Genomic DNA, 57,671 nt, shown 5'->3' with positions numbered 1-57,671 from the left:
ACTACCAAGTGCTTCTCAATTAAATCAAAATAAAGAAAGTATTTTCTGGCTTAACGTATTAGATATTCCACCAAAACCAGAAGGGAAAAAACAAGTAAATAATGAACCACTACCTAATAATTTTCTTCAATTAGCAATTCGATCACGAATTAAATTCTTTTATCGGCCAGCAAATTTAAAAGAAAATATTGATACATTTAGTGAAAAAATTCAGTGGGTAAAAAATGGGGAAACATTGCTTATTAAGAATCCTACTCCCTTCTACATTACAATGAGCTCAATTTTTCAAGAAGTAAATCATCAAAAAATAGATTTATTAAAACAAGGTTTAATGCTTTCTCCTTTTTCAGAAGACCAGATAAAACTTAAAAATAGCAATATAACGAATATGAGCTTTGTTTATATAAATGATTACGGCGGGCGAATTGAACAAACAATAAAGTTCTAAGCTTATTTACCTTTTTTGAAATTTAAACACCTATTTATGAATAGGCACAAAGACTATGTCAGAATGGTTCATACCCAGTACATGCTTTAAAAAGCGCACTAGTTATTATCTAGCATTAAGCATAGCGATTAATGTGCCATTAACTGTATATGCATCAGACAATATGAGTGGGCAAAATATACTAAAAGCTGACTTTGATACTAACTTTTTAGTAGGAAACGCACAGAAAATTGACATTGGTCGATTTAAATACGGCAACCCTATTTTACCTGGTGAATATAGTCTGGATGTATATATTAATGGCCAATGGCTAGGTAAACGAAAGTTTCTTTTTAAAACTACAAATTCGAATGAAAATGCAAAAACCTGTTTTACAGCAGATATGCTTTTAGAATATGGCGTTAAAACAGAAATTCTTCATCGGGAAGCCAATAATTTACCTACCTGTAATGATCTAGAAAAATGGGTTAATGATGCTTTTTATCAATTTGATACCTCCCGTCTGAGACTTGATATTTCGATCCCTCAGGTTGCTTTGCAAAAAAATGCTCAAGGATACGTTGACCCACGTTTATGGGATCGGGGTATAAACGCTGCTTTTTTTGCATACAATGCTTCTGCATATCGTATTGTAAGTAATGACCATGAAATAAATCATGCTTTTATGGGTACAAACGTCGGGATAAATCTCTATGACTGGCAATTACGCCATAGTGGGCAGTGGAAATGGCAAGATCATAACGAAATTCCCAAAAAGACTTCTTCCTATACATCAAACAATACATATGCCCAAAAAGCATTTCCTAAGTTTAATAGTGTCGTTACTTTAGGTGATTACTTTACCAATAGTAATTTTTTTGATGCCTTACCTTATCGCGGAATTAACGTAGCAAGTGATGATCGCATGCTGCCTAACAGCATGCTTGGATATGCGCCACAAATTCGGGGTTATGCAAAGACTAATGCAAAAGTTGAAGTGCGCCAACAGGGAAATTTAATTTATCAAACTACTGTTACTCCTGGAAGTTTTGAAATTAATGATCTTTATCCGACAGGTTTTGGTGGTGAACTACAAGTTTCTATATACGAGACGAATGGAGAGATTCAAAAGTTCTCTATTCCCTATGCTTCTGTAGTAGAGATGCTTCGCCCAAAGATGAGTCGTTATTCTTTTACTCTAGGACAATTTAGAGATGCTAATATCAATTTAAATCCATGGCTAGTACAAGGTAAATATCAACGAGGCATTAATAACTATTTAACAAGTTATACTGGGTTTCAGGCAACCGAACACTACCAGTCTTTTCTGATAGGTAGCGCATTTGCAACTCCAATTGGTGCAATTGCAGTTGATGCAACTCAATCGAAAGCTAATTTTGATCAAAAACCAACACTAAAAGGGCAAAGTTACCGTTTAAGTTATAATCGACTATTTACGCCAACGAATACAAATTTAACTTTAGCAACCTACCGATACTCGACCGAAAATTATTTGAAATTAAGAGATTCAATTTTAATTCAAGATTTACAACAACGAAATATTGATAGTTTTTTTGTGGGAAAACAAAAAAGTGAATTTCAGATCACATTAAATCAAAGTCTTCCAAATCAATGGGGCAATTTTTATTTAGTGGGTTCATGGATTAATTACTGGAATCAGCCTAATCGCAATCAACAATTTCAATTTGGTTATAGTAATCAATTTAAAGATTTGACTTACAGCATTTCTGCAATTACTCATGAGCTTGATCTGGAAAATCAACGGACTAGTCACGAAACGCAGTATTTATTGTCTTTGTCTTTTCCACTCAAATTTAAGAAAAACACAATTAATTTTAATAGCTCTATTTCTGAAGACAGCAAAACTGTAGGGATGAGTGGTTATATCGGAAACCGCTTTGATTATGGCACGTCCGTTTCATACCTAGATCAAGGACAAAGCAGTGTAAATATTAATGGTACCTATCGTAGTAATTACACAACTATAGGTGCGTCATTTAGCCAATCCGATGCATATCAGCAGGAAATGATCAATTTAAATGGAAGTGTGGTTGCTCATTCTCAAGGGCTTTTATTTGGACCAGATCAAGTGCAAACCATGGTATTGGTCTATGCCCCCGAAGCCACAGGTGCCCGAGTCGGCAATACATCTGGACTAAACATTAATAAACATGGTTATGCTGTAATCCCTTATGTTACGCCATATCGCTTAAATGACATTAGCCTTGACCCTCAAGGGATGCCATCAAATGTTGAACTTTCAGAAACAAGTCACCGTATTGCACCTTATGCAGGATCAATAACCAGAGTCAATTTCTCCACAAAAACGGGCTATGCACTTTTTATTAGTACTCAAACTGCTAATGGTGGTTACCTACCATTTGCTGCACAAGTGTTTAACCAGAATAACGAAGTAGTTGGAATGGTAGCCCAAGGTAGTCGTATTTATTTACGTACGCCCCTGTCTCATGATCATCTTTATGTGAAGTGGGGAGAAAGTAATACCGAAGAATGTCAACTTGAATATGACATTCAATCAAAAATCTCACAGGAAAAACAATCAATTATTATGACAGAGGCAATCTGCAAATGAAAAAAATACTTATTCAGAGTGGTTTATTAATCACTAATTTCTTTATTTACAACCAAGCAAATGCAAACTGTACTTTAAGTAAAGGTTTTACTACTGTTGATATTCCAATAACGATTGGCACCATTGTGGTTCGTCCAAATGATCCAGTAGGCACAGTTTTACAAAAGAATACTTTTACCATTTCACCCAATAATTCTACTGCAACGTGTAACCGCCCTGGTGACCAAATTATAGCGGCTCTACCTCTAAATTATCCAATTAGTCCAATAGGCAATAATGTTTACGCCACAAATATACCGGGTATAGGCATTCGAATTTACCGTGAGGCAACGGACTCTTCGAACTCTTCTGGTTATTACCCTTATAAGCTTACATTGACGCCTCATACAGCATATACACTTTCGCCAGGCTATATTGTTTTGGAAGTGATTAAAACTGCTGCCACTACTGGTTCTGGTGCATTAGTGGCTGGCCGTTATAGTACTTACTATGTAACAGGTCAACAAAATCGCCCCTTCTTAACGACTACAGTATTAGGTAGTTCACCTATTCTCATTGCATCATCATCTTGTGAAATTCAAAATGGCGTAGATACGGTTGTTGAACTTCCGACTGTGACAAAATCAGGCTTTCGAGCTATCGGAACAACTCAAGGTGAGAAAAACTTTAACCTATCCATTCTTTTTAATGGTGGCGAGAATAACTCCGGTATACCTACAAGTAACACATTGAGTTTAAGCTTTGACTACAATTCCGATGCTGCAAACAGTCAGGTTATTAGTAATAGTGCTGCTGAATCAACTAAAGCGAACGGTGTTGGTGTAGAACTTCTATGGAATATGAATGGTGCAAATAGTACGATTCAAAAAGGAAATAAACTAGGTATTGGTACTATAGGCTCCAACCAAACAGTTCAATATGATGTGCCATTAACTGCACGTTACTACCAAACTGCTGCCAATGTAACGGCGGGAGAAGTCAAAGCTAATGCCACCGTCACGATTCAATATGATTAGAGGCAATTTCATTCTTTCTGACTACTGAATCTTAAGAAGAGGTAGTTAGATAAGTTGAAGAATAAAGTTATTTGACTAATTTTTAACTAATACTAAAAGAATCATTTTTTGATATAAATTATTTTTTAAATTTTACTAATAAATAAATTAAAAAAATGCTCATAAGCGAATAAAGCCAATGAGCATTAGTGATAACCACTTAACCTGAAATACAAATTGTGGGAAATAGATCACAATTTGCATGACTATAATTTCAAAATTTAGCTTAAATATCAAGTCTTTTTTTTAACAAAAGTTTGATAAAACTATTTAACCAGTTAATTTTAAACAAAAATTAATTAAAAATAAAATTTAGAATCCCTATTCTACAGACTTTCTAAAGAATTATCATTCGATTAATTAAGAAAATATGAATTTTATATAGATTAATGTGCAGTAAAATTAAAAAGTCGTTTAGGTAGAATGTTTGAGTTAAAGCCCCTAACTTCAAATTATGTAATTCTCTGAACTATAAAGCTTTACATAACCTATAAGAAAAAAAACATAAACAAATCGGGAAATATTCTTCAATTACAGCCTAAATCCCAGTTTTTATTACAAAACAGCATGCTTATTTTTTGGAAAATCTTTTGTATTTTATTATTAAGTTTAGGGGCTTTCGGAGTTGGTTTAGGTATTAGTCATTTAGATTTTTTCTTATTTTTTATTGGGATACTTTTTCTGTTGTGTTTTTTTCTAGCCTTAAAGCAAGCGCGTGAAGATGCAGGGATTTTTCCCGATGAATAAAAATCTCTTTAATTTAATAGGTAGATAAGAAAAAAACAGAGTTAAACAAAATTTAAAATTAAACTCTAAATGGTTCAAAACAATTTAAAAGAAAATCCATCACCACTCTTACCACAGGACTACTCCTTAGATCTTCATGAATGACCAACCAAATTTCAGCGCTCATCGGGTCATTATCTGGTAATTTTATCAAATTGCCTTGTTGGCCTAAAAAGTCAGGTAGTACGGCTAAACCTACTCCGCCGCATGCAGCTCTCCATTGCAACTCAGGATGATTAGTAACCATTAGTGCGGCTTTATTATTCAATTTCTCTTTTAATTTTTGTTGTTTCTGTCCATGTACACCACCGACCTCCACACTAATCCACTCATAATTTTCTTGATTCGTTGAAGCCAAATAACTTGGAGTAGCATATATTCCAAAAGGGATTTCTCCGACTTTACGAGCAACTAAATATTCATCTTTAGGGCGCCCAAACCTTACAGCAATGTCAGCCTCTCTATGCTGCAAAGATACATAATGAACATCTCCAAGTACTCGTAGTTTTAGTTGTGGATAATGATGATAAAACTTTCCGAGATGAGGCATGATTAGATGAGCGGCGGTTAACGGAGGCATACTAATAGAAACAGTCCCCGTAACCTCCTGCTGTCCAGCCAGAGCAAGCCTCTCAATAGAAAACGTCTCTTCCATCATACGTGCCACTACTTGGGCAAGCTGCTCGCCTTCAGATGTTAAAACGTAAGTGCGAGGTCTACGATCAACTAATTTTAATTTTAAGCTCTGTTCTAACTGAGCAATTCTTCTTGCAACAGTGGCATGGTCAACCCTTAACTTTCTTGCCGCAGCTGAAAGTGATTTTTCTTCAGAAAAAACTGAAAAATAATGTAAATTTTCCCAATCTATCATTGTGCAAATTTTCACATTAGAGATGAATTAATATGGAATTGTACACCTTTAAGTGATTACTCAGAATAGAGACATTCTTTTTCGGAGCCCTATCATGAATAAAATGGTGGTTTATGCTTACACAGGTGTTGTAATAACGATGCTTTTTTGGGGCTCAGCATTTAATGCGATGTCTTATATTATCCAATCGATGCCTCCTCTTTCGGCAGCAGCTGAGCGTTTTACGCTTGCAAGCCTTGCTCTATTTATTATTTTTGCGGCCATGGGAAAATTACGTTGGGCTACTTTTCAGCAGAATTTATTTATCTATCTTATTATTGGAATTATAGGGATTGCTGGTTTTAATATAGGTTGTTTCTATGGCTTGCAAACAACATCGGCAGTCAATGGTGCCTTAATCATGGCAACCACACCATTGATCACTCTACTGCTAGCAATTTTACTTGATGGAGAAAAATTAACACTTCCTAAATTTATCGGAGTTGTATTTGGTTTAAGTGGTGTGCTTTTCGTTATTAGCCATGGGCATATTTCCACGTTACTTCATTTAAAAATAGCAATTGGTGACTTTTATATCTTACTTGGTGGTATCAGTTTTTGTTTAGCCAATGTGTTATCACGCCGGTATGTAAAAAATGCTACGCCTCTAGAAACTACAACGTTCTCTATGCTGTTCGGTGCTTTGACTCTAATCATACTAAGTCTAATTTTCGAGCACCCATTTAAAGCAGTTGTTATGGCGCCTATTACTGCACACTTAGCTATGGGATACGTCATTATTTGCTCTACTATGATTGCTTATTTATTTTGGTTTAACGGCATTCAAAAACTAGGCGCAGGTAGAGCATCAATCTTTTTTAACTTTGTTCCAGTTTTTAGTATGTTAGTTGCAATGTTAGCTGGTCAAACACTTAATATCTGGCAAATTATAGGTACTGCTTTAGTTATGCTAGGCGTGCTAAGTAGTAGCGGCTTTATTCAAATTAAACGCCGTCCTGCACTTATAACCAAGCCTTGTACTAAATAGTGATCACACAAATTCATCTTAATTATTGCGTTGTAACAAACAATGTATGTTTCTTTAAAACTTAACAAATGGCTGCCATATATAGTTTTAAAAACACAACAAGGAGAAATTAAGATGAATTTGGATTTTACAACAATCGAAAAACAGGCCCAATTGCTCAAAGAAGAGCAAGAGAAATTAGAACAGAAAGATCATGATTTTCAGTTAGCTTTAGACAAGCACCGAGAAGCATTAAAAGACTTATTTAAAGAACTGTTTCACGATCGAGAAATTAAAACAGAAAAAGGAGGTCAATTTTGTGTCATATTTGGTGATTTTAAAATTTCTTTATTGATTGAAACAGCCAAATTTGAAAATGGTGTGCCCGTTAAATTAAACTCTGTGAACCCAATTATCGTTAAATTTAAGAAAGATAAACCAGTTGCCAAAGCTCAATTTTCCGATGCGACGCAATATCTAGATAGTGCATTTCAAACACCGCATTATCAGTACTACTATAAGCACGATGATAAAACCCAATTAGTTCAATTTTCGGAGTTACCCGTATTTTTTCAAGCCATTCTTGATGCTGAAGTCTAATTATCTGCCCTCATTAGAGGGCTTTTTTTATAGATTTTATTTACCGCTCACTTTCTCATCTTTATAAAAACACTCACCTCACCAGTCTACTGTTCTCACTACATCTAAATTTATGAGTACAAAAAATTAAAGCAATGATTTACCGAAACCATTGCTTCTTTTTGAAATAACTTGTATATACATGTTTATATTTGTTTGTACAAAATGGATTCTAATAAAAGAAAAGCTCTTAAAGGATAAGGAGAGTGTTATGGACTCATCAACTGGAACATCGAAAAGTGGGTTTGTTGAAAACCGAAGTATTGACTTTATTCCTGAAAATGAAAGGCATGGCAGTATATTCGCCCAATTTACACTTTGGTTTGGTGCCAATTTACAGATTACAGCTATTGTCACGGGTGCATTAGCTGTCGTATTAGGTGGTGATGTATTTTGGTCAATCATTGGCTTATTTATTGGACAATGCTTTGGTGCTGCTGTCATGGCCTTGCATGCAGCTCAGGGACCCAAACTTGGCCTTCCCCAAATGATTTCCAGTCGGGTTCAATTTGGAGTGTATGGTGCATGTATTCCCATTATTCTGGTTTGCCTCATGTATATTGGCTTTACCGCAACTGGTGAAGTACTCGCTGGTAAAGCAATTGCACACCTTGCACAAGTCAGTAATACAACAGGTATTTTAATCTATGCTTGTTTTATTATTTTATTTGCAACTATTGGCTATCGCTTAATTCACTGGGTAGGAAAAGTCGCAAGTGTCATAGGTTTAATAGCTTTTATTATTATCCTTACTCAAATTTTAGCTCTCTCGAATATTTCAGAATTGCTTGCTGTACGCCATTTTAGCTGGCCATCTTTTTTATTGGCAGTTTCTCTTTCTGCTTCTTGGCAAATTTCATTCGGACCTTATGTAGCAGATTATTCTCGTTATTTACCTACAAAGACCTCTTCAAATCGGGTGTTTTGGGCAGTTGGCCTTGGGTCTTTAGTCGGCTCACAAATTTCTATGACACTTGGTGTATTGATTGCTCAAGTATCAAATGGTGGTTTTGTCGGTAATGAAGTTCAGTATGTTGTAGGTATGAATCCAATCGCTCTTGTGATTACTTTCTTATATTTTAGTATTGCATTTGGAAAGGTCACTTTATCCACACTCAATGCTTATGGCAGTTTTATGTGTATAGCGACCATTTGGAATAGCTTTAAACCAACTGGACAGATTTCAAAACTGACCCGACTTGTTATTGTTCTTGCAATGGTTCTGATCTCGACATTTATTGCAGTTGTAGGTGAACACACCTTCTTAAGTGCATTCAAAGCTTTTATTTTATTTCTTCTGACATTTTTCATTCCTTGGAGTGCAATTAATTTAGTTGATTATTATTTTATTTCTAAAGAAGAATGTGATGTAGACGCACTATATAACCCAAATGGTAGATATGGGCGCTGGAACCCCATTGGTATAGCTTGTTATTTTATTGGCATATTACTTCAACTGCCCTTTATCGATAGCAAATTTTACAAAGGCCAAATTGCCGAAATGTTAGGTGGAATTGATTTATCCTGGTTAGTTGGATTGTTATCGACTGCACTTTTATATTATGTGCTGGCAAAAAGAGCTCAAACAAAGATTTCAAAAAATCTTGAGCTTGAACAAATCAAATAGTTTTGCAAGAGATATCAAAGTTAACTCAACAATACTTTGATATCTCTTTAAAATTTTCTTCTATTCTTGAACAGTATTTACCTGTGCAGAAGCAGGTAATCCGAATAATTTATCGAATGTCCAGTTAAATATAAATGTATAAATTGGAATGATAATAATAAAGGCAACATCTAACCAAAATGCCGCAACAAGAGAAATATCCATCCACCATGCAATCAGCGGAATTAAGAACATCACTAAAGTGATTTGAAAACCGATCGCATGCGCGATTCTACGTTTAACAGTGCGTGACTTATTCTCTTGTTGTGCTTCCCATTTTTCGTAAAGAATGTTGTAAATAAAATTCCATGTTACCGCAATTGTCGTAATCATGACTGAGAGCGGTCCCGTGTGCTCTACACTATCTCCAGCCAAAAGAGCTAAACCTACTGATGAAATCACCATTCCAATAATTTCATATGAGGACACATAAACAATACGACGCTTTAAACCTTGCATAACCAATCATCTTCTCTTACTTCTTTTTATTTTAGTTTCAGTTAAAATCACATATAAAGTTAACAGCTTTCAGTTTCACTGATATCAAAATGAATTTTAATAGCGAAAATATAGAGCTTTTCTTAAGTGTACTTGATACTGGATCTTTCTCGGCAGCGGCACGTAAGTTAAATCGAGTACCCTCCGCCGTGAGCATGGCTGTTGCCAATATTGAGGCAGAACTTGGTTACCTTTTGTTTGAACGTACTCACCGTAAAGTCATTCCTACTTCAGCGGCTTTAGCATTAGAGCCCCAAGCACGTATTATTGCTGAGCAGCTTAGGTTATTAAGTACCCATGCCTATGAGCTTTCGCTAGGACTTGAAAGTAAATTAAAAATTGGTGTTGTTTTAGATGCAAATACCAATTTACTTTTTAAAGCGATAAAAAAACTGGCTGATAAATTTCCCTTACTTAATGTAGAGATTATTACAGCCCCCCAAGACGATATTCTAAATTTGCTCTATACAGAAAATATTAACCTTTGTCTGGCAGGTTCTGATCTCAATATAAAAATGCGTGAAAGCTTACAATTAGTGATGAATGAAACTCTAGTTGCTACAATTTCTGTTCATCACCCACTTTTAAAACAAAATGATAAGTTAATCTCTATTGAAGAATTAATTAATGTTCGACAAATTGTAGTTGCAAGTAGTGAATTAAACATACAGGATTCACGTTCAATTGTTGGAGCAATGTACTGGAAAACCAATAGTTTACAGACCGCGATTAATATGGTTGAGGCTGGTTTAGGATGGGGGAATTTTCCTTTATCTTTGGTAAAAGAAAAAATTGAACAAGGACATTTAGTTCAACTAGATTTTAAAAATACAAAAAATCATTTACCTCTATCTATCTATCTCATCTGGCTCCAAGATAAACCATTATCAAAAGCAGCAAGAGAACTTGTTCAAATGATTCAAGCAAATTTATCTCATGCTGTTTATTAAAAACCGCCCTATAGGCGGTTTTTAGTGCTTATTTAGATTTATCAGCTTCAGCTTTATCATTTTTATGCTTATAACAATAGCCAAACATTGCACCTGCGCTGAAGAAAAACATTGCTTTTAACATGATGACACTCCTATGCCTCGTTTAGTGAAAATTAAACTTAGCATTTAGGTGTGTTTCACTTTGACTACTATTTAAATCAGTTTTGTTCATAATGAAAATTTACGTGTCAATCTTTTTCAATTTATTAAAAAACACAAAAAAACTATTTATTTGATTCTATTAGATTAATTTTTTAAGAGATTTAGGTCTTAGTTATCCTTTAAAAACAAAGCAAAAAGCCTATTCATAGCGAATAGGCTTCTTACTGTATTTCAGGACTAAGCAATAATAATAATTATCAAAAATACTCCACTACTGTATAAATTCCAAGTGTTTTAGTCAAGTATAAAATTCATCAATTACAAATAGTTGCAGGAAGTGTGAAAGAATATTCATTCTGTGTTTTACTGATAAAACTTACTGTAAAGTTATACTAATTTTAGAACCGGTCGTAGTCTTATTTTTTAATTTGCGAACTTCAAAATTCTTATAGATTGATAGTAATAGATTTAATAAATTTATCTCTATATGAACCCAGAATAACTTGTTCTAGTCTATTCATTCTATTACGCATATCTTGAAAGTGAACCACATTGTTAGATTCTAATATTTTCTCTTTCTCGTCTGCCTTTCTAATAAATAGTGGTTTATCACTTAAATTATCTTCAAAAAATTTAAATGTTCTCCGTAAATCTTGAAAAGTAAAAGAGATATTACACTGCCCTTCTATTTTTTTTCGGAATTTTGAAATATTAACAATATGGCCAGTTTTAGACTTCACAGATGGGAACACCCATTCTTCATTAATTTTCATTTTACGGTTTTTCATTAGATGCCAAAGAAAATCACCCATATAAAGTTTATAGCACTCATTATTATAAGTATTTATAAAAGAAAGACTTCCTTCATCTAAGTCTAGATCTTCCCAACGTAAGCTTTCACACTCATTTCTAAAAAGTCCTGTTAAAACAAGTGTTAATAAAAAGTCCTTATTTGTTTCATTTTCTTGGCCCCGACCTTCATATTCAATAATTGCGTGTACCCATTTTTCTAAATTTTCTCTATGAATGTAGTTACTTCGACTTGAAACTGCTCGCCAACGTTGTTTTGAATTTAAAAAATTAACTGGGTTCATCGCAGATATGATGAGCTCTTTACTTCTGTCTTGATAATACTTAACCGAAAAACGATAAATAGCTCGAAGTACTCGCATAGATAAGTTCGCTTTGGCATAACTAATTTTAGATAATTGAATATACTTATCTTCAACCATCTGTTCAGTAATATCAGTAAGTTTAAGCTCCCTCCAATCCATTAAGTATTTTTCTATGACATCTCTATAATCAACTAGTGTTCTGTCTTTTAGTTTGTGTTGATTGATATATGCTTGAAAAGCTTCATCGAGACTAGGCTGGTTAATTTTCTTATCTAAATTATTTTTTAATATTTTATTATTTTCGCTAATTAAATAATTGTTTTCAGTTAAATCTTTTAACTTCTGCTGAGCAAGTATACGAGCTTCTTCAAGAGTAATTTTTTCGTAATCTCCTAATTTACAACGTATTGCTCTACCTTTTACTTTCTTTTCTACAATATAGGTTTTATATGAATTATTTACACGAATAGCAAAACCAATAATCTCACTGTCTCTATAAATTGCTGGAATGAGTTTAAGTTGATCGATAAATGACTTAGTTAGCTTTACTCGTGAAGTGCTCATAAGCTAGAATCCCTAGCGCTTGTGATAATTAACAATATAGCAAAATATTTTTCAGGTCTACTGCACACCTACTTTTGAAAAATACTTGTGTTTAATAAAAAAATTGATTAGTATTGCAGGCACTGAAAAGCCTTGAGATTAAAAGCTTTTCTTATTTATAGGGCCTATAGCTCAGTTGGTTAGAGCAGCGGACTCATAATCCGTTGGTCCACAGTTCAAGTCTGTGTGGGCCCACCAAATACAAACCCCAAAAACTATAAGTTTTTGGGGTTCTTTAATTTTAGACATACAGTCGAATATCACTACATTATTCAAAAATTGTTCGATTAAACTTAAAAAAATCTTTTCCTATTTCCATATTTTTAAACGTTCCTTTTAATATTTTGATTATTATTAATTATTAACTTAATTATTTGATCTATTTTTAGGCTAAATTTTGTTGAGGCATTGATTTCGAGTTTTCCATTTGAACATCCCAAAACTTTTTCCATAAATCACAGTATTCGAGACATAAGTTTTCTAAACGAATATAGTCTTCTTCTGTACAAGCTTGCATCAAAATAAACCAAAGGTCTTCTTCATGGTCATCATCTGCTGCCTCAGCAGTTTTGTCTTCAGAGACGCCATGAACATGGTAATATCCACCACCCTCAACCTCTATACCAACAGCACTTGTTGCTCTACGTAAAGGTGGACTATATAAAATAACTTCTTCTTCAGCTACTGCCAATAAAGCTGAAACAGCTTTATAGTCGTTATAAGAGTTTTCTAAAAACTCTCTCACTTGATGTGCAATGCTGGTCGGTTTATAACTTCGGCGTTCTTCCTCTGTTACGCCAAAATCATTAAGCACATCTTCGAATAATGGATAATGGGCATATTCAGGGTTTCCCTGATAGTAACCATCTCGATCGGCTCCAGGACGGAATCCAAACTCATCAAATATATTCAGGCTTAAAAGAAAACGCGGGAACATCTTTGCACCGGCATGCAATCTCGGCTCTAACTGCTTAGTTTGATACTGAGCCATTAATAAAGCATCTGTAAATGTTTGTACGATTGCATGACGATACTCTAAATGAATACGCTTTAAATTTTCTTTATTAATTTCTCCGTTATTTAAAGTTTCAATTGCAGGATGATGAGATACTGGATGCTGCGCAATCTTCGCTCTTAATTGAGTTAAAAAGTTAAGATTTTTATCCCAAAGTTCAGCTGAAATGCTTTGCTTCATCCCTGCGAGTGCCTTTTTCCTAGGATTATTAAAGTTCTCAAATTTTTTAGGCATAATCCACTCTCGTTAAACTTATTAAAGTTTTTTGGTTTTCCATATTTTATTTTAAAAACAAAGAGTTATACCAAAAATAAAACTCCTTTTATCAAAAATCCATATTAGAATTAAAATCATACGAAATCAAATAGAATATTTAAAAAAAGTTAAAAATAATGCCTATTATTTTTATAATATTAACTTGAATCAAATTATGTTTTTGATTATGATCAAATTGATTAAAAATTTAAAATCTATGTAAAGTAATAATTAGTTTTAACTAAATGGAATAGTAATGTCAAAAAAAGAAGATATTATAAATACTGCTTTGGATCTTTTTAACCAAATTGGTTATAACGCTACAGGCGTAGATAAAATTATTGCTGAATCGAATGTAGCCAAGATGACTTTCTATAAATACTTTCCCTCTAAAGAAAGTTTAATTATGGAGTGTCTGCATCATCGAAATATTAATATACAAAATTCAATTTATGAAAAATTAAGTTTACATCCAGATGCTGAGCCGCTTGAAAGAATACATCTTATTTTTAACTGGTATATTGACTGGATTAATAGCGAAAACTTTAACGGTTGCTTGTTTAAGAAGGCATTTATTGAAGTATCTAAACAATACACTTCAATTCGTGAACCATTTCAAGAATATACAAATTGGCTTATCAATTTACTCAATAGTTTATTAGTAGAGTTAGATATTAAAGACCCTACTCCACTTACTCATATCATCATCTCGATTATTGATGGGATTATTATTGATGGAACCATTGATAAAGATTTGATTGATCCTGTAAAAAAATGGAGATATATCGAGTATTTAATTAAAACCGAGAATTCATAGTATTTTTAATATATAAAAAATTACTTTAAATTGATTTATTATATATTTTTCTATTACGGATTTAAAATATAATATTAATAAATATAAATTTTATTAAATATTTCAATTTAAAAATTAAAATAAATAAAGTTTAACATGTTGATAATTTTCTACCCTTTTAGACCAACTCATATTAGAATTCCGCAACCTTATTGTCTCCCACGTCTCTATGAAAAAGTTTTTAGGCAATTCTATCTTCAAAGCAGTTGGTTGGACCTATGATGTAGATCCTACAATTCTTGAAAAAAAACAAGTAATTATTGGGTTCGAGCACACTTCTAACCTTGATGCGATCTTATCAATCGCTCTGTTTCAAATCTTAGATTTAAAAATTCATACGCTAATTAAAAAAGAGCTTTTTAAAGGCCCAATGAAGCCCATACTTGAAAATCTAGGCGGTATTCCGGTAGACCGTAAAGCAAGTAAAGATATTGTTTCTCAAATGGTCGAAAAATTTCAAAGTAATGATACCTTCAATCTAGTCATTGCTCCTGAAGCAACTCGTGCAAAAGATGGATCTGAGCGCAAACCTATTCGTACAGGTTTCTGGCATATTGCAAAAGCTGCGAATGTTCCAATTGTACTGATGTATGCAAATGCAAGAACAAAGAAAGGTGGCATTTTAGGTAAAATTTACCCTTCAGATTTGCAAAAAGATCTTGAAACAATTAAAGAACTTTATGCGCAATATGATATTGATGTGAAGATTAACTAATTTGTTCTGTAAGCGCTTTTAAGACTAATTTTTTACTTAAATTTACGCCTTCTAAGCGTTGCTAATTGGTTAACAAAACATAGGACAACAGTTTTCAAGAAAACCATGCCTATGATAATATTCTGTCACTTTTGCATTTTTTAATTTTTGGAGTTCACTTCCATGGCGGGTCATTCTAAATGGGCCAATATTAAGCATCGTAAAGCTAAACAAGATGCAAGTCGCGGTAAAGTTTTTACTAAATATATTCGTGAAATTGTGACTGCTGCCAGACTTGGTGGTGGAGATGCTGCTAGCAACCCTCGCCTTCGTGCTGTTGTCGAAAAAGCACTTTCAGTCAACATGACACGTGACACCATTAACCGTGCAATCCAACGCGGTGTGGGTGGTGAAGACAATGACGATTTAAAAGAAGTAACTTACGAAGGTTATGGCGTTGGTGGTGTTGCTGTCCTTATTGAAACAATGACAGATAACCTCAACCGTACAGTTCCAGATGTACGTCACTGTTTCAGTAAAACAAATGGTAACTTAGGAACTGCGGGTTCTGTATCTTATCTATTTACTAAACGTGGTGAAATTACTTTTGAAGATGTTTCTTTAGAAGACAAAATCATGGAAGTAGCTTTAGAAGCAGGTGCAGAAGATATTGAAGTTTCAGAAGATGAAATTTTAGTAATTACTTCACCAGAGACTTTTGGTGAAGTTCAAGATGCTCTTGCTGCCGCAGGTTTAAAATCTGATAATGCAGAAGTTGTGATGAGTCCATCAACAAAAGCTGAAATTACAGATATTGACCAAGCAAAACAAATTCTTAAAATGATTGATATGTTTGAAGATCTTGATGATGTACAAAACGTTTATACAAACGTTGAATTCTCGGAAGAAGTTTTAGCTCAATTAGATGCTTAAACCAAACATTGAAATTAAAAACGCACCAATTGGTGCGTTTTTTTATAGTTTATTTAATAAGTTATAACAGTTAAATACATTGTACTCTTTGATGACAAAGCTCGAATGTAGAGCGACTACATTGTCAATTTTACCAATGCGTCTTAATAAAATTTCGCTATAGTCATCCATATTGCGCGCCACTAATTCAAGAATGAAGTCAGCACTTTGACCCGTAACTAAAAATGCATTTGTAACTTCAGGAATGGCTTCAATTTCAGAAAGAAATTTATCGAAGGTTTCACTATCATGTTTACTTAAAGAGACTTGTAGCAAAATATGCAAAGTAAACCCTAGTTTGCTAAAGTTAATTTCTCTTTTAAGCTGCCCCATGATATTAGCTTCAATCAAATGCTTAATACGGCGATGGACAGAGCTAACTGAAAGATTAATCCGTTCTGAGAGCTCATTCAAATTCAGGTCTTCATGAGACAAAATTTCCAGAATTTGTTTATCAAAACGGTCAAGCTCCATCCTTTTCTCCAAATAGCATTTTATATAACTTAACAGTATATCCTAAAGCCAAGCCCACTTTAAAAATCAAACCCGATTAAAAGTAGGAATAAGCTTTACTTTAATATCTTGAATCAAGTCTGTGCCTGTTAACTGTGCAGTAGCATGGCATTTATAGCGCATTTGAAATCGCTATAGCGTTATATTTTTTCAATGTTTCACTTAGCACATCAGCAAAAGTATATCTTATTTCAAAAATCTCAAGCTTTATTTAATAAAATCAATAGTTTTAAAATTTTTTAAAAAGTTGGCACTGTTTTTGTTATGCCCATACGGGAAAACTTTATCCGATGTGGGGAATGCTTGTGAAAAATATCAAAACTTTAGTTCTAGCAATGACTACTATTAGCCTAACAGGTGTAGTTATGCCAGCCCATGCAGCTACTGACGCAGAAGTAGATGCTTTACGCAAAGAGGTTGGTGAGTTAAAACAACTTGTGCAGCAATTATCAAATCAGCAAAAAACAGCATCAGCAGTAAATACTCCAACAGTTTCACAAACGACAACCGTAGCTAGCTCACCAGCTCCTCAGAGCAAACCAGGTTGGATGCAAATGCCTGATGGACAAACTCAAGTTAAGCTTTATGGAAATGTACGAGTAGATGCCACTTATGACTTTAAAGGTTCAAATGGAAGCATTTCAAATGCAGCCAACTATCCTTTAAACAAAGATGATCCAAGACAGGACTCGCTAAATGTATCTGCAGCAACTACACGTATTGGTTTAGATATCACACGACCTACGCAATATGGCGATTTAACTGGAAAAATTGAAGCCGACTTTATGGCCGGTAATGGTGACAATGGTAGTGGAACTTTCCGGGTACGCCATGCCTATATGTCTTTAGGTAAATGGTTAGCAGGTCAAACCACTTCACCCTTTGTAAATACGGACACATCCCCAGAAACATTAGACTTTACTGGCGCAGTCGGTACAGGAACAACACGTACAGTACAAGTTCGTTATACACAGCCTATTGATGCACAACAAAAAATATTATTTGCTTTAGAAGGTGGTGATGTTGAAAAAGTAGGAAATGTGGCGGGTGGAAGCCGCTTCCCTGCTCTAACCACTCGATATGATTTTAAAACTGCTGATAATAAAGGCTTATTACAACTTCATGGACTTGTTCATGAAAACCGAGTAGCACCTAAGGATAGTGCATCTGAAGAAAAATTTGGTTGGGGTGTCGGCATAGGTGGAAAATATAATATTACCCCTCAAGATAGTGTAGTTGCCAACTATTATCATGTTAAAGGTGATGGACGCTATTTGTCTTATAGCAACTCTGCCTATGCATACGACACGGCTGCTCAAGACATCCAATTAGGTGAATTTGATAGCGCAGTGATCGGCTATCAACGTAAATGGAATCCAATATTACGCTCTACTTTCGCAATTGGCGGAGTCCAATATAAAGATGACAACACATACGCAAATAGTAATTTGAATAATACCAGTTATAACAAGGAAATTTATAATGCACTGGTAAACCTAATCTGGAACCCTGTTAAGAATATTGACTTAGGTGCAGAATATACTTATGGCCAGCGCAAAACATTTGGAGATGATAAAGGCGATTACTCACGCATAAATTTATTAGCAAAATATAATTTCTAAAAACTTAGCAATAAAAAAGAGCCTTTATAGGCTCTTTTTTATTGCTGTATTTAATGCATTGCCTGAATTTTCTGCAAGAAAAGTTTAGCACGCTCATGACGAGCTTCTAAATTATCAAAAAATTCATTGGTTGGACAATCTTCAAGAATTTTACCTTCATCCATGAAAATTAAACGGTTAGATACGCGTTTAGCAAAGCCCATTTCATGGGTAACACACATCATGGTCATACCTTCATGAGCAAGTTGCACCATAACTTCAAGCACTTCACCTACCATTTCAGGGTCTAGTGCGGAAGTAGGCTCATCAAACAACATACAGACTGGGTCCATAGATAAACCGCGAGCAATTGCAACACGTTGCTGCTGGCCACCAGAGAGTTGTCCTGGAAATTTATCTTTATGAGCAAGTAACCCAACTCGTTCTAAATACTTAAGCCCCTTTTCACGCGCTTCGGCAACTGAACGTTTTAATACCTTCACTTGAGCAATGGTTAAATTTTCCAAAACAGTCATGTGCGGAAAAAGTTCAAAATGCTGGAACACCATTCCTACACGAGAACGGAATTTCGCCAGATCAGTTTTCGGATCTTTTAATGAAACCCCGTCAACAATAATGTCACCTTGCTGAAATGGTTCTAAAGCATTTACAGTTTTAATGAGCGTTGATTTTCCTGAACCAGATGGCCCACAAACAACAACGACATCACCTTTTTCAATACTCGTCGTGCAATCTGTTAAAACCTGAAAATCACCATACCATTTAGAGATATGTTGGATGTCTATCATTGGCATTTAAAATCTCCAATTAGCGAATGATGGCAATTTTTTTCTGTAAACGTTTGACTAATTGCGATAGCACAAACGAGCTACAGAAATACACCACAGCGACGATTAAGTAGAATGTTGCTTTCGTTTCAGGGCCATATGTATTAGCCAATGTATCTGCACGACCTAAGAAGTCCGGAGCACTAATAACATAAACTAATGACACGTCCTGAAACAGAATAATAGTTTGAGTGAGTAATACTGGGAGCATATTACGGAAGGCCTGCGGTAACACTACATAACGCATAGATTGCCCATAGGTAAACCCTAAAGCGTAGCCTGCATTGACCTGACCTTTTGAAATAGACTGAATACCGGAACGTACAATTTCCGAGAAAAATGCAGCTTCAAAAATAGCAAAGGTTACAACACTCGAAAATAATGGTCCCCAATAAGTATCTGATTGAAACTCAAATATTTTTGGTAACAAAAAATAGAAAATAAAGATGACCTGAATTAATGGAATACCACGAAATAGATCTACATAGAACTTTGCAAAGTTACTTGCCATGGTGCTGTTAGATAAACGCATCATTGCTAATGGAGTTCCAATCAGGATCCCCCCCATCATCGCAAGCACCGTTACCGTAAGCGTGAAGATAAAACCTTCTTTTAATGCAGCAATAACATCAGGGTTATGTAGTAGAGAAAAATCCATAATTATTTTCCTCCCGAACCTAAACCTGGTACAGCCATACGTTTTTCAATCCATGCCATCACAAATTTAATGGTGTAGGTAATGATTAAATAAACCGGCGTAGACAGAATAAGAATGATAATGTCCTGAGAAGTTTCTTCTCGCATGGTTTTGGTGTAAGCAAAGAAGTTCAAAACACTTAATGCATATAGAACAGCCGAGTTCTTGAAAACGTTCATTGCTTCTGAAGTAATGGTTGGCCATACCGTACGATATGCAACTGGTAAAATCACATAACGATAACTTTGCGCTGTTGTAAAACCCATTGCCGAAGCTGCAAATTTTTGTCCACGAGAAACCGTGTTAATCCCCGCTCTTACATGCTCAGAAACACGTGCTGCGGTATATAGACCCAAAGCAAAAACGCCAATAACAGCAGGATGATGATTTAAAATATTTTTCCACCAGCCACCTGCTACGACGTCCCCACTTCCGGCACTTAAACTATCTGGTAAGAACTCCGGGAATACAAAAGCCCAGAAGAATAACTGTACAATTAAAGGAATATTACGGAATATTTCGACATAACAGTTGCCGATAAAAGCAAGCGGTTTATTGGGTAAAGTACGAATTACCCCGAGGAGAGAACCTAATAAAAATGCGATAAGAAAGGCTACAACGGCAGTCCATACCATAGTAAAGACACCAGAACCTAACATTTGTAACCATGTGGGCGCCTCAGAATAAGCATTGTAGCTAGAGCTACCAATGACTTTACAAACTGATTCTGCCCATGCGGCTTTATCGACACCATATTCATTAGACTCCGCACAGAATATAGTCCAGTTTAGCGAGCCGACTGACATGTTTGCCCCTTAAATGAATATCTTAGAAAATAGACCACTTGTGCAAATGAAGTTTTACACTTGCACAAGTAAATTTAGGACAAAAGGATCTGGTTAGATTCCTGCATCTGTTGGGTGAGCTTTAAGTTTTTTGTAAGATGAACTTGGTTGCATGTTCAAATTAGTATTTTTTGGTGGGATTGGCGATAAGAACCATTTCTTATATAAAGCGTCCATTTGACCAGTTTTCCATAAATTATTTACGGTACGGTCGGCAATTGCTTTAAATTTTGGATCATCTTTTGCAATCATGATGCCATAAGGTTCTGATGAAAGTACTGGCCCTACAATTGCGAACGCTTTTGGTGTAGATGACTTAGCAATTAGTCCAGCTAAGATATTGTCATCCATAACAAATGCTGCGGCACGACCAGATGCCATCATGGCAAACGAGTCAGAATGGTCTTTACCATAAATGTTTTGTACATTAAGTGACTGACCTTTTTCATTCATTTTAATGTACTTGTCTGATGTTGTACCTTGAGTCGTAACGACCGCTTTACCATTTAAATCAGCTAGACTCTTGATACCAGAGTTGGCTTTAACAGCCATACGCACTTCTGTTGCATAGTAGTTTGTTGAAAAACCAACTTGCTGCTGACGTTGTTTAGAGTTTGTGGTTGTACCACATTCCATATCAATATTGCCGGCTAAAAGCTCAGGAATACGTGTTGATGAAGTTACTGCCTTGTATTCAACTTTTAAACCAGGCATTTTCAATTCTTTTTTAATATCATTTGCGAACTGGTTACAAATGTCGACTGCATAACCTACCGGTTTACCTCCAACAACGTATGAAATCGGGTCGGATGATTCTCGGTGACCAATAACGATTTTTCCAGTACTTTTAATTTTAGCTAATGTATCTGCTGCCTGAATTTGAGAAGTAGCACCAACCGTACAAAGCATAATTGTTGAAACAATGAGAGAGGTTGCAGAACGTTTCATAAGAACTCCTTGATGATCATTCTCTCTATTTGTCTACAGAATGATTCTTATAGAGAAATAGAGCGATTTATTATTAAATTGCAATTATCGAGCCAACTTTTCCAAGCAGGACTCCATCCATTTGCTTCACTTATTATTCATCTGTTTCGCAGAATTAATACCTTTAAAACTGCTCACATGTTTCTACTTTAATCTATGTTTTAATCTTCTGTCTATTATTAAGCTCATCTATTTACACTTAAATGTGGCAAATATTGATTACAATGTAAACATATGCACAATAAAGTCGCTTAAATTTTTCTAAAAACTGTTTTTAGAAAAAGATTATTTTTTAATAAAAAGAAAAAGCAAACTTATTAAATAGTTAGAGCAACGTAGATTAATTTTCTCAAAAAGAAGATAAATCATCAAAATAATATTTATAAATGTTTTAATAAAATCCATTTATAAAATTGATAGTAATATTTTTTACAATTAAAAAGTTTTTAGAAATATAAAAAAGGCCCGATTTATTTCGAGCCTTTTTATAAAACCTATAAATTAAATGCCTCGCCAATCAACGCGGGCATTTCTTTCAGTTTGATAGATTCTTAAAACATATTGTCCAAGTGGCAAATCAAGTAAACTTTTTTGATAATTGCTCCACTCTGGAGACACCTCTTCATCCTCTTCGGGTTCCCATGGCGTACCTTTTATTTCTAATAAAGGTGCAAGCATAGAACATACTGAAATATCAGCGAGGCTTAATCGGTCTCCAACCATATAACGTCCTTGGTTTTCAATAAGGTACTGATTCAGCTCACTGATGAGTTCATCCATACGCTCTTTTGACTGACTCACAACCTCTTCTTCAAGCTTATAGTTCTTTTTTACTAAAGTTTTGAGGAAAGGTTTTGATATTTTTTCAAACTGACGCAAGTAACCTTGTTCGCCCATCATAATCTCGAGAGCATGGTCGCCATGGGCTAAAGTATGCGCTAGTGCCCAACGACGTACATGCACACCCAGTTCATCTGCCAAACTATCAATCTTAAGTGTTTGCTGCCTAAGTTGCTCATCACGGCGTAAAAGTGCATGTTCTGGATAAGTATCATCCAGATAAAGCGCAATTTTAGTTGATTCAGCAATCCAGCGATGGTCATCTTTCAAAATCGGCAATAAGTTTTGCCCTGTTTTTAGTTGTGCAAAAGCACGATGAAAGCCAGGAATCAAATTATGTGCAACGTAATCAAGTTCTTTATGGTCTAACAACCAGCGAGCTTTTTCACAATAATGAGATAAAGGAAACTGATACAAAACCCGCATAAAATCTCCACGTTTATTTTTATTTGACTATTCGTACAAAAATCGTCTTCGGTAAATAGATACTTTAGAAGCTATTTTTAATGAAAACAATGGATATTGTGCTCATTTTTCACTGACAGTTAGGTCTATATTTTTTATATCTTTTTTTACCGTACTTATAGCTCTTTTTCATATTAAAAAGGCTTTAGTAATTCATTTTGCAAATAAAAATTATAATTCTTTGATTTTTAATATGTTTCTATATCTCTATTTATCTATTAAAAATCAAAAAAAGTGCTTTGCATTTTTATTCATAAGCTGAGCATAAGTCTTCGTTTAGTGGAAAAATATTTCTTTTGTAAGGTAATGACAGCAATACAAGGTGTCATTATGTCTAATTCTCTATCTAAAACGACGGCATACGTCCAAGTCATTCAAAATGATCAACAAGCGATTAATGCTGCTTATCAAGTGGCTGATTTTGCTTTAGAGGGTCGTAATACACGTGATCAACAACGCCAACTTCCTTATGAGCAAATTGAAAGTTTTAGCCAAAAAGGTTTAGGTGGAATTCGCATTGCAAAAAAATATGGCGGTGCATTTGTTTCCAATAAAACACTGGCACAAGTTTTCCGTATTTTAAGTAAAGGCGATGCAAATGTTGGTCAAATTCCACAAAATCAGATTAGCCTGTTGAACCTGATTGAAATCATGGGTACAGAACAACAAAAACAATTTATCTTTTCAGAAATATTAGCTGGCAAACGTCTTGCCAACGGTGGTCCAGAGCGTAATACACATGACTCAAAAACACTAAAAACTACCCTTACCATTGAAAATGGAAAATATATTTTAAACGGTGAAAAGTTTTATTCGACAGGAACAAGCTTTGCGCATTGGCTCGCAATTAAAGCGGTTCATCATGAAGGTCATGTTGTTTTAGTGATTGTTAACCGAGATGCTCAAGGCATTGAAGTGATTAATGACTGGAATGGGTTTGGTCAGCGTACTACAGCGAGTGGTACGGTTAAATTAAATAAAGTTGAAGTTAATCCTGAACTTATTTTTGATGAACGTTTATTGACGCAAACTCCAACCTATCGCGGTGCGTATTCACAGCTATTACAAGTGGCAATTGATGTCGGTATTGCGGAAGCTGCTTTTGAAGATACGTTATCGACTATACACAAAGCACGCCCAATTATTGATGCAAATGTTGAAAAAGCCAGCTTTGAACATTACACACTGCAAGAAGTGGGTAAGTTAAATATTTTACTCGACGCAGCAATTTTACTGCTTGATGAAGCTGCTGAATATTTAGATGAACTTGACCAACTTGAAAATGTGACTGATGAACAAGTAGCTAAAGCTTCAATTTTGGTTGCTGAAGCAAAAGTCTACGCCAATGATGCAGCTCTACAAATCTCTGAAAAACTACTAGAGCTAGGTGGTAGCCGTTCGAGCTTAAGCCAACACAATTTAGATCAACATTGGCGAAATGCCCGTGTACATACCTTACACGACCCTGTTCGCTGGAAATTACATGCCATTGGCAATTATTACCTTAATGGTCATTTCCCTGCCCGCCATGCCTGGATTTAAGGAGCAATTGTCATGACTTCATATCAATCGGTTCAAACCAAACAAACATCGGCATCTGGTCAAGCACATATTATTCAAAATGATGCTGAAGCTTTAGAAGTCGCCAAACAATTTGCCGAACAATTTAAAAAAACCGCAGTTGAGCGAGACGCTAAACGAATTTTACCGTATACCGAAATTGATGCATTGAGCCAGTCTGGACTTTGGGCAATTACAGTGCCAAAGCAATATGGCGGTGCTGAAGTTTCAAGCCATACCGTTGCCAAAGTAATTGCGCTTTTAAGTGGTGCCGATGGTTCAATCGGACAAATTCCACAAAACCATTTCTATGCATTAGAAGTGTTACGTAATACAGGCACAGAAGCTCAAAAACAACGTTTATACGGCGAAGTTTTAAATGGCACTCGCTTTGGTAATGCACTTGCTGAGTTTAAAACCAAAACTTCAACCCATAAACAAACCAATATTCGTCCCCATGAAAATGGATATCTCATTCAGGGTGAAAAGTTTTACTGCACAGGAAGTTTATTTGCTCACCGTATTCCAACCTTAGTTTTAGATGATGCAGGCCGAGAATATCTAGCGTTTGTAAAAAGTGGTTCACAAGGATTAAAACTTGTTGATGACTAGTCTGGTTTTGGACAAAAAACCACAGGCAGCGGAACGGTTAAATTTGATCAGGTTTTTGTAGATGCAGATGATGTCATTCCTTTTGATACTGCATTTTTACAACCAACATTAGTCGGCCCTTTTGCCCAAATCATGCATGCATCGATTGAGGTAGGTATTGCACGTGCGGCCTTTGAAGAAAGTTTGCAAAGAGTGCATCAAGCCCGCCCATGGATTGATTCAAATGTAGAAACTGCAAACCAAGATCCTTTAACGATTTATGAGCTAGGACGCATTGCTGTCGATGTACGAGCAAGTGAAGTGTTATTAAAACAGGCAGCTCAATCAATTGATGCCGCAAAAATTGAAACCACACCTGAAAGCATTGCTAAAGCATCCATCGATGTTGCCAAAGTACGTGCTCATAGTACCGATATCGCACTCAAAGCATCGTCTAAGCTGATTGAACTTGCAGGAAGCCGTGGTAGTCAGTCGCAAGATGGTCTAGATCGCTTTTGGCGAAATGCACGCGTACATACCTTACACGATGCTGCACGATGGAAATATTACTTTATTGGGAACTATGTTCTTAACGGTGTTCTACCACCTCGTCGGGGGACATTGTAATGGCAGACTTTAAAGCAAAAGAAATTCTACTAAATGCCTTTGACATGAACTGTGTTGGTCATATCAATCATGGCTTATGGACACATCCACGTGATGAATCACATCGTTTTAACGAATTGAGCTACTGGACAGAACAAGCCAAAACCTTAGAAAGTGGTTTATTTGACGGTTTGTTTATCGCCGATATTACAGGTGTGTATGACGTCTATCAAAATGGTATTGATCTCACTTTAAAAGAGTCCATTCAGCTTCCGAGCCATGACCCATCTACACTTATTTCAGCTATGGCGGCAGTTACTCAAAACTTAAGTTTTGGGGTCACTGTGAACTTAAGCTATGAGCATCCATATCAATTTGCCCGCCGCTTTGCGAGTCTCGACCATTTAACTCAAGGTCGTATTGGCTGGAATATCGTGACAGGTTATTTAGATAGTGCTGAACGCTTAATTGGTCAAAAAGGTTTAAAAGACCATGATGCTCGCTATGAACAAGCCGAAGAATTTTTAGAGCTCTGTTATAAATATTGGGAAGGGTCATGGGAAAACGACGCAGTTAAAAAAGATAAAGCACGGCGTGTTTTTACAGACCCATCTAAGGTGCATACCATTCACCACCATGGAAAGTATTACCAGAGTGAAGGTGTGTTTCAGGTGTCTCCTTCTGTACAACGCACTCCAACCCTATTTCAAGCAGGTGCTTCACCTAAAGGTATGCAGTTTGCGACTCGTCATGCTGAGTGTGTATTTATTGGCGGCGACAAACCCGAAAAAATACGTGAACAAGTGAAAAAGATTCGTGCTCTTGCAGAACAGCAAGGCCGTTCAGCGGATGACATTAAAGTCTTTGTCGGTATAACCGTTGTTGTTGCCGACACACATGATCTGGCTGTACAGAAACTTAATGAATATCGTCAGTACGCAAGTCCTGAAGCAGGCTTAGCGCATTATGCGAGTTCAACAGGCATTGACTTAAGTAAATTTGCTGACGATGAAGCGATCCCTTACCAAAAAAGTAACAGCATTGTTTCGATTACCGAAAAGTTTAAAGAACAGCAAATCACAAAAAATGACTTAAAAGCTCAGCATGTTTTAGGTGGTCGTTATCCCCTTATCGTAGGTAGTGGCGAAGAGGTTGCTGAATACTTAATTCATCTTTTAGATGAGACTGATATTGATGGCTTTAATTTGACACGTACTGTTGCACCTGAGTCTCACCATGACTTTATTCGCTTGGTCATTCCAGAGCTACAACAACGTGGTCGCTATAAAACTGCATATAAAGCGGGTTCACTACGGAACAAAATTTTTAATCGGGGTGATCAATTACCAGAACACCACCCTGTTCAAGCGTTCCGATGTATTCCCTATAACAACAGCAAAAACTTAACAACAATTGAAGAAATAACTGCTTAAATTTGGAGATAGACATGGCTCAAACAGCCTCAAAAAAATGGCTAGGCGTAGGCCTAGTCGTTGTAGTCCTTTTTGTTGCTTTATTCTTATGGAATAAACATCGTCAAAGTGGCTCAAATGAACTTGTGATTGGCATTAGTCCACCATTTGCAAAACCTTTACAAGCTGCTGCCGATGAAGCAAAAAAACAAGGTTTAAATGTAAAACTGGTTGAGTTTTCTGACTGGAATACCCCAAACATTACCTTAAATCATGGGGATATTGATGCGAACTTTTTCCAGCATCAACCTTTCTTAGACAATGCAATTAAAGAAACTGGCTTTAAATTAAAGGCATTTGCAGTAGGTGCAGCGTCACATGTGGGACTTTATTCAAAGAAGTATAAAAGCTTAGAGGAATTGCCACAAAACGCACGCGTAGTCATCCCAAATGATCCGGTGAATCAAGGTCGTGCGCTACTACTTTTACAGCAAGCTAAATTAATTACGCTTAAAGATTCAAACAATCATTTATCTGCACTCAAAGATGTTGTTTCAAACCCTAAAAACTTGCAATTCATTGAGGTTGAAGGGCCACAGACTGCCCGTGCGATTGATGATGTTGACTTGGCTTTTGGCTATCCACATTACTTACGCTTAGCAAAAACAGCTGATCCTAATAGTGCACTTTTACTTGATGACAATACCAATAAGCGTTATGCCATTTTGTTTGTAGTGCGTGATGACTATCAAGATAAGGGCGACAAATTAAAGAAATTTGTTGAGATCTATCAAAACTCGCCAAAAGTTAAAGCTGTTTTAGACGCTGAGATTGGGCCAAAACTTTGGTTCCCTGGCTGGAAGTAATAACGGAAAGATTATGGCGATTCAGTTCAAACAGCATAAGTCTTGGTTACTCGGAATTACGATTTTAATCGTAGTTCTGGGCCTCGTCGGTTATCGTTATATTAAAAATAAACAAACCGATGATGTTTTAACGATTGGTATTAGCCCGCCTTATGCTGAGCTATTACAAAGCGTTGCCAATGAAGTAGAAAAGCAAGGCGTTCATGTCAAGCTTGTTGAATTTTCTGATTGGCGGGCACCAAACGTTGCCGTACAAAACGGTGATATTGATGCAAACTTTTTCCAGCAAAGCGTATTTCTACGTAATGCTGTTAAAGAAACGGGCTATGACTTACATGCATATGGTGTGGGCTCAGGAAGTCATGTCGGTTTATATTCAAAAAAATATAAATCACTTGAAGAATTACCTTCAAAAGCACGTGTAGTTATTCCAAATGATCCAGTCAATTTAGCTCGTGCTTTAATTTTATTGCACCGTGCAGGTTTAATTCAGCTTAAAGATATAAATAATGAGCTCTCAACAACCCAAGACATTATTGCAAATCCTAAACAGCTGAGCTTTGTTGAAGTTGAAGGCCCTCAAACCGCACATGCATATAATGATGTCGATTTAATTTTCGGCTTCCCCCACTACTTAAAAATGGCAAAGGTAACCGACCCACATAGCGCATTATTTTTAGATCCAATCGATAAAAAATATGCAATTTTGTTTGTGACCCGTCGCGATTACCAAGACAAAAACCAAAAACTTGCAACCTTTGTTAAAGCATTCCAGAACTCAAAACAAGCACAAGACATTCTGGATAAAGACTTTGGTAAAGGTTTGTGGTTTCAAGGCTGGAAATAAGGAGAATGGCAATGGTGAGTTTTGGATCACAAGTTGATTTTTCTCTACCTCATATCAAAATTCGTGGTTTAAATAAGTTTTACCAATCTCAAGGTCAAAAACTGCATGCGTTAAAAGAAATTAACCTTGATATTCCACAAGGTAAGATTTTAGGCATTATTGGTAAAAGTGGTGCGGGAAAATCTTCCCTACTCCGCACTTTAAATGGCTTAGAACAAGTAAATACAGGTAGTATTCATATTCATCAACAAAACATTGCTGAATTGAGTCATGCCGAACTCATCCAAACCCGCCAGCGTATTGGAATGATTTTTCAACATTTCAATTTGATGTCTGCAAAAACAGTTTGGGAAAATGTGGCATTGCCCTTGAAAGTTTCCAATTATAACAAAGCAGATATCAATGAGCGTGTAAATGAAGTTCTGGCTTTAGTGGGACTATCAGATAAGTCTGGCTACTACCCATCACAACTTTCGGGCGGACAAAAGCAGCGTGTCGGTATTGCACGTGCACTTGTTCACCACCCTGAAATTTTACTATGTGACGAGGCGACCTCAGCACTCGACCCTGAAAGTACTGCCACTATTTTGGCTTTACTTAAAAAGATTAATCAGGAACTAGGCCTCACCATTGTATTAATTACTCACGAAATGCAAGTGATTCGAGAAATTTGTGATCAGGTGGTAGTGATTGATCAAGGTGAGATTGTAGAGGCTGGACAAGTTTGGTCGGTATTTTCACGACCAGAACAACAAATTACTCAAGAGTTACTGAACCTTGAACAGATTACTCTACCTTTTAAAATCAGTCCTCTACCCGATGAAAATTCGACTCATATAATCCTAAAACTGAAATATGAGGCGGAAGCACATCAGGTTCTGGATATTCAAGAACTCCTTGCTAGATTTAAAGCACCAGTCAATTTATATCAAAGTCAGGTGGATACCATTCAAGGACATATTATTGGCTCGCTTTTAATGGGTATTCCCAACGTAGAAATTGATCTTTCATCTATACAACAAGATGCATTAACAGCACATGCACAATTTGAGGTACTTGGCTATGCAAGACCAGCTCATTGATTTATTAATTACTGGAACTGTAGATACCTTGCTTATGGTAGGCGCATCTGCATTCATTGCCTTTTTAATTGGCTTACCTATAGCTGTTATTTTAGTCAGCACTTCTGAACATGGCATTCACCCGTCGCAAAAGATTAATCAGTCTTTGGGTTGGGTTATCAATATCACTCGTTCAGTACCTTTTCTTATTTTAATGGTTGCACTTATTCCGCTTACTCGCTGGATTGTGGGTACAAGTTATGGCGTATGGGCAGCGGTGGTTCCCTTAACGATTGCGGCTATTCCATTTTTTGCGCGTATTGCAGAAGTCAGCTTACGTGAAGTCGATCAAGGCTTAATTGAAGCAGCACAAGCCATGGGTTGTAACCGTAAACAAATTATTTGGCATGTACTTTTACCAGAGGCTTTACCGGGTATTGTGGCAGGCTTTACCGTGACTATTGTGACTATGATTAACTCATCTGCGATTGCTGGTGCTATTGGTGCAGGTGGTTGAGGAGACATTGCTTATCGATATGGTTATCAACGTTTTGATATGCAAATTATGTTGGCTGTAATTTTAGTGCTCATTGTTTTAGTCATGTTAGTACAAGCGACTGGCGATGCATTAGCCCAGCAACTTGATAAACGTAAAGTTTAAAAGCAATACACCCCTGCTCTAGCCATGACTTTGTCATGGCTTTCATGTAAAATCAGCGACAATTTTTAATTTACACATTTGTGAGTGGTTTTCATGGGTTTTAATTGCGGTATTGTTGGTCTGCCAAACGTAGGGAAATCTACACTTTTCAATGCATTAACGAAAGCAGCGATTGCAGCGGAAAACTTCCCTTTCTGTACCATTGAACCAAACACAGGTATTGTTCCTGTACCAGATCCACGTTTAGACAAACTTGCTGCGATTGTTAAACCACAGCGTATTTTGCCAACTACAATGGAATTTGTGGACATTGCAGGTCTTGTTGCTGGTGCCTCAAAAGGTGAAGGTTTGGGTAACCAGTTCCTTGCTAACATTCGTGAAACTGATGCGATTGCTCACGTTGTACGTTGTTTCGAAGATGAAAACGTCATTCACGTAAATGGCAAAATTGATCCGTTAGACGACATCGCAACTATTAATACTGAACTTGCACTTGCAGACCTTGAAACTGTTGCTAAAGCAATATTACGCTTAACTAAAGTAGCTAAAGGCGGTGACAAAGAAGCTGTAGCAACTAAAGCAGTTTTAGAAAAAATTCAACCGTTGCTTGACGAAGGTAAACCAGCTCGTGCAGCTGATTTATCTGATGACGAGCGTAAATTAGTTCGTGGTTTTGGTTTAATGACTTTAAAACCAACTATGTATATTGCAAACGTTGCAGAAGATGGTTTTGAAAACAACCCACACTTAGAAGCAGTTAAAAAACTTGCGGCTGAAGAAAACGCTATCGTTGTTCCTCTTTGCAACCAGATTGAAGCTGAAATTTCATTATTAGAAGATGAAGATCGTGCTGAGTTCTTAGAAGCAATGGGTATGGAAGAACCTGGCTTAAACGTGGTTATTCGTGCAGGTTATGCGCTTTTAGGTTTACAAACTTATTTCACTGCTGGTGTACAAGAAGTACGTGCTTGGACAGTAAAAGTTGGTGCAACCGCTCCTCAAGCAGCTGGTGTGATTCATACCGACTTTGAAAAAGGCTTTATCCGTGCTGAAGTTGTTGCATACGATGACTTTGTACAATACAACGGTGAGAACGGCGCTAAAGAAGCTGGTAAATGGCGTTTAGAAGGTAAAACTTACGTTGTTCAAGACGGTGATGTAATGCACTTCCGTTTTAACGTTTAAGTTAAAGCTAAAAAAAGCCCCAACATATTGGGGCTTTTTTTATATTTAATGACCTAAATCCATCGCCTCTCGTTTACTACGGGCCTCTTGTAGAATACGCGCATGCAAAGGCTTTCTAAAACCTAGCATAAATATAAATTCTGCCAATACAAATAATGGCCCTATCGCAAGTCCTATTACATCATCAACAAAAGCAGGTTTTTTCTTTTCAAAATAATGACCTATAAACTGAAACACCCATCCCACTACAAAGAAGCCAATACTTGCTGCCAACCATTGTTTTAAAGGAAGCTCGGCAATTTGGCTGGCTAATGGATACACAGCTACCAATATCATGAGCATGATTAAGCCAAAAACTTTATCTAAAAATAAATAGTAAACTGTACTAGCTACAATCAGCACCATAGCTAAAGTAACTTTAAAATTACCAATATCGATTCCAGCTTTCGCAGTTAAACATAAAATTGAAAACACGATGAGTGGAATACCGATAAAGTGCGTCAAAATATTTTGATGGTTTAAATGATAAGCCGCATATTGGCTCAGTTTCTGTTCCAGATTTGACATGAGTAATTCCCTATTCACCTAACTATAGTCATACTGTACAAATAAGGAAAATTTAAAGTTGTCAGCTATTTGACAAAGTAATGAATTTTTTCATGGATGGGCTGATATTGGATCTTATTTATATTAACCGATTAAAAGAAAACACATGGTTTAGTGTGCTTCCGGAAGCATTCCAAAAGTTTATTCTAGAACATGGCAAGCAAATTACTTTTGAGAAAAACAGCTATGTTTTCCACGCTAAAGATAAGTTTAATGGGATCTATACCGTCCTTGAAGGCTCAATTAGTTTAGGTTATGTCGATGTAAATGGTAATGAAGCACTTTCTGCAATTGCTGAGCCGATTATGTGGTTCGGTGAAATATCTTTAATTGACCATGAACCACGTTCGCACGATGCGATTGCTTTGAAAAAAAGTACAGTTCTACATATTCCTGCAAAACCATTAAATGAGCTACTCAAGGACAATCCGTATTATTGGTATTATTTTGCGCGCTTAACCAGTCAAAAGCTCAGATATGTTTTTTTAGAACAGATTGCCATACAAACACGCAGTCTTTCTCAAAGACTTGCTCAACGTCTTTTATTTATTGTAGAGGGTTACGGCAATCATCTTATTGTCCAAGAAAGACAAATTCATATTTCTCAAGACCAATTAGCTAATATGCTAACCGTCTCAAGACAAACCATTAATCATGAATTAAACCTTTTAGAAAAACAAAATATTATTAAAATTTCGTTTAGAAAAATTGAGATTTTAGATATGGAAAAATTAAATTTAATTGCAAAATCGCATACTTAAAGGTGCTATATAATAAAAACTTAAAATTAAATTAAAAAATCAGATAACACTGCAAAATAAAACATTGTTCAAACTCTATTTCACAAAATAAGTATTCCAAAACAGAAATTTTCATCTTACACTCAAACTGAGCAATAATACTCAACAAGGCGCTGATTAACATGAAAAAATTATCAACAATTCTTACAGCTGGCGTATTGGGAATGTTAAGTGTTTCGGCATTTGCATGTCCAAAAGGAACTCAACTCCAAGGAGGAACTGGACCACATCATAAAGGCGGTAAATGTGTTGCTGTAAGCGGCAAGACTACTGCTCAAAAAGCAAAAAAAGAAGCTGAAAAAACAAAAACAGATGTTAAAAAAGATATGAATGAGCAGAAACATGCTGCAATGACTAGCGCCACTCACGCTAAACAAGAAGCAAATCAAGCTACTCATCAAATGAAACAAGATGCTGTAAAAACTGCGAACACTGCTAAAACCGCAACAAAACCATAATTAATATTGATTAATTTATGGATACAAAAAGGCGAGATTTAAAATCTCGCTTTTTTTTATATGTAGTCTCTTTATTTCGGAGATGTATTTCCTAAATTAGGATTATCAATCGCGTCCTTACATTGCTGCTTATCACGCTCATAATCAGCCTGTTTTTGAGCAACAGAATTTGCATTTTCCACAGTTTCTCTCGCCCACACATCTAAACTGGTTAAGGCTTTGCGGCAAAGCGCATATTTTCCTTCAGTGACCGAATCCGTCATTTTCACATTAATACGCCAATCCGTACTGAGCTGACGCAGTGGTTTACGAACTTTATCATTTATCTGACTAAGCTGTTTTCCATAGACTAAAGGATCAACCGTATTAATGAGTGTCCATGCTTTGTTTGCATAGGCCGTTGCATCATTGGTTAATTTCGGCGCTGGTTTAATTTCAACTTTTTTATCCGTGCTCTGATTTCCATTATCACAGCCTTGCAATATAAATACGCTCGCACTCAGGATGGCGATATAAACTAAACGAGTTTTTGACTTGAACATATCAAACTGCCGAATTAAACATTTCGGCACTATGCTATTAAATTCGGCTACAATACTCAATCTTTCAAGTTTTTATAATTGGTTTACTGCCAAGGTGTCTTGTGTCAAATCAACAACAGATGGCTGCTCAAACAACAACTTTTTGGCAGGGTGCCAAAGATAGTCAAGCCATCGTACTTACTTATTTACCGGTTTCTTTTGCCTTTGGCGTTTCTGCATCCCAATTTGGTTTTAGCCCGTGGGAAGCATTTTTTCTTTCATGTTCAATGTATGCAGGTGCTAGCCAATTTTTAGTGGTGGCTCTTTTAGCAAGCGGCTCCTCTATTTGGCTAACTGCCCTAACGGTTATTGCTCTTGATATTCGCCATGTACTTTATGGTCCAGCACTGTATAACCTAATTCCAAATAAATTGAACTTAAAAAAGACGGCTGTTTGGGCTTGGGGCCTTACAGATGAGGTTTTTGCGAGTGGAATGATTCAGCTTTCACAGCGCAAACAGCAATGGTCTGAATCTTGGATGTTAGGCTTAAGTCTGTTCAGCTGGATGTCTTGGGCTAGTGGTTCATTGTTAGGTGGGCTATTTGCAGATCAAGTCGCTCACCTTCCAAAGTTTTTACAAGCAGCTTTAGACTTCTTATTACCTGCTTTATTTTTAAGTTTTTTACTCGCGGCTTTTGAACGTAAACATACTTTAGTCGTCGGTGTATCCTTAGTCGTTTCAGCCTTGGCCTGTTATTGGATTAACTTATCTGCTGCTATTTTTATTGGTATTTTTTCAGGCATTTTAGCAGGTCTATTTAAACATTATGTGCTGAAACAGTTTGATGAGGTTGAAGCCTAATATGAACTTAGAAATTATTTTGGTCGGTATTATTGTTGGTATTGCTAATTTTGCTTCCCGCTTCGGACCATTTTTTGTTATACAGAAACTACAAGGTACTCATCAAAAACGTGGAGCTGTCTGGATAAAAATTGCTTTAGGAAGTATTGGTATATCTGCAATTAGTGCAATGCTTGTGGTTGCCACCCTGCCACCACTTCTTAAAAATCCAGATAAAAGTTTAGCAATGCTCATCGGCTTTCTGGTTTTAGCAGGTCTTTATTTTAAATTTAAGAAAATTGTTCCTGCGACGTTAACTGCTGCACTCGTTTATGGCTTGATCTACACTTATTTACCTTTATAAATAGATAAACTTATCAACCTTATATAATATATAAATGCTAGAAGTGATTAAAAATAATGACTTCTCGCATGAAAAACTCATTTTTGAAATTTATTAAAAGATAACACCATCTAGCGATTAGAGATAAAAATGTCACAAGTTAAAATTTATGCAAATGAACAAACGATCATGCAATATCGAGAAATGCTTTCTCATGCGATTCATCAAGCGCTCATTGAAGAGTTGAAATACCCAATCGAGAAAAGATTTCAAAGGTTTATTAGCCTTAAACCAGAAAACTTTATCTATCCTTCAGATCGAAGCCAGCACTACGTTATTATTGAACTTTCAATGTTTACTGGCCGAAGCAGCGAAGCCAAGAAAAGATTAATCCAAACTTTATTTCGTAATATTGAACAGTATTGCCGAATTAATCCTCAAGACATTGAAATCACAATTTTCGAAACCCCTAAAGAAAATTGGGGTATTCGTGGTCAAAACGCAGATGAATTACGTTTAAATTATCAAGTTAACGTTTAAAAACGACTTACCTCATTGTCTGACAAAATTCATCTTTTTATGCGTTATAAGGCTTAACTCCACCATAAGTTCTGCTATGCTTAAAAAAATAATTTTGTCAGGATGATTCGCATGAGCGTGACACTCGGTACCCCACTTCAATCTTCTGCATTTAAAGTTTTATTGTTAGGTTCAGGAGAGCTTGGCAAAGAAGTTGTAATTTCCCTACAACGCCTTGGTGTCGAAGTACATGCAGCCGACCGTTATGATCACGCACCAGCTATGCAAGTTGCACATTTTTCTTATGTGTTAAACATGGCTGATCCAACTCAATTAAAACAGCTCATTGAAAAAGTTAAACCGAATTTAATTGTTCCAGAAATTGAAGCGATTGCGACAGAAATTTTGCTTGAGATTGAAGCTAACCAAACAGCAACTGTCATTCCTTCTGCTAAAGCTGTAAACCTCACCATGAACCGTGAAGGTATTCGCCGTCTTGCGGCTGAAGAGCTTGGTTTACCTACTTCTGCTTATCGTTTTGCTGACTCTTTAGAAAGTTTCCGCGCAGCTTGTGATGATATTGGTTATCCGAACTTTGTAAAACCAGTCATGTCATCTTCAGGTAAAGGTCAGTCTCGCGTAAAAAGTTTCGATGAAGTCGACGCGGCTTGGGAATATGCAATGCAAGGTGGTCGTGTTAACCAAGGCACTGTCATTATTGAATCTCAAATTGATTTTGATTTTGAAATTACCTTACTTACCGTTCGTGCTAAAAACCCTGAAACCGGTGAAATTGAAACTCACTACTGTGACCCAATTGGTCACCGCCAAGATGCAGGCGACTATGTAGAAAGCTGGCAACCACAACCAATGACACCTGCTGCACTTGAAGAAGCAAAACGTATTGCAAATAAAGTGACAACAGCACTTGGTGGCTGTGGTATTTTTGGTGTAGAACTGTTTATCAAGGGTGATAAAGTTTGGTTCAGTGAAGTTTCCCCTCGTCCACACGACACAGGACTTGTAACTTTAGCGTCTCAGTATCAAAGTGAATTTGAATTACATGCCCGTGCCATTTTAGGTTTACCTGTAAACACAGCACGTCACAGTGTTGCCGCAAGTGCCGTAATTTATGCTGGAGTTGATGCTAATAATTTAAGTTATAGCAATCTGAATGTAGCCTTAGCTCACCCAGATACTGACTTACGTTTATTTGGCAAACCTGAAGGTTTCAAACGTCGCCGTATGGGTGTGGCAACGGCTCGTGCTGAAAATACTGATCTTGCCCGTACTTTAGCGAAAGAAACCGCTGATCAAGTAAGCGTTCAAACAAATTCTTAATTTTTACTTATTGGTAGACCCATTTTCATGATCAATACATCGCCATTGTTGAACTATGTCTCAAGTCATCATGATATTAAAGCCATTAATCAGTGGCGAACGGATGTAGAAAAACAGTTGCAAGATTCATATGAAAATGGGCAATCTATTCGTGAAATTATTAAAGCTCGTTCAGATTTAGTTGATGAAGCACTGATCTTTTTATGGAAACATGCTGAACTTGATCAGACTGAATTGGGTCTTTTTGCTGTAGGTGGTTATGGGCGCCGTGAAATGCTGCCCTATTCCGACGTCGATATCATGATCCTATCAGAACATGAAATTAACGAAGAAAATGAAAAACGCATCTCTACTTTTATTTCTTCTTTATGGGATGTGGGAAACTTTAAACCCGGCATTAGCGTTCGTACCATTCAAAGCTGTGTTGAACAAGCCGCTACCGATTTAACCGTTGCAACTACACTCATTGAAGCACGTTTAATAACAGGTAATACTCAACTTGCAAGATGGCCTCGCCGCATTGTTTCACAGACATGGACAGATAAAACCTTTTATGACGCAAAAATGGCAGAACAAGCCAAGCGTTACCACCAACACAACAATACTGAAAGTAATTTAGAACCTGACATTAAAAATGCACCAGGTGGTATTCGTGATATTAACCAGATTGGTTGGATTGCTAAACGCCACTTCCGTGTAAACCGTATTTATGACTTAGTACATTTAGGCTTTATTTCAGAATTTGAATTGGGTGTTTTAGAAGAAGCAGAAAGTTTTCTTTGGGAAATCCGTCACCACTTACACCGTTTAGCCAAACGTGATGAAAACCGTTTGCTTTTCGATCACCAAAGGGAAATTGCCGCTAAATTTGGATATGTGCGCCAAGAAGGCCAACCTGTCAATTACGGCGTTGAGCAGTTCATGAAACGTTATTATCGTACGGCACAACAGGTTTCAACACTGAATGAAATGTTGCTGGCATATTTTAGCGAATCGGTGATTACCCCTCGACTCCCCAACTATGAACGCAAAATTGAAGTTGTAAACGATCATTTTAAAATTGTCGATAATAAACTTGCCGTACAACATCATAAAATATTTGCAGAACATCCAAGTGCGATTTTAGAGTTGTTCTATATTTTAGCGAATCGACCAGATATCGAAGGTATTCGTGCTCGAACTTTGCGCTTACTTATTCTTGCAGCAAAAAGAATTAACCAAAGTTACCGTAATAACCCAGAAAACCAAGCACTGTTTATGTCGATTATTCGCTCACCGTATCGTCTATACGATACCTTAGTTGCGATGAAACGTTATGGTGTTTTAGGAAACTATATTCCTGCTTTTGGGCAAATTATGGGTCTTATGCAATATGACCTATTCCATATCTATACGGTCGATGCTCACACCTTATTACTACTACGTAATTTAAATCGTTTTAGAGAACCTGAATTTGCCAAAGAGTTCCCTGTGGTAAGCTCAGTTTTCCAACGTCTTGCCCGTCAAGATATTGTCTTTATTGCTGCATTATTCCATGACATTGCAAAAGGCCGTGGTGGTGACCATAGTGAACTTGGTGCAGAAGATGCAATCGAGTTTGGACGTGCACATGGCTTTACAGAGCGTGAATGCAAATTAATTGCATGGCTGATTCAAAACCATTTACTCATGTCACTCACGGCTCAGAAAAAAGATATTTCTGATCCGGATGTCGTGAAAGATTTTGCAGAAAAACTTGGTGATATGGAGCATCTTGATTATCTCTATACTTTGACGGTTGCCGATATTAATGCGACAAATCCAAAACTTTGGAATACATGGCGCGCATCACTTATGCGTCAGCTTTATACCCATGCCCGTGATGTAATCCGTACTGGTTTAGGTCGTCCTGTTGACTATCAAATGCTGATTGAAGACACTAAGTTTGCAGCAAGTGAATTACTGGTAAATAACTTTGCATTAGCTGATGTCGAAAAAGTATGGCAAGAACTTGGTGATGAATACTTCATTAAAGAGTCAGCAGACGAAATTGCATGGCACACACAAGCAATTTTAAAACATGGTGATAATCCGGAGCCATTAGTCCTCTTGCGTGCCCACCGTAAAGCAGCTCAGGATGCTGTGCAAATCTTTATTTATACACGCGATCAACCTAATCTCTTTGCCACAACCGTTGCTGTTTTAGACCGAATGAACCTAGACGTTCAGGACGCAAAAATTATCACGGCAAGTACAGCATTTAGCTTAGACACTTATGTTGTACTCGATCGTTTCGGTACATTACTTACCGACCCAGAACGCGAAGAAACTGTTAAAAATGCATTAGTGAAGGCACTTAGCCAACCAGACCAATACCCTGGGCTAATGCAACGCCGTATTCCACGTCAATTACGTCACTTCGATATTGAAAATACAGTCGACGTTACATTGAATGAAGCTCTACAGCAAAACATGGTCGAAATTTCAACACTTGACCATCCTGGCCTACTTGCACGTGTAGGTGGTTTATTTATGATGCAAGGTTTAGACATCCATTCAGCCCGAATCGCAACTTTAGGTGAACGTGCCGAAGATATTTTCTTTGTCACCAAAAAAGATGGAAAACCGCTGAATAACGAAGAGGTCAAACTCTTCTCGGAAAAACTGAAAGCTGCATTAGATGAAGCATCTAATCAAATTTGTCAGCACTGAAACTCAACTACTTGGTAACTGTTTAATGAACTCTAGCTTGTCGTTATTACATCCGTATCCATTTGAAAAGTTAAACCAACTTTTTAAGGATACTACTCCTGCTAACCTTCCCTTGATTCCACTATCAATTGGTGAACCTAAGCATCCAGCACCAGAGTTTGTTAAACAGGCTATTATTGATAACTTTAATCATCTATCCACTTATCCAAACAGCAAAGGCTTACCTGAGCTTCGCCAAAGTATTGCAGAGTGGTTAACTAAGCGCTTTAAACTTAATAGTATTAGTGCTGAAAACCATATTTTGCCTGTATCTGGTACACGTGAAGGTATTTTCTCTTTTGTTCAAGCTTTGATTAACCGTGAAGATGCACCCTATGTGGTGATGCCAAATCCGTTTTATCAAATTTATGAAGGTGCTGCTTTACTCGCAGGTGCTAAGCCATACTTTATTAATTGCACAGAAGAAAATGGTTATTTAGGTGACTTTGACGCAGTACCAGCAGAGGTTTGGGAAAAGACAGCGCTTCTTTTTGTATGTACACCGGGCAACCCAACAGGTACTGTACTTTCTAAAGAGCAATTTAAAAAGCTGATTGCCCTATCTGATCAATATAATTTTGTTATTGCTTCTGATGAATGCTATTCAGAACTTTGGTTTGACCAAGCCCCTACAGGTTTATTAGAAGTTTGTGCTGAACTTGGCCGTGATGACTACAAAAACTGTATCGTCTTCCATTCACTTTCAAAACGCTCAAATTTACCGGGCATGCGTTCAGGTTTTGTAGCTGGTGATGCTGATTTGTTAAAACCATATTTGCAATACCGTACCTATCACGGTGCAGCAATGCCCGTACAACATCAGCTTGCTTCAATTGCTGCATGGAATGATGAAAATCATGTTGAAGAAAACCGTAAGCAATATCGTGCAAAATTTGACTTATTCCAATCTGAACTAGGCCATTTGCTTCCATTACAAAAACCTGATGCTGGTTTTTACTATTGGCTAAAAGTTGATAATGATGAAACTTTTGCCAAGATGCTCATGGAAAAAGCACACATTAAAGTTTTACCGGGTCGTTATTTATCTCGTGACACTGAACAAGGTAACCCAGGAGCCAACCATGTACGTATGGCTTTAGTGGCAGACTTGGCACAATGTGAAGAAGTGGTTAAACGTTTAAAAGCGATTCTGTAAGCTTCTTCTTACTTAGTTGTACAGCCTTTACTCAGGTTGTACAACTAGGCTATAAAGCTATTTATATGTAATCAAAAGCACAGCAAAAATAATAAAAGCAATACTAGAACAATAGTATAAACCTGTCGCAGAGCGCTTAATTTTGTCTAAAACCCGCCCCTGAGCAAGTAATCCAATCAGCAGAATATTCCAACCAAGAACAACTCCAACCATCCATACACTCATGAGCAGTTTTTGAATTAAGCTAAACTTATATTGTATAAGCAGCATCAAACTACTATAAAACATAATATTTTTAGGATTTAGAAGACTAGACTGCACACCTAACATTAAACTTTTAATTTTGTTTTTCTTAAGGTTGGCTTGATCACTTAAATTATTGTCTTCAGATGAAAAAGATAAAACACTAGATCTGGCTGCCTTAAAGCAAAGAACACTCAAATAAACTAAATAAGCTGCACCAAGCCATTTCAATAATGTAAGAATGCTACTGCTCAAATCTCCAAGCAGCATAAAACCAAATAAACATGCAGCTAAAATTAAAGCATTTCCGAAAGTAATGCCCAAAACAACACCATAGGTATAACGGCGCCCTTTTTGCAAAAGACTAGTGAGAATTAAAAAGAAATCCGGACCCGGTGATAACAGTGCCAAAAAATGAGTAAATGCAATAACTAAAAAAACTTCCATAACGGCTTCATCTATAAAACAGTCTGGAAAATCTTAGAAATAGAGCTAAACAATTTCTTGTAAATTATTGCGCGGCTGCGAGCTGGAACTGCCGAGGAGTTACCCCTGTATGCGCTTTGAAAGCTTTATGAAAATGGCTTTGATCACTAAAACCTAAGTTGACGGCCAGCTCTGCGAGTGAAATTCCCTGTTTAAGGAGTTCTCGAGCTTGGTTAATTTTTAAATTTATTTGAAAAGCATGGGGTGTTAGACCGACATTTGCTTTAAATAACCGTATGATCGCATAACGGCTCAGACCAATCTGCTGGGCAAGTACCTCTAAAGAAATAAAATCCTCAGAAGAGGTAATTACATTAATTAAATCTAGAAAATCTCTATATAAGTACTGCGGTTTTTGTATTTCTTCTAAAATAAAATGAGGCAATAATAAATCTATAAGACAATCAAAAAGCGCCTGTTCCTTTTCAAGAATTAGCTTTTGCGTATCAAAAAGTGTCTTATTCATTTCAGTAAAAGCTTTGTATAAAGTTTCATCTTTTATAATGATCGGCTTATGCTGTGGCAGATGCAAATCAAAACCTTGCTGTTGAAACTCTGAATATAACTGGCTTAACCAAGTCAGATCTAAATGCAACATTTGGTAACTCCAAGCCATATTTGGCTTAGGATTACAAGAATGCTCAATATGGGCGGGTACAATAACTAAAGTACCCGCGGAGATCTCTTGCGCAGTGCTAAAAGAACTTTTAAAAATACTATTCCCTTCGTCTACAGCACCAATTGAAAATGTTGGATGGCTATGAGACTTATAACATGTTCGGCTAAAACACGACCTTCGAGTTTCAACATATGGCATTCGCCGATCTTGCCAAAACTCGAAAGGTTGAGGAATAGCGTTCATTGAATCGATTAGCCCGCTAATGCTTTTTCAATATCGGCTTCCAATGCCTCTGGTTTAGTTGTAGGTGCATAACGATTTAAAACTGAACCATCTTTGCCAACCAAAAACTTGGTAAAGTTCCATTTAATACTACTACTTCCCAAAATTCCTTTTGCTTCACGTGTTAAATATCTAAAAATCACATGAGCTTCAGGCCCTTTCACATCGACTTTGGCAAACATAGGGAATTTCACCCCATAATTTCGCTGGCAGAAAGCCCCGATTTCTTTATTATTTCCTGGATCTTGCCCACCAAACTGGTTGCAGGGAAAACCTAAAACTTCCAAACCTTGATCTTTATATTTTTCATAAAGTTTTTCGAGGCCCGCAAACTGTGGAGTAAAACCACATTTACTGGCAGTATTTACAATTAATAAAACTTTACCTTTGTAATCAGCAAATTGCTTAATATCACCTTCTAACAATTCAGCTTCAAACTGATAAATGTTACTCATGGATAAGTTTCCTCGTCATTTTTTTCTTGTGTTTTAAGTTGTAATGATGCCGAGTTCACACAGTAGCGTAAACCTGTCGGCTGTGGTCCATCTTCAAAAACATGCCCAAGATGGGCTTCGCAATCATGACAAACAATTTCAGTTCTGACCATACCATGTGTTAAATCTTCATGTTCATCAATAACAGTTCCATTTACTGGGCGAAAGAAGCTTGGCCAACCGCAACCGCTATCGTATTTTGCATCTGACGAGAACAATTCCGCGCCACAACAACGACAAACATAAGTACCGTGCTGCTTAGTATTCCAGTATTGCCCCGTAAAAGCTGGTTCAGTGCCCTTTTGTCGTGTTATCCGATATTCTTCTGGTGATAACTCTCTTTGCCATTCCCGGTCTGTTTTATTAACTTTTCCCATGACATGCACCTTTTATTCTGATGTAAACATAAATTGATAATCGTATTTTATATTTACGCCATTCATTAAAAAAACACTAGTCTCTGAACGTAAAATTTGTTGGAATTTAATCATCTAAGCAATAGAAAGCAAAAAGTAAGCAAATTACAAAAACAAAAGTAAGCATATTTATGCTTTATTTTCTTTCAGGGAAGCAAAGATGGTGCTATTCTTGTTTGGCACGGTTGTATAGGACAAAACATGTCTCAGAAAAAAAGTGTGCTTTTCCAGCAACTATTACCAGTTATCAAAGAGTATCAGCAATCGGGTTTTACCCATGAAAAAATTGTTGAATTACTAAAAGATCAACATGATCTAAATTTGGTAACGGTTAAAACATTTAAAAGTTATTTATACCGATATGCAAAAGTGAACCCAGCTATGTCTAAAAATACTGCTACTCTCCAATCCATGCCAACTTCTCGGGAAATTAAGAAATCATCGAAGCTTGAGCATGTTTGCTATGACATTCGCGGACCTGTATTACGAGCCGCCAATGAAATGGAAGAGCAAGGACATAAAATCATTAAGCTAAATATCGGCAACCCTGCTCCATTTGGTTTTGAAGCACCACAAGAAATTATTAATGACGTTGCTTTAAACCTACCAAATGCAATTGGCTATGTTGACTCAAAAGGTATCTTCCCTGCACGTAAAGCGATCTGCCAGTACTACCAACAAAAAGGTATCTTAAATATGCACGTTAATGACGTGTATATCGGTAACGGCGTGTCTGAACTTATTGTAATGGCTATGCAAGGTCTACTTGATGATGGCGATGAAATGCTAATTCCAATGCCGGACTATCCGCTTTGGACAGCAGCCGTTAATCTTTCGGGTGGTACTGCTATTCACTATAAATGTGATGAAGAAAATAGTTGGTATCCAGATATTGCCGATATTGAAAGTAAAATTACTTCAAATACCCGTGGTATTGTGATTATTAACCCGAACAACCCAACTGGCTCGGTATATCCACGCCACGTGCTTGAACAAATTGTGGCTCTTGCCAAGAAATACGATTTGATTTTATTTGCTGACGAAATTTACGACAAAATTGTTTATGACGGAATTGAGCACGTTTCGGTTGCCTCTTTAGCTGGCGATCAGTTATGTATTTCGTTCAATGGTTTATCAAAAGCTTATCGTATTGCTGGTTTCCGCTCAGGTTGGATGGCAATCACAGGCGATAGAAGTCGTGCGGCAGACTATATTGAAGGCTTAGATATGTTAGCTTCTATGCGTTTATGCGCAAACGTACAAGCTCAATATGCAATTCAAACTGCGCTTGGCGGCTATCAATCCATTAATGACTTAATCCGCCCGGGTGGTCGTCTATATGAACAGCGCAATATCGCATGGGAAATGTTAAATGAAATTCCTGGGGTAAGCTGTGTAAAACCAGAAGGTGCAATGTATTGTTTCCCACGACTTGATCCTAATATTTACCCAATCGAAGATGATGAAAAGTTAATGTTAGATTTACTTCGTGCCGAAAAAGTACTTTTGGTACAAGGAACGGGATTTAACTGGCCAACACCAGATCATTTCCGAGTTGTTTTCTTACCTGCAGAAAATGAATTACGCGAAGCAATTGGTCGCTTAGGTCGTTTCTTAGCAAATCGCCGTTAAAAAATGCATAATTAAAAAAGGCATCTAATTAAGATGCCTTTTTTATTTTTATACCATTTATGCAGGTAGTTAAAAACTTACCCACTTCATTTTAAGCATACTTAAAAAACAACTTAGCATATTGATTCAAATATGTTTTTTATAAAACAAATTCATTTTAATCTCTTCTTAAAAAGAAAATAATATTTTTTACCATTCGATTAAATTCTTATATTTTTCCTGTATTTCCCTTCTCGCTATTATGCAAAAAATGCATGAGTTGATATTTTTTTGCATTTCACACTGCTTCAAAATCGAGCAACAATCCCTTTCCATAACAACATCACCATATTCGATTCGGTTAACACTGATGCAGATTTAGGAAGATGAAATCAGTTAACGGACCGAACTGAACTTACAAGGAAAGCTTTTCAATCATCTCTAGCCCATCTAAAAGATGATTGAACCCAAAGGATAGAGGTTCATATGAAGCAAAAGAAATTGCTCAAGTATATTGTGGTTGCTATTTTATTAGGAGTATTGACAGGTTGGATCTGTCACCACTTCTTTAATGAAGGTGAGCAACTGAAGCAAATCGCTTCTTATTTCAATATCGTCACAGATATCTTTTTACGCCTCATCAAAATGATTATTGCACCACTGGTATTTGCCACAATTGTGTCTGGCATTGTATCTATGGGTAAATCAACTTCTATTGGTAGTATCACGCTTAAGTCAATGACTTGGTTTATTACTGCGTCATTTGTATCGCTTGCAATCGGTATGGGTTTAGTCAATTTTTTTCAACCCGGCGCGGCATTAAATTTAGTATTACCAACAGCTCAAGAACTCAGTAGCGCTTCTCTCCCAGCGACTACTGGCTTTACACTACAGTCATTTTTAAGCCATGTTTTTCCACGCAGTATTGCAGAAGCCATGGCGAACAATGATATTTTACAAGTGCTTGTTTTTGCTATTTTCTTTGGTTCAGCACTCGCATATGTCAATCAGGGTAAAGAAAAAGACTCCGTTATTATTCGTCTAACAGATGAACTCAGTAAAATTATGTTCCGTATTACTGATTACGTCATGAAATTTGCACCTATAGCAGTTTTTGCAGCGATTGCTTCTGCAATTACAGTACAAGGTTTAGGATTAATTGTTGACTACGGAATTTTAATTGCAGAATTCTACTTTGGGCTTTTATTACTCTGGGTTGTTTTATTCTCGGTGGGTGCAATCGTACTGAAAAAAGATATCTTCCGTTTAGGCAAGTTAATTCGTGAGCCTGTAACCCTTGCTTTTGCTACAGCTTCTAGTGAATCAGCTTATCCTAAAGTTATGGACGCCCTAAATAAGTTCGGTGTGCCTAAAAAAGTGACGAGCTTCGTTTTACCTTTAGGTTATTCATTTAATCTTGATGGTTCAATGATGTATACCACCTTTGCGGTACTCTTTATTGCTCAGGCTTACCACATTGATTTGAGCTTTACCCAGCAAATCTTAATTTTGTTAACCCTTATGGTAACAAGTAAAGGTATTGCAGGTGTTTCGAGAGCTTCTATTGTTGTAATTTCAGCAACACTCACGATGTTCCATTTGCCTGAAGCTGGCATTTTGTTATTGCTTGGAATTGACCAATTCTTAGATATGGGCCGCACCGCTACAAATGTGGTTGGTAATAGTATTGCTACCGCAGTTGTGGCAAAACTTGAAGGTGACAAAGTTGCTGATATTGAAGAGTCGCCAGAACCTGTATTAATTAAAACAACACAAGAACAAACGATCGCTTAAGTTTCTCTTTTCTCCCACTCTCCCAACTAAAGAGCAATTTTATATGACCAATAAAATTGCTCTTTTTTTTATTCTAAAATTAAACAATAAAAATTTACCGACATTTTTATATTAAATAATGAACTCAATAATAGGTTTTAGTTCCTATTAAATTTCTTAATTTTAAACCTTAAAAAGAGAATAAAAACCAAACAATCAAAATTTATATTTTTAAAAATATAGATCAAGTGCTTACTTTTTAATTCAATTTATTTTTTATTATTTATATTAAATAACTGAAATTATTATTGAGTTTAACTGCATGAATTTTAATATTATTTATAATTTTAACTATAACATTAAAAATCAACAATATAAAATTATCATCTGGTAAATAAAACTTTAAAACCACCTATTATTTTTTATTTTTATAATAATAAAAAATTCATTTGTAATCTTTATATAAAAAAGTGAAAAAAGAGAGATAAATTAGAAAAACTTAATAGATTTTTTATTTTTTTCATGATATTTATTAGCGCTGAATAAGAGCAATGACTAAATGATTGTTGTTGAAACAAAATGATATTCAGGGATGCTTCTTATTCAAATAAGTTGCGAATATGTTTTACATGGTATGTATTTTGCTTAGGAAAAGCAGGCGTATTCAGCAAACTTCTACTTCGTCACTTCATAAGGATATTTTCGATGTTGACTAAAACTGTTAAATCTTTCGGTTTAGCTATGGGCTTATTGGCCTGCTCTCTCCCTCTTTACGCAAAAAACAACGTTGTTGTCGTTGCTACTGGCGGTACAATCGCTGGTGCTGGTGCAAGCTCAGCAAATAGTGCAACTTACACAGCAGCAAAAGTTCCAGTTGATGCTTTAATCAATGCAGTGCCACAAATCAAAGATTTGGCAAATGTGAGTGGTATTCAAGCATTACAGGTTGCTTCTGAAAGTATTACTGACAAGGAATTATTACAAATTGCTCGTCAAGTAAACGACCTTGTTAAAAAGCCATCTGTTAATGGTGTGGTAATTACTCACGGTACAGATACTTTAGAAGAAACAGCGTTTTTCTTAAATCTTGTTGTTCACACTGACAAGCCGATTGTTGTTGTTGGTTCTATGCGTCCTTCAACTGCACTTTCAGCAGATGGACCACTTAACCTTTATAGCGCAGTTGCTTTAGCAGCTTCTGATGAAGCAAAAAATAAAGGCGTAATGGTTCTCATGAACGACTCTATTTTTGCTGCACGTGATGTAACTAAAGGCATTAACATTCATACAAATGCTTTTGTTAGTCAATGGGGTGCTTTAGGTACATTAGTTGAAGGTAAACCATACTGGTTCAGACAGTCTGTTAAACGTTTTACAAATGCTTCAGAATTTAATATTGAAAATATTAAAGGTGATGCACTTCCACTTGTACAAATCGTTTACGGTTCAGACTCTATGCTTCCTGACGCTTATGAAGCATATGCAAAAGCTGGCGCTAAAGCGATTATCCATGCAGGTACAGGTAACGGTTCTGTTGCGAACTATATTGTTCCAACTTTACAAAAACTTCATGATAAAGACGGTATTCAAATTATCCGTTCATCACGTGTGCCACAAGGTTTCGTATTACGTAATGCTGAACAACCTGACGATAAATATGGTTGGGTAGCTGCTCATGACTTAAACCCACAAAAAGCACGTCTTCTTGCAGCTTTAGCTCTTACTAAGACGAATGATGCTAAAGAAATTCAACGCATGTTCTGGCAGTACTAAATTTTTCAACCAGCCCAAATCAGTTTGGGCTGGTTCTTTTCTCCTGCTTCAAAAGACGCAACATCTTTGATCAATCCTCTACTTTCGTGTTCTCAACATTCTGTTTAAATACTAAAATCCATAACAGTTGCCAAAATATTAAGCATTTCGTTTGAACTTTGCGTGTTAAACTATGCTTCGGTCGCATTAAGGATTGGTTTATGCAGTTTGTTCATCTCGGTATTTACACAGAATTTTCGATTACAGAGTCGATTGTTCGCATACCCGACTTGGTCAAGGCTGCTGTAAAGGATGAAATGCCTGCGCTGGCACTTACCGACTTATCTAACCTTCATGCTGCTGTAAAGTTTTATAACTCTTGCCTCAAGAAAGGTATTAAGCCTATTTTGGGTAGCACAATCCGTCTTAATGATGCCCAGCATCGTGCAACTTTGCTTGCAATGAGCGATATCGGATGGAAAGGACTGACTGAAATTGTTTCGCGTGGCTTTATTGAAGGTCAGCAACTCAGTATTCCTTGTGTACAAAAAGAATGGGTTCTAGATCAGCATCAAGATATTATTGTTTTACTTGGCCAACATAGTGATGTTGGGCAAATGCTTTGCTCATCTAATCCGCAAAAAGCAGAACCCTTACTTGAAGAATGGATCGAAAAGTTTGGCAATCGAGTTTATCTTGCTTTAACACGTACTGATCGTGCCGGTGAAGAAGATTTTATTCAAGAAGCTGCCAAGTTAGCAGCTAAATATAATATTGGGGTAGTTGCCCACAACGATGTGCACTTTGTTGAAAAAGAAGATTTCGAAGCACATGAAGCACGTGTATGTATTGCAGATGGTTATGTTTTAGCAGATGACCGACGTCCACGTTTGTATAGCCCTGAACAGCATTTCAAAACTTCAGATGAAATGATTGAGCTGTTTTCAGATATCCCGAGTGCTATTGAAAATACCTATCATATTGCTAAACGCTGTAATGTCAGCTTAAAACTCGGCACTTACTTCTTACCTGAGTATCCAATTCCTGATGGCTTTACCATCGATACCTATTTTGAGCACTTATCAAAAGAAGGTTTGGAAGAGCGTTTAAACTATCTCTACCCAGTTGAAAAACGTGGTGAAGATTGGCCTGAAATTCGTAAGCCTTATGATGAGCGAATTGATTATGAAGTCGGAATCATTCTTAAAATGGGATTCCCTGGCTACTTCCTCATCGTCATGGACTTCATTCAATGGGCAAAAAATAACGGTGTCCCTGTAGGGCCAGGCCGTGGTTCTGGTGCTGGTTCATTGGTTGCATATAGCTTAAAAATTACCGACCTTGACCCTCTTCGTTATGATTTGCTCTTTGAACGTTTCTTAAACCCAGAACGTGTATCGATGCCCGACTTTGACGTCGATTTCTGTATCGCAGGTCGTGACCGTGTTATTGATTACGTATCACGTACTTATGGGCGTGAAGCAGTTTCTCAGATTGCAACTTTCGGTACCATGGCTGCAAAAGGTGCGATTCGTGACGTTGCCCGTGTCTTAGGCAAGTCTTATGGTCTAGCTGACCGTATTTCAAAAATGGTTCCAACTAAACCACTCGGTGTAGATTTAGCAACCGCTATTGAGATGGAACCTCAGCTTAAAGATATCGTTACCAACCCTTCAAATCCAGATAATGATGATGCCAGTGAAATTTGGGAAATGGCATTAAAGTTAGAAGGTATTACTCGAAATACAGGTAAACATGCCGGTGGTGTTGTTATTGCGCCAGGTAAAATTACTGACTTCTCTGCAGTACTTTGTGATGCAGACGGTACGAACCGTGTAGCTCAATACGATAAAGATGACGTAGAAGCTGCAGGTCTCGTAAAATTCGACTTCTTGGGCTTACGTAACTTAACGGTTATTGAAGATGCAATTCAAAATATTAATAAAAACCGTGGCAATGATCCTTTAAACATTTCACACGTCCCTCTTGACGACCCTAAAGCTTACTCTGTCTTTGCCGATGCAAATACAACCGCAGTATTCCAGTTTGAATCCGTCGGTATGAAGCGAATGCTTAAAGAAGCACGTCCAAGTAAATTCGAAGAAATTATTGCGTTCGTGTCTTTGTATCGTCCGGGCCCGATGGACCTGATTCCTGACTTTATTCACCGTATGCATGGTGGAGATTTTGAATATCTTCATCCATTGCTGGAAGGCGTATTAGAGCCAACTTACGGGATTATGGTTTACCAAGAACAGGTAATGCAAACTGCACAGATTTGTGCGGGTTATACACTCGGTGGCGCTGATTTACTTCGCCGTGCAATGGGTAAAAAGAAACCTGAAGAAATGGTGAAACAACGCCAAATCTTCCTTGAAGGTGCTGGACAAAAAGGCATTGACGAAAGCACAGCCAACCATATCTTTGACTATATGGAAAAGTTCGCAGGCTATGGTTTCAACAAATCTCACGCAGCTGCTTATGCCCTTGTTGCATACCATACAGCATGGTTAAAAGCTCATTATCCTGCCGAATTTATGGCAGCGGTAATGTCATCGGAAATGCAGAACACTGACAGTGTCGTATTTTTGATTGATGACTGTCGAAATAATGGACTTGAGGTCTTACCTCCGTCAGTTAACATGTCGACTTATCATTTCCATGCCAGTGATGATAAAACCATCGTTTATGGTTTAGGTGCAATTAAAGGTGTTGGTGAACAGGCAATGCAGTCTGTTATTGACTCACGTCGTCAACAAGGGCCTTATACTGACCTATTCGACTTCTGCCACCGTATTGATTTGAAAAAAATCAATAAACGAACTTTAGAGGCACTTATCCGTGCTGGTGCGCTTGATTGTTTAGGTATTGAACGTTCGAGCTTAATGGCTCAATTGCCTGAAGCCGTACAAGCCGCTGAACAGGCACGTAGTAACCGTGAAAGCGGTATTATGGATTTATTTGGTGAGGTTGAAGAAGTTCAACGTAAACCAGCTAAACCTGTTAAGCCATGGAGTGATGAAGTTCGTCTTAAAGGCGAAAAAGATACACTTGGTTTGTATTTAACGGGTCACCCAATTGATGTGTACCGCCAAGAACTCAAAGCCTTTATTCCTGCAAAACTTAATGAAATTACCGCAACTCGCCGCGGTGTAACGACTGTTTATGCAGGACTCGTCCTTGACGTAGCGAATTTCCCGAACCGTGTTGTTATCGTACTTGATGACGGTACGGCACGTATTGAAGTCAGCTGTAACCACGAACGTTTCCAGCGCTTTAAAGATATTATTCAAGTTGAGCGTGTAGTTGTCTTTGAAGGCGAGATTTATGAGCGTGAAGGCTTTGATCGTCCAATGGGACGTCTGAACAAAGCATTTAGCTTAAATGAGATCAGACAAAAACGTGCCAATAGTATTCAAATCAAATTAACTAATGATTTAATGCAACCAAGTTTGGCAAAAGATCTACAAAATATCTTATTGCCTTATTGTAATGTTGATATGCATCAGCATATTGCAATACATTTACAGATTGACCAACCCTATGCTCAAGCTGAGCTTCAGCTTGGGCCGCAGTGGAAAGTCGCACCTTTAGATGAACTACTTGCCAAACTAAGAGATTACTTTGGTAAAGATAATATTCATATTGAATATCAGGTAAAATCTAAGGCAGCTAAAGCAGCGGAACCTGTTCGTCCACAACCTGTTGCCTCACCTCCTGTGGACATGACTATTGATGATGCGTTGGATTCATACCAAAGCGAAGTTTCTCAATATTCGTAATTTCTGGAAATCTTATGAGTTTGTTTGACGACACCGCCGTGTCACAACAATTAGCACAAGTGCGTATTGTCATGGTCAATACCACTTTACCAGCTAATATTGGCAGTGCTTTACGCGCAATGAAAACAATGGGCTTGAGTAAGTTAGTTCTGGTTTCACCAAAAACCTATCCACATCCAGATATTCAGGCGCTTGCTGCTGGTGCACAAGATTTATTAGAACAAGTTGAAATTGTTGAAACACTCGAAGACGCCATTAAAGACTGTCATTTAGTTTTTGGAACGAGTGCGCGAAGTCGTACTATTCCATGGCCTTTGCTTGACGTGCGCCCTGCTTCAAAAGAAGCAATTAAAGCAGCTTCACAAGGTCAACAGATTGCGATCGTTTTTGGACGTGAAGACCGCGGTTTAACCAATGAAGAATTGGCGTTAGCAAACTATCACCTTACTATTCCTGTAAACTCAGACTATGGTGTACTTAACGTTGCTCAAGCGATTCAAGTCGTATGTTATGAACTTCGCATGTCGGTATTAGAGCAAAAAGAATCAGTTTCTGATGATGGGCAAATGCCACTTGCTCAAGGTCAAAGCATGCAGTGGGATGAGCCTTTAGTCACTCAGCAGCAAATGGAAGAGTTTTATCCTCATTTGGAAAAAATGCTGACGGAAATTGAATTTTTAGATCCAGAAAATCCACGTTTATTACCTTTACGCTTGCGTCGTTTATTTGGTCGTATACAATTAGATCGTATGGAATATCATTTACTTCGCGGTATTTTTAGTCGTGTTCAAGCCCTCACAAGCGGCAAATGGAAAAAAGCATCATCGGACAAGGAGGATCAATCCAATGCTTAAACAGCTTAAAGAAGATATACAGGCTGTATTCGCGCGAGATCCTGCTGCACGAAATACACTCGAAGTACTTACCACTTACCCAGGTATACACGCTTTACTTTTGCATAGACTTGCACATGAGCTTTGGAAAAAAGATTGCAAAGGTACTGCCCGTTTTGTTTCTTCATTTAGCCGTTTTGCAACCGGTATTGAAATTCATCCCGGTGCTAAAATCGGCAAACGCTTCTTTATCGATCATGGTATGGGCGTTGTGATTGGTGAAACTGCTGAAATTGGTGACGATGTAACGCTATACCACGGTGTTACTCTAGGTGGTACTACATGGAATAAAGGCAAACGCCATCCAACCTTAGAAGATGGTGTAGTTGTAGGTGCCGGTGCGAAAATATTAGGACCGTTTACAGTCGGTAAAGGTGCTAAAGTCGGTTCAAATGCAGTGGTGACAAAAGCGGTACCCGCTGGTGTAACAGCAGTTGGAAACCCTGCTCGCTATATTTATAAAGATGCCGACAAAACTAAAGATAAAGATGAAGAGCGCCGCCGTGATTATGCGCAGAGTATTGGTTTTGCTCCATATGCGACTACTGCTGATCAGTCTGACCCAATTTTAGAAGGAATGCGAGTTTTACTTGACCGTATTCAGCACAATGAAACGCGTATGAATAATTTGTGCCAACGCTTATCCGAACTTGACCCCACTTTCAAAAAAGAAAGCCAAGATGAACAGCCTTTTAGTGATGAAGAGCTAAAAATTCTTGAAGAAGTTCGTCGTGAATGCGGTGCACAAAACAAGACATCAAAAACGTAATATTCTTGATTCATAATGTAACACGCTTACCCTTGCATGTGGGTTTAGCTTTTCCTAGACTTAGCTGTACCAAATCTGACTTTACTAAAATGAACGGAAGATCCTATGAATTTTAAGCCATTGGCGTATTTAATCCTTGCAACTTCTAGTTTAACAGCGTGTACAATGGCACCTGTAAAAGAACAAAAAATCGAACCTTTTGTTTTCAAGGAACCAGAGCTTACTCCTCCATTTTATGCGTTAAATCCATTTAATTATGATGCTCCACCTGCGTTTGAAGTTGCTTTAAAAGATGCCGCAGCACAGCCTGTAACTAAAATGGTGGTCACTCGTCAGGACGATCCAACTAAATCGCTAACATTAGATACAAATAAACTGATTGTACCTACCATCAATAATTCACAACGTTCGATGAAGTATGCAGTTTTAGCTGGCGATAATGAAATTGACGTGACTGAAATTGATGACTTCTTACAACTTGTTGAAGGTAAAGCTCGTCACTACCCGCCTCGCTTTACTGATCGTCAAGAACGTAAAGGTTTTGAGAGCAAACTCAAAGAAGTAACTCAGCGTTTAGATACTTTAGCCGCTAATCCAAATGCTTCATTTGATATTTTAATTCGAGCATTTAAAGCAAGTGTACTTGCTCGTAACCTTGATTTAGGTACTGCCCATACCACTAGATCTTTAGAATATGCTCAAAGACTTTTAAAAATTAGCCCAGATGATCCAGAAACTAATTTCTGGTTTGGTTTTGGTTTGTCTGAAGGTGGTGGTCAACGTGAAGCTATTCCATACTTAGACAAAGCCATTAAAGGTGATGTTCAAGAAGCATATTTAGCTGCTGCAAACAACTATATTGCAATGGAACAAAAGAAAAACGCGATTCAGACCTTAAAAAACTACAAGGTTAAATATCCTGACGAAGCTGAAGTTGCAGATCGTTTGATTCAAGAAATTGAAAAACAAGGTCGTTGGAATGTATGGCAAATTTTAACAAACCCTGCTATGGCACCAGCTACTCCAACTGCACCAGCAAAAAAATAAGAGTATAAACTTAGTAAAAAGGGCTGATTTGACAGCCCTTTTTTTATATTTGATCAATTGAAAAATACTTTAAAATTTGTATGATCTGCATATTACTGATCCACATATTTGACCATAATGTTTGTTAGAAAAAGAAACTCAGCGCTCTTCACGGTCATACTCCTCGGTTCAATTCTGAGTGGATGTCAGGTGGTAAATGTTAAGCAACAGGCCCTCAACGTCACTATTGCAAACGAACGTAATAGTATTCTTACCCAAGATAAATTGAGTGAAGCAAGTCTTAACGTTTTGTCTATGTCAGGACAAGAAGCCAAAACTTGTACAGATTCCCCTGATACCTGTGTTAATCAGCTTAAAAATCTTCCACAAATTTTAGATGAGCAGCTTTTATCTGCCGCGAGTGAAATGTATCTGGCAAAAGCGATGGCTTTATCAGATTCTTCCGAATGTAAAATTAGTCGGTTCACTAAACACAAAGCTTCTGATGAACAAAAAGCAATTCAGAACAAATATGACGATTGCTTAGACCAACAATTGAGTTTACTCGATAAGAGCATTCGTTATAGTTATGCCTACTTATTTTCAACAAAACGTCAACCAACCGATCGTATTTTTGATAATAGGCAAGTTCAAATACGAGACTTTTATAATCAAGCCATTGCTAAAATGGTGAGTATTTATGATCTAAGATACCCTAAAAAAAATGTGGTAGAACCACAAATCCATATTGGTAAGAGTGTCTACTCAATTGACTTTGAGTTTCATAGACAGTTAACTGGTCAAAAGTTAGAAAAATTAATTTCAAGTTATAACTTAAACTTTTCTGGTTTAAAAACTATCAACCGCCGTGATGGTTTCGGTTCTGAATTTGTGGCTGTTTTCCCAAGTTCAGAAAAAGAAGATATTAATGAATACATTTTAGACCCCCTCAATTACAGCTATAAAAATGGTGTGAATCCGAATATTCACCATGCACGTTATTTAGCAGCAACTATTGTTGCCGAACCTAAAAAAGCCAAAACTGTTGAAGAAATTATTAATGATCCAGAATTTGTAATCCGGGTTTATGATCCTTATCGAACAGATAATATTAATGTCGCTGGTAAGCAATACCCTTTAGCTGCCAACTTCTCGGCTCCTTATGGTTTATGGTTAGCTGAAAATAACTTAGGTGTAGCCGCTTATTTAAGCCTGATTGATCGTGATCAGCATTTAACCATGCCGCATTTATATATGCTCGAACCTTATAATCCAAACCTTTGTACACGACAAAAAAAGACAACTCATTGAAATAATGGCATAATACTTGTTTTCTGACGATGAATATGATGACACATTTCAATGAGTTACATCTCATCTTAAACAAATATCTAAAGTGGAACAAGTCACGTGTAAAATGTTTTACACTGATTATGCTTGCATTAATTGTAAAACAGACATGTAATCTTTCTTCTGCATCTAAAGCCTTACCCATCAAGTGCTTACCACAATCATTTTATCGACGTATACAACGCTTCTTTGCAGATCAGTATTTCGATTATCGTCAAATTTCTCAGTTAATTTTCAATATATTTTCATTCGATAAAGTCCAATTAACTTTGGATAGAACCAATTGGAAATGGGGAAAACGAGATATCAATATCTTGATGTTAGCCATCGTCTATCGTGGAATAGCGATACCTATTGTTTGGACATTGCTCAATAAACGTGGAAATTCAGATACAAAAGAGCGTATTGCTTTGATTCAACGCTTTATCTCCATTTTTGGTAAAGATCGTATTGTGAATGTGTTTGCAGACAGAGAATTTATCGGTGAGAAATGGTTTATATGGTTAATTGAAAATGACATTAACTTCTGTATACGTGTTAAAAAAACTTTATTGTGACCAATCACTTAGCCAAGAGTCATAAAATTAGTGATTTATTTCGTCATCTTCAAGTTGGTCAAACTGAATGTCGTAAACGACGTATTTGGGTTGGTCGAGTGAAACTGTATATTAGTGCGTTACGATTAGAAGATGGAGAACTTTTACTTGTTGTTTCTCCTATGTTTAATGCTTCTGCTATTGGTGATTATGCATTACGCTGGGAAATCGAAACCTTATTTAGTTGTCTCAAAGGACGTGGATTCAATCTTGAAAATACTCGTTTAACAGACCCTAGACGAGTCAAGAAATTGATAGCAGTGCTAGCGATCGGTTTCTGTTGGTGCTATTTAACAGGTGAATGGCAACATGATCGAAAAAAAGCGATAAAAATAAAGAAGCATGGACGACTTTCAGTAAGTTTATTTCGCTACGGTTTGGACTATGTTCAAATGGCTATTCTACGTTTGATTGGTTTTGGAAAAAAAGAAGAATTTAAGAAAGTGCTCGCAATTTTAAGAAAGAAAAAGCCTGATAGGACAAGGGCTCTATGAAATTTGTCGTGTACAGAG

At 36.8% G+C, this 57,671-nt stretch carries 50 protein-coding genes, 1 tRNA gene and 3 pseudogenes (1 of these 54 running past the window's edge); 38 read left to right on the top strand and 16 right to left on the bottom strand.

The features are described 5' to 3' along the window. The 4 genes from MKL35_RS06025 to MKL35_RS06010 all read left to right on the top strand — a co-directional run. Positions 1-448: the 3' portion of a fimbrial biogenesis chaperone gene (locus MKL35_RS06025; RefSeq protein WP_004709188.1), read on the top strand. 293 nt of this gene lie to the left of the window's left edge; 448 of the gene's 741 nt are visible here — the last part of the coding sequence; its start codon lies beyond the left edge, outside the window; the stop codon is at positions 446-448. A 55-nt stretch (positions 449-503) separates the two neighbouring features. Further along, positions 504-3,041: a fimbria/pilus outer membrane usher protein gene (locus MKL35_RS06020; RefSeq protein WP_032011279.1), complete on the top strand. Its 2,538-nt coding sequence runs from the start codon at positions 504-506 to the stop codon at positions 3,039-3,041. Further along, positions 3,038-4,057, top strand: coding sequence for a fimbrial protein (locus MKL35_RS06015; RefSeq protein WP_032011280.1), 1,020 nt, complete (start codon positions 3,038-3,040; stop codon positions 4,055-4,057). The genes MKL35_RS06020 and MKL35_RS06015 overlap by 4 nt, the downstream gene beginning before the upstream one ends. A 606-nt stretch (positions 4,058-4,663) precedes the next feature. Further along, positions 4,664-4,843, top strand: a complete 180-nt coding sequence (locus tag MKL35_RS06010) for a hypothetical protein (RefSeq protein ID WP_002049890.1) — start codon at positions 4,664-4,666, stop codon at positions 4,841-4,843. A 58-nt stretch (positions 4,844-4,901) separates the two neighbouring features. On the opposite strand, the gene MKL35_RS06005 is transcribed toward MKL35_RS06010, so the two are convergent. Next, positions 4,902-5,753: a LysR family transcriptional regulator gene (locus MKL35_RS06005; RefSeq protein ID WP_032011282.1), complete on the bottom strand. Its 852-nt coding sequence runs from the start codon at positions 5,751-5,753 to the stop codon at positions 4,902-4,904. 94 nt (positions 5,754-5,847) lie between these two features. On the opposite strand from MKL35_RS06005, the gene MKL35_RS06000 reads away from it, so the two are divergent. From MKL35_RS06000 to MKL35_RS05990, 3 genes are all read left to right on the top strand, one after another. After that, positions 5,848-6,780 (top strand): DMT family transporter, encoded by a 933-nt coding sequence (locus tag MKL35_RS06000; protein ID WP_032011284.1) that lies wholly within the window; start codon positions 5,848-5,850, stop codon positions 6,778-6,780. Positions 6,781-6,894: 114 nt separating this feature from the next. Then, positions 6,895-7,359, top strand: coding sequence for a hypothetical protein (locus tag MKL35_RS05995; RefSeq protein ID WP_002049801.1), 465 nt, complete (start codon positions 6,895-6,897; stop codon positions 7,357-7,359). A gap of 250 nt (positions 7,360-7,609) precedes the next feature. Further along, entirely contained in the window at positions 7,610-9,025 is a 1,416-nt protein-coding gene (locus MKL35_RS05990; RefSeq protein WP_032011286.1) for a purine-cytosine permease family protein, read from the top strand. Positions 9,026-9,085: 60 nt separating this feature from the next. Here the strand turns inward: MKL35_RS05990 and MKL35_RS05985 are convergent, their stop codons facing one another. After that, complete coding sequence (locus MKL35_RS05985; protein WP_032011287.1) at positions 9,086-9,523, bottom strand: PACE efflux transporter; 438 nt, start codon at positions 9,521-9,523, stop codon at positions 9,086-9,088. An 89-nt stretch (positions 9,524-9,612) separates the two neighbouring features. On the opposite strand from MKL35_RS05985, the gene MKL35_RS05980 reads away from it, so the two are divergent. Further along, positions 9,613-10,512, top strand: a complete 900-nt coding sequence (locus MKL35_RS05980; protein WP_209796252.1) for a LysR family transcriptional regulator — start codon at positions 9,613-9,615, stop codon at positions 10,510-10,512. Between the two features lie 590 nt (positions 10,513-11,102). On the opposite strand, the gene MKL35_RS05975 is transcribed toward MKL35_RS05980, so the two are convergent. Then, a complete protein-coding gene (locus MKL35_RS05975; protein ID WP_106479499.1) occupies positions 11,103-12,335 on the bottom strand; it encodes an integrase family protein in 1,233 nt (410 codons plus the stop codon). 160 nt (positions 12,336-12,495) lie between these two features. Between MKL35_RS05975 and MKL35_RS05970 the strand changes: the two genes are divergently transcribed. After that, positions 12,496-12,572 (top strand) — tRNA-Ile (locus MKL35_RS05970). Positions 12,573-12,759: 187 nt separating this feature from the next. On the opposite strand, the gene MKL35_RS05965 is transcribed toward MKL35_RS05970, so the two are convergent. Beyond that, positions 12,760-13,623, bottom strand: a complete 864-nt coding sequence (locus MKL35_RS05965) for a hypothetical protein (RefSeq protein ID WP_004887549.1) — start codon at positions 13,621-13,623, stop codon at positions 12,760-12,762. A gap of 277 nt (positions 13,624-13,900) precedes the next feature. Between MKL35_RS05965 and MKL35_RS05960 the strand changes: the two genes are divergently transcribed. The 3 genes from MKL35_RS05960 to MKL35_RS05950 all read left to right on the top strand — a co-directional run bounded on the left by MKL35_RS05960 (position 13,901) and on the right by MKL35_RS05950 (position 16,127). Then, entirely contained in the window at positions 13,901-14,461 is a 561-nt protein-coding gene (locus MKL35_RS05960; RefSeq protein ID WP_032011965.1) for a TetR/AcrR family transcriptional regulator, read from the top strand. Positions 14,462-14,669: 208 nt separating this feature from the next. Then, positions 14,670-15,215, top strand: coding sequence for a 1-acyl-sn-glycerol-3-phosphate acyltransferase (locus MKL35_RS05955; RefSeq protein WP_004887551.1), 546 nt, complete (start codon positions 14,670-14,672; stop codon positions 15,213-15,215). 162 nt (positions 15,216-15,377) lie between these two features. Beyond that, positions 15,378-16,127 carry a YebC/PmpR family DNA-binding transcriptional regulator gene (locus MKL35_RS05950; RefSeq protein ID WP_002050219.1) on the top strand — a complete coding sequence of 250 codons (750 nt, stop codon included), beginning with the start codon at positions 15,378-15,380 and terminating at the stop codon, positions 16,125-16,127. Between the two features lie 42 nt (positions 16,128-16,169). On the opposite strand, the gene MKL35_RS05945 is transcribed toward MKL35_RS05950, so the two are convergent. Beyond that, positions 16,170-16,640: an Lrp/AsnC family transcriptional regulator gene (locus MKL35_RS05945; RefSeq protein WP_002050132.1), complete on the bottom strand. Its 471-nt coding sequence runs from the start codon at positions 16,638-16,640 to the stop codon at positions 16,170-16,172. A 344-nt stretch (positions 16,641-16,984) separates the two neighbouring features. Here MKL35_RS05945 and MKL35_RS05940 point away from each other — a divergent pair, with 344 nt between their 5' ends. Beyond that, positions 16,985-18,301: a DcaP family trimeric outer membrane transporter gene (locus tag MKL35_RS05940; protein ID WP_199983314.1), complete on the top strand. Its 1,317-nt coding sequence runs from the start codon at positions 16,985-16,987 to the stop codon at positions 18,299-18,301. A 50-nt stretch (positions 18,302-18,351) separates the two neighbouring features. Here MKL35_RS05940 and MKL35_RS05935 read toward each other — a convergent pair whose 3' ends face one another. The 5 genes from MKL35_RS05935 to MKL35_RS05915 all read right to left on the bottom strand — a co-directional run bounded on the left by MKL35_RS05935 (position 18,352) and on the right by MKL35_RS05915 (position 22,923). Next, the gene (locus MKL35_RS05935; protein WP_002049786.1) at positions 18,352-19,095 is read right to left on the bottom strand and encodes an amino acid ABC transporter ATP-binding protein; all 744 of its coding nucleotides are present in this window, start codon (positions 19,093-19,095) and stop codon (positions 18,352-18,354) included. Between the two features lie 13 nt (positions 19,096-19,108). Continuing rightward, the gene (locus MKL35_RS05930; protein ID WP_032011963.1) at positions 19,109-19,786 is read right to left on the bottom strand and encodes an amino acid ABC transporter permease; all 678 of its coding nucleotides are present in this window, start codon (positions 19,784-19,786) and stop codon (positions 19,109-19,111) included. A gap of 2 nt (positions 19,787-19,788) precedes the next feature. Continuing rightward, the gene (locus MKL35_RS05925) at positions 19,789-20,631 is read right to left on the bottom strand and encodes an amino acid ABC transporter permease (RefSeq protein ID WP_004709206.1); all 843 of its coding nucleotides are present in this window, start codon (positions 20,629-20,631) and stop codon (positions 19,789-19,791) included. A 93-nt stretch (positions 20,632-20,724) separates the two neighbouring features. Continuing rightward, a complete protein-coding gene (locus tag MKL35_RS05920; protein ID WP_004709208.1) occupies positions 20,725-21,618 on the bottom strand; it encodes an amino acid ABC transporter substrate-binding protein in 894 nt (297 codons plus the stop codon). A gap of 540 nt (positions 21,619-22,158) precedes the next feature. Then, the gene (locus tag MKL35_RS05915; protein ID WP_004709210.1) at positions 22,159-22,923 is read right to left on the bottom strand and encodes a glutathione S-transferase family protein; all 765 of its coding nucleotides are present in this window, start codon (positions 22,921-22,923) and stop codon (positions 22,159-22,161) included. 345 nt (positions 22,924-23,268) lie between these two features. Between MKL35_RS05915 and MKL35_RS05910 the strand changes: the two genes are divergently transcribed. The 8 genes and pseudogenes from MKL35_RS05910 (at position 23,269) to ychF (ending at position 31,751) form a co-directional block, all read left to right on the top strand. Beyond that, complete coding sequence (locus tag MKL35_RS05910) at positions 23,269-24,504, top strand: SfnB family sulfur acquisition oxidoreductase (RefSeq protein WP_106479500.1); 1,236 nt, start codon at positions 23,269-23,271, stop codon at positions 24,502-24,504. A 12-nt stretch (positions 24,505-24,516) separates the two neighbouring features. Continuing rightward, positions 24,517-25,740, top strand: a pseudogene (locus tag MKL35_RS05905) (SfnB family sulfur acquisition oxidoreductase). Next, positions 25,740-27,152, top strand: coding sequence for an LLM class flavin-dependent oxidoreductase (locus MKL35_RS05900; protein ID WP_032011960.1), 1,413 nt, complete (start codon positions 25,740-25,742; stop codon positions 27,150-27,152). The pseudogene MKL35_RS05905 and the gene MKL35_RS05900 overlap by 1 nt, the downstream one beginning before the upstream one ends. A gap of 14 nt (positions 27,153-27,166) precedes the next feature. Then, the gene (locus tag MKL35_RS05895; RefSeq protein WP_002050216.1) at positions 27,167-27,997 is read left to right on the top strand and encodes a MetQ/NlpA family ABC transporter substrate-binding protein; all 831 of its coding nucleotides are present in this window, start codon (positions 27,167-27,169) and stop codon (positions 27,995-27,997) included. 13 nt (positions 27,998-28,010) lie between these two features. Further along, a complete protein-coding gene (locus MKL35_RS05890; RefSeq protein WP_032011959.1) occupies positions 28,011-28,844 on the top strand; it encodes a MetQ/NlpA family ABC transporter substrate-binding protein in 834 nt (277 codons plus the stop codon). Positions 28,845-28,849: 5 nt separating this feature from the next. Continuing rightward, entirely contained in the window at positions 28,850-29,926 is a 1,077-nt protein-coding gene (locus tag MKL35_RS05885) for a methionine ABC transporter ATP-binding protein (RefSeq protein ID WP_081404494.1), read from the top strand. After that, positions 29,907-30,566 (top strand): annotated as a pseudogene (locus MKL35_RS05880) (methionine ABC transporter permease). Before MKL35_RS05885 ends, MKL35_RS05880 begins: the two are co-directional and overlap by 20 nt. 93 nt (positions 30,567-30,659) lie before the next feature. Next, positions 30,660-31,751: a redox-regulated ATPase YchF gene (gene ychF / locus MKL35_RS05875; RefSeq protein WP_002050104.1), complete on the top strand. Its 1,092-nt coding sequence runs from the start codon at positions 30,660-30,662 to the stop codon at positions 31,749-31,751. A gap of 45 nt (positions 31,752-31,796) precedes the next feature. On the opposite strand, the gene MKL35_RS05870 is transcribed toward ychF, so the two are convergent. Next, positions 31,797-32,318 carry an Mpo1 family 2-hydroxy fatty acid dioxygenase gene (locus tag MKL35_RS05870; RefSeq protein ID WP_004709226.1) on the bottom strand — a complete coding sequence of 174 codons (522 nt, stop codon included), beginning with the start codon at positions 32,316-32,318 and terminating at the stop codon, positions 31,797-31,799. A gap of 92 nt (positions 32,319-32,410) precedes the next feature. Between MKL35_RS05870 and MKL35_RS05865 the strand changes: the two genes are divergently transcribed. Beyond that, positions 32,411-33,118, top strand: a complete 708-nt coding sequence (locus MKL35_RS05865; RefSeq protein ID WP_032011957.1) for a Crp/Fnr family transcriptional regulator — start codon at positions 32,411-32,413, stop codon at positions 33,116-33,118. Between the two features lie 161 nt (positions 33,119-33,279). Then, positions 33,280-33,615, top strand: a complete 336-nt coding sequence (locus MKL35_RS05860) for a hypothetical protein (RefSeq protein WP_032011956.1) — start codon at positions 33,280-33,282, stop codon at positions 33,613-33,615. Positions 33,616-33,686: 71 nt separating this feature from the next. Here the strand turns inward: MKL35_RS05860 and MKL35_RS05855 are convergent, their stop codons facing one another. Next, positions 33,687-34,157, bottom strand: coding sequence for a hypothetical protein (locus MKL35_RS05855; RefSeq protein ID WP_002050258.1), 471 nt, complete (start codon positions 34,155-34,157; stop codon positions 33,687-33,689). 119 nt (positions 34,158-34,276) lie between these two features. Here MKL35_RS05855 and MKL35_RS05850 point away from each other — a divergent pair, with 119 nt between their 5' ends. The 6 genes from MKL35_RS05850 (at position 34,277) to dapC (ending at position 41,067) form a co-directional block, all read left to right on the top strand. Beyond that, positions 34,277-34,999, top strand: a complete 723-nt coding sequence (locus MKL35_RS05850) for an AzlC family ABC transporter permease (RefSeq protein WP_081404493.1) — start codon at positions 34,277-34,279, stop codon at positions 34,997-34,999. Position 35,000: 1 nt separating this feature from the next. Next, positions 35,001-35,342: an L-valine transporter subunit YgaH gene (gene ygaH, locus MKL35_RS05845; protein WP_004709233.1), complete on the top strand. Its 342-nt coding sequence runs from the start codon at positions 35,001-35,003 to the stop codon at positions 35,340-35,342. A 129-nt stretch (positions 35,343-35,471) separates the two neighbouring features. Next, positions 35,472-35,861, top strand: a complete 390-nt coding sequence (locus MKL35_RS05840) for a tautomerase family protein (RefSeq protein ID WP_032011954.1) — start codon at positions 35,472-35,474, stop codon at positions 35,859-35,861. A 102-nt stretch (positions 35,862-35,963) separates the two neighbouring features. Continuing rightward, positions 35,964-37,181: a formate-dependent phosphoribosylglycinamide formyltransferase gene (gene purT, locus MKL35_RS05835; RefSeq protein WP_106479501.1), complete on the top strand. Its 1,218-nt coding sequence runs from the start codon at positions 35,964-35,966 to the stop codon at positions 37,179-37,181. 27 nt (positions 37,182-37,208) lie between these two features. Then, positions 37,209-39,872, top strand: coding sequence for a [protein-PII] uridylyltransferase (glnD, locus tag MKL35_RS05830; RefSeq protein WP_004709237.1), 2,664 nt, complete (start codon positions 37,209-37,211; stop codon positions 39,870-39,872). A 25-nt stretch (positions 39,873-39,897) separates the two neighbouring features. Continuing rightward, the gene (gene dapC, locus MKL35_RS05825; RefSeq protein WP_006580992.1) at positions 39,898-41,067 is read left to right on the top strand and encodes a succinyldiaminopimelate transaminase; all 1,170 of its coding nucleotides are present in this window, start codon (positions 39,898-39,900) and stop codon (positions 41,065-41,067) included. A gap of 57 nt (positions 41,068-41,124) precedes the next feature. Here the strand turns inward: dapC and MKL35_RS05820 are convergent, their stop codons facing one another. The 4 genes from MKL35_RS05820 to msrB form a co-directional block, all read right to left on the bottom strand. Further along, positions 41,125-41,757 (bottom strand): LysE family translocator, encoded by a 633-nt coding sequence (locus MKL35_RS05820; RefSeq protein WP_004709240.1) that lies wholly within the window; start codon positions 41,755-41,757, stop codon positions 41,125-41,127. A gap of 64 nt (positions 41,758-41,821) precedes the next feature. After that, a complete protein-coding gene (locus tag MKL35_RS05815) occupies positions 41,822-42,667 on the bottom strand; it encodes an AraC family transcriptional regulator (protein ID WP_025466842.1) in 846 nt (281 codons plus the stop codon). Further along, the gene (locus MKL35_RS05810; RefSeq protein WP_002050111.1) at positions 42,667-43,152 is read right to left on the bottom strand and encodes a glutathione peroxidase; all 486 of its coding nucleotides are present in this window, start codon (positions 43,150-43,152) and stop codon (positions 42,667-42,669) included. Before MKL35_RS05810 ends, MKL35_RS05815 begins: the two co-directional genes overlap by 1 nt. Next, positions 43,149-43,568 carry a peptide-methionine (R)-S-oxide reductase MsrB gene (msrB, locus tag MKL35_RS05805; RefSeq protein ID WP_002050224.1) on the bottom strand — a complete coding sequence of 140 codons (420 nt, stop codon included), beginning with the start codon at positions 43,566-43,568 and terminating at the stop codon, positions 43,149-43,151. Before msrB ends, MKL35_RS05810 begins: the two co-directional genes overlap by 4 nt. Positions 43,569-43,808: 240 nt before the next feature. Here msrB and MKL35_RS05800 point away from each other — a divergent pair, with 240 nt between their 5' ends. From MKL35_RS05800 to MKL35_RS05760, 9 genes and pseudogenes are all read left to right on the top strand, one after another. Further along, positions 43,809-45,239, top strand: coding sequence for a pyridoxal phosphate-dependent aminotransferase (locus tag MKL35_RS05800; protein ID WP_004709244.1), 1,431 nt, complete (start codon positions 43,809-43,811; stop codon positions 45,237-45,239). Positions 45,240-45,704: 465 nt separating this feature from the next. Next, on the top strand, positions 45,705-47,012 hold the full coding sequence (locus tag MKL35_RS05795) for a dicarboxylate/amino acid:cation symporter (RefSeq protein WP_002049955.1): 1,308 nt from the start codon (positions 45,705-45,707) through the stop codon (positions 47,010-47,012). 684 nt (positions 47,013-47,696) lie between these two features. Next, the gene (locus MKL35_RS05790; protein ID WP_002050061.1) at positions 47,697-48,764 is read left to right on the top strand and encodes a type II asparaginase; all 1,068 of its coding nucleotides are present in this window, start codon (positions 47,697-47,699) and stop codon (positions 48,762-48,764) included. 200 nt (positions 48,765-48,964) lie between these two features. Beyond that, positions 48,965-52,525, top strand: a complete 3,561-nt coding sequence (gene dnaE, locus MKL35_RS05785; protein ID WP_032011950.1) for a DNA polymerase III subunit alpha — start codon at positions 48,965-48,967, stop codon at positions 52,523-52,525. Between the two features lie 14 nt (positions 52,526-52,539). Further along, positions 52,540-53,379 carry an RNA methyltransferase gene (locus MKL35_RS05780; RefSeq protein ID WP_004709247.1) on the top strand — a complete coding sequence of 280 codons (840 nt, stop codon included), beginning with the start codon at positions 52,540-52,542 and terminating at the stop codon, positions 53,377-53,379. Beyond that, positions 53,372-54,187 carry a serine O-acetyltransferase gene (gene cysE / locus MKL35_RS05775; RefSeq protein WP_000917698.1) on the top strand — a complete coding sequence of 272 codons (816 nt, stop codon included), beginning with the start codon at positions 53,372-53,374 and terminating at the stop codon, positions 54,185-54,187. The genes MKL35_RS05780 and cysE overlap by 8 nt, the downstream gene beginning before the upstream one ends. A 105-nt stretch (positions 54,188-54,292) precedes the next feature. Beyond that, positions 54,293-55,234 (top strand): ABUW_2363 family tetratricopeptide repeat lipoprotein, encoded by a 942-nt coding sequence (locus MKL35_RS05770; RefSeq protein WP_032011949.1) that lies wholly within the window; start codon positions 54,293-54,295, stop codon positions 55,232-55,234. 117 nt (positions 55,235-55,351) lie between these two features. Then, positions 55,352-56,491, top strand: a pseudogene (locus MKL35_RS05765) (alpha/beta hydrolase); the annotation flags it as partial. A gap of 71 nt (positions 56,492-56,562) precedes the next feature. Further along, positions 56,563-57,653 (top strand): IS4 family transposase gene (locus tag MKL35_RS05760; protein ID WP_208728222.1). Its coding sequence is split into 2 segments (ribosomal slippage): positions 56,563-57,103 and positions 57,103-57,653, totalling 1,092 coding nucleotides; the frame shifts between segments, so codons are not numbered across the junction. The last annotated feature ends 18 nt before the right edge of the window (positions 57,654-57,671 follow it).

The organism is Acinetobacter sp. AOR41_HL (assembly GCF_027854645.1).
GTDB lineage: Bacteria > Pseudomonadota > Gammaproteobacteria > Pseudomonadales > Moraxellaceae > Acinetobacter > Acinetobacter nosocomialis.
Note: the sequence above shows the minus strand (reverse complement) of the source record. Positions and strands in the feature narration are given on the sequence as shown.

Excerpts from the sequence above, each read along its gene's own strand:
- MKL35_RS06020 (WP_032011279.1), top strand. The coding sequence starts at position 504 with ATGTCAGAATGGTTCATACCCAGTACATGCTTTAAAAAGCGCACTAGT.
- MKL35_RS06015 (WP_032011280.1), top strand. The coding sequence starts at position 3,038 with ATGAAAAAAATACTTATTCAGAGTGGTTTATTAATCACTAATTTCTTT.
- MKL35_RS06010 (WP_002049890.1), top strand. The coding sequence starts at position 4,664 with ATGCTTATTTTTTGGAAAATCTTTTGTATTTTATTATTAAGTTTAGGG.
- MKL35_RS06005 (WP_032011282.1), bottom strand. The coding sequence starts at position 5,753 with ATGATAGATTGGGAAAATTTACATTATTTTTCAGTTTTTTCTGAAGAA.
- MKL35_RS06000 (WP_032011284.1), top strand. The coding sequence starts at position 5,848 with ATGAATAAAATGGTGGTTTATGCTTACACAGGTGTTGTAATAACGATG.
- MKL35_RS05995 (WP_002049801.1), top strand. The coding sequence starts at position 6,895 with ATGAATTTGGATTTTACAACAATCGAAAAACAGGCCCAATTGCTCAAA.
- MKL35_RS05990 (WP_032011286.1), top strand. The coding sequence starts at position 7,610 with ATGGACTCATCAACTGGAACATCGAAAAGTGGGTTTGTTGAAAACCGA.
- MKL35_RS05985 (WP_032011287.1), bottom strand. The coding sequence starts at position 9,523 with ATGCAAGGTTTAAAGCGTCGTATTGTTTATGTGTCCTCATATGAAATT.
- MKL35_RS05980 (WP_209796252.1), top strand. The coding sequence starts at position 9,613 with ATGAATTTTAATAGCGAAAATATAGAGCTTTTCTTAAGTGTACTTGAT.
- MKL35_RS05975 (WP_106479499.1), bottom strand. The coding sequence starts at position 12,335 with ATGAGCACTTCACGAGTAAAGCTAACTAAGTCATTTATCGATCAACTT.
- MKL35_RS05965 (WP_004887549.1), bottom strand. The coding sequence starts at position 13,623 with ATGCCTAAAAAATTTGAGAACTTTAATAATCCTAGGAAAAAGGCACTC.
- MKL35_RS05960 (WP_032011965.1), top strand. The coding sequence starts at position 13,901 with ATGTCAAAAAAAGAAGATATTATAAATACTGCTTTGGATCTTTTTAAC.
- MKL35_RS05955 (WP_004887551.1), top strand. The coding sequence starts at position 14,670 with ATGAAAAAGTTTTTAGGCAATTCTATCTTCAAAGCAGTTGGTTGGACC.
- MKL35_RS05950 (WP_002050219.1), top strand. The coding sequence starts at position 15,378 with ATGGCGGGTCATTCTAAATGGGCCAATATTAAGCATCGTAAAGCTAAA.
- MKL35_RS05945 (WP_002050132.1), bottom strand. The coding sequence starts at position 16,640 with ATGGAGCTTGACCGTTTTGATAAACAAATTCTGGAAATTTTGTCTCAT.
- MKL35_RS05935 (WP_002049786.1), bottom strand. The coding sequence starts at position 19,095 with ATGCCAATGATAGACATCCAACATATCTCTAAATGGTATGGTGATTTT.
- MKL35_RS05930 (WP_032011963.1), bottom strand. The coding sequence starts at position 19,786 with ATGGATTTTTCTCTACTACATAACCCTGATGTTATTGCTGCATTAAAA.
- MKL35_RS05925 (WP_004709206.1), bottom strand. The coding sequence starts at position 20,631 with ATGTCAGTCGGCTCGCTAAACTGGACTATATTCTGTGCGGAGTCTAAT.
- MKL35_RS05920 (WP_004709208.1), bottom strand. The coding sequence starts at position 21,618 with ATGAAACGTTCTGCAACCTCTCTCATTGTTTCAACAATTATGCTTTGT.
- MKL35_RS05915 (WP_004709210.1), bottom strand. The coding sequence starts at position 22,923 with ATGCGGGTTTTGTATCAGTTTCCTTTATCTCATTATTGTGAAAAAGCT.
- MKL35_RS05910 (WP_106479500.1), top strand. The coding sequence starts at position 23,269 with ATGACAGCAATACAAGGTGTCATTATGTCTAATTCTCTATCTAAAACG.
- MKL35_RS05900 (WP_032011960.1), top strand. The coding sequence starts at position 25,740 with ATGGCAGACTTTAAAGCAAAAGAAATTCTACTAAATGCCTTTGACATG.
- MKL35_RS05895 (WP_002050216.1), top strand. The coding sequence starts at position 27,167 with ATGGCTCAAACAGCCTCAAAAAAATGGCTAGGCGTAGGCCTAGTCGTT.
- MKL35_RS05890 (WP_032011959.1), top strand. The coding sequence starts at position 28,011 with ATGGCGATTCAGTTCAAACAGCATAAGTCTTGGTTACTCGGAATTACG.
- MKL35_RS05885 (WP_081404494.1), top strand. The coding sequence starts at position 28,850 with ATGGCAATGGTGAGTTTTGGATCACAAGTTGATTTTTCTCTACCTCAT.
- ychF (WP_002050104.1), top strand. The coding sequence starts at position 30,660 with ATGGGTTTTAATTGCGGTATTGTTGGTCTGCCAAACGTAGGGAAATCT.
- MKL35_RS05870 (WP_004709226.1), bottom strand. The coding sequence starts at position 32,318 with ATGTCAAATCTGGAACAGAAACTGAGCCAATATGCGGCTTATCATTTA.
- MKL35_RS05865 (WP_032011957.1), top strand. The coding sequence starts at position 32,411 with ATGGATGGGCTGATATTGGATCTTATTTATATTAACCGATTAAAAGAA.
- MKL35_RS05860 (WP_032011956.1), top strand. The coding sequence starts at position 33,280 with ATGAAAAAATTATCAACAATTCTTACAGCTGGCGTATTGGGAATGTTA.
- MKL35_RS05855 (WP_002050258.1), bottom strand. The coding sequence starts at position 34,157 with ATGTTCAAGTCAAAAACTCGTTTAGTTTATATCGCCATCCTGAGTGCG.
- MKL35_RS05850 (WP_081404493.1), top strand. The coding sequence starts at position 34,277 with ATGGCTGCTCAAACAACAACTTTTTGGCAGGGTGCCAAAGATAGTCAA.
- ygaH (WP_004709233.1), top strand. The coding sequence starts at position 35,001 with ATGAACTTAGAAATTATTTTGGTCGGTATTATTGTTGGTATTGCTAAT.
- MKL35_RS05840 (WP_032011954.1), top strand. The coding sequence starts at position 35,472 with ATGTCACAAGTTAAAATTTATGCAAATGAACAAACGATCATGCAATAT.
- purT (WP_106479501.1), top strand. The coding sequence starts at position 35,964 with ATGATTCGCATGAGCGTGACACTCGGTACCCCACTTCAATCTTCTGCA.
- glnD (WP_004709237.1), top strand. The coding sequence starts at position 37,209 with ATGATCAATACATCGCCATTGTTGAACTATGTCTCAAGTCATCATGAT.
- dapC (WP_006580992.1), top strand. The coding sequence starts at position 39,898 with ATGAACTCTAGCTTGTCGTTATTACATCCGTATCCATTTGAAAAGTTA.
- MKL35_RS05820 (WP_004709240.1), bottom strand. The coding sequence starts at position 41,757 with ATGGAAGTTTTTTTAGTTATTGCATTTACTCATTTTTTGGCACTGTTA.
- MKL35_RS05810 (WP_002050111.1), bottom strand. The coding sequence starts at position 43,152 with ATGAGTAACATTTATCAGTTTGAAGCTGAATTGTTAGAAGGTGATATT.
- msrB (WP_002050224.1), bottom strand. The coding sequence starts at position 43,568 with ATGGGAAAAGTTAATAAAACAGACCGGGAATGGCAAAGAGAGTTATCA.
- MKL35_RS05800 (WP_004709244.1), top strand. The coding sequence starts at position 43,809 with ATGTCTCAGAAAAAAAGTGTGCTTTTCCAGCAACTATTACCAGTTATC.
- MKL35_RS05795 (WP_002049955.1), top strand. The coding sequence starts at position 45,705 with ATGAAGCAAAAGAAATTGCTCAAGTATATTGTGGTTGCTATTTTATTA.
- MKL35_RS05790 (WP_002050061.1), top strand. The coding sequence starts at position 47,697 with ATGTTGACTAAAACTGTTAAATCTTTCGGTTTAGCTATGGGCTTATTG.
- dnaE (WP_032011950.1), top strand. The coding sequence starts at position 48,965 with ATGCAGTTTGTTCATCTCGGTATTTACACAGAATTTTCGATTACAGAG.
- MKL35_RS05780 (WP_004709247.1), top strand. The coding sequence starts at position 52,540 with ATGAGTTTGTTTGACGACACCGCCGTGTCACAACAATTAGCACAAGTG.
- cysE (WP_000917698.1), top strand. The coding sequence starts at position 53,372 with ATGCTTAAACAGCTTAAAGAAGATATACAGGCTGTATTCGCGCGAGAT.
- MKL35_RS05770 (WP_032011949.1), top strand. The coding sequence starts at position 54,293 with ATGAATTTTAAGCCATTGGCGTATTTAATCCTTGCAACTTCTAGTTTA.